This is a genomic window from Sphingobium boeckii (genome assembly GCF_014199215.1).
GTDB lineage: Bacteria > Pseudomonadota > Alphaproteobacteria > Sphingomonadales > Sphingomonadaceae > Sphingobium_A > Sphingobium_A boeckii.
The window spans coordinates 872,404-930,074 of record NZ_JACIJC010000001.1; the positions used below are offsets into that span (position 1 = coordinate 872,404).

Below are 57,671 nucleotides of genomic sequence, written 5' to 3' on the forward strand. Positions count from 1 at the left end.
CAGCAGGGCCGCGAGCGTCGCGCCTGCCGGTCCGAGTCCGACGATCAGCACATCGCAATCGAAACTTCGATCGAGCATCAATACCCCCTTTGAACGGCACCTCATCCAGGAGCCCAATTCAAACGGTATATGACTATATAGTCAGATTTAGAAGGCCGGCACGCATAATATCCTCCACCGCCTTGGCGGAGACTGCGGAGGCTTCCGATGGTTCGAGTCCGAGGCCAGCCAGCAACATCGCGATCAACTGCTGTGCTAGAATGCGGGCGGCATAGCCTTGCTCGCCTTGAAGGATGTGCGCCATCAGTTGCTGAGACACGGCGACCACTAGGATTGCCGCGACCTCAACGGTTGGGATGCGGAAGCGGTCGCGCTTCATCCCTTCACGCATGTCGTCGAAAACGCCGTGGTTGAGTGGCGTGTCCTCGGGCAGCCCTTTCTCCAGCACCTTGGTCAGCACGGTAGCTGCGTTGGGTGTCTCGATCGCGGTGCGCGCATAGAGGCACAGCGCGCGCGCAACGCGCGACGCTGGATCATCGACTTCGCGATTGGCTTCGGCAATCGCCGTCTCGATCCGCATCCGCACCCTTCGGTAAACGGCGTGGATGATGTCCGCCTTGTCGATGAAATGATTGTAATACGTCCCCTTCGCAACGCCGGCGGCGATGACGATTTCGTCAATGCTGACGGCGTCGGGCGCGCGTTCGGCGAACAGAATTTCGGCTGCGGCGAGAAGCTGGTCCCGCGTCCGAAGGCGGCGGCTGTTCTGTCTGACACCTGAGCTTCGCTTGCTATCTTCGGTCAAACCGACACCGCCTCCCTGCCGTCCGTTGCTATTGCGCTGAGGTGAAAATGTCCAGCGCCGCAACCGGGGCTTGATGCCGTCGGGCACCGTGTGGCGTGCGCTTTTCTAATCCAGACCCGATCACGAGCCACTCAACTCCGCCCACTTGCAGAAAATAGATTTTCTGCAATAATGACTAAATAGTCAAAATACGGGCGGCGCGAAAGCCGACCTGGCAGGGAGGATGCAGCGGTGTTGAGGTGCAGCCAGCAAGGGGCAGCACCGACGCCCGTGGCGGCAACTCCCAAGGATCGTGTTGCGGAGCGGCGCAAACGCGTCGTGCCGTGCGCAATTGGGGAGGAAGAAATGAAGATCTCGAACATGACGCGGCTGCTGGCACAGTCGGGATTGATGGCAATGGCATTGTTCGCCGGCTCGCGCGCGCTTGCGCAGGATGCACCGGCCGAGACCAAGGCACGCTCGGACGAAGGCGACATCATAGTGACCGCGCGCCGGCGCCAGGAAACCATCCAGGATGTGCCCGCGACAATCAACGTCGTCACGCCAGAGGCGCTTGCGCGTAGCGGAATGTCGAGCCTGGAACAGTTGGAAAGCGTGGCCCCCGGCATCTCGCTTGACAGCCCACCGAACGGAAACGGCGTCGGCATTGCGATCCGCGGCCTCGGCTCCGCGCCGGGAGCCGCGTCTTTCGACAGTTCGGTAAGCCTGTTCATCGATGGCATCTATGCGCCGAGCAGCAGCGAGTTTTCGGCATCATTGTTCGATGTGGAGCGCGTCGAGGTGATCCGCGGAACGCAGGCCGCTCTGCTCGGGAAGAACACCAGTCTTGGTGCCGTCAACATCATTACGCGCAAGCCCGGCGACGTGTTCGCGATCGACGCGACCGCGAGTTATGAGTTCGAGTTCGGCTCGGCGCGTCTCGCCGGCGGCGTCGATCTTCCGATCGCGGAAGGCTTGGCCGTGCGCGTCTCCGGCCAGAGCACCGATGACGAAGGCTGGGTACGCAACGTGGCGCTCGGCAGGAACGCGCAACGGACCTATGATGATGCCGCACGCCTTGTCGCCGTCTGGCAGCCATCGCCAGGCGTGGACGTCACGCTGATGGCTCAGCATGACGTGCTTCGAAATCGCGGATCTGCGGCCGAGTTCGTCGCGACAAATGGCACGCCGGAGCTTCTCGCGGCGCTCGCAGGCTATCCCGGCACGATCGATGCCAGGCTCGATCGGCGCAATGCCGTGACTGATAGCCGCGGCGACGGCAGGGAGCAATTCACCAGTCTCGAGACCAACAAACTCGCCCTTACTGCCAATATCGATATTGCCGGTTACACGCTGACGTCGATAACCGGCCTCTCCAAATTGAAGGATTTTGGCAAGACGGACGCCGACTTCCAGCCAGGCGATTATCTTTATATCGACTCGGGCGAGCGCAAGCGACAATTCAGTCAGGAGGTTCGCCTCGCCTCACCGACGGGCGGCACGTTCGACTTCATCATTGGCGGCCTCTATCTGGATTCGCGCTTCGTCACCAATCCGATCATCGCCGCCTCCTATCCGTTCGGCCCTGCGCCGGGCGTCAATATCGCCGGATCCGAGCGCACCAATTTCGAGCAGGTCAGCGATGCGCAATCGCTGTTCGGCCAGGCGAACTACACGCTGGCACCCGGCCTGCGGATCAGTGGCGGCGCGCGCTTCACCTGGGAATCCAAGGCCGTCAATCTCAGCCGCGACATCCTCGTCCCCGGCTTCTTCAGCATTGTCGCCTATCCGCCCTATGCGCCGTTCCGCAAATCGCGCAGCGAGCAGAATTTCGATTATTCGGCAGGCGTGCAATATGAACTCTCGCCGCAGGCGCTCGTCTACGCTTCCTATGGCAAGGGCACGAAATCAGGCGGCTATGCAAGCTCCGTTACGCTGCTTCAGGATTCCGAATATCGCAAGGAAGTGGCGCGCACCGCCGAGGGCGGTGTGAAGCTGCAAAGCGCGTCGCGCGACTGGACGCTTAACATTGCGGGTTTCTATACCTGGGTCGACGACTATCAGCTTATCACTTTCAATGGCCTCCAATTCGTCATCGGCAACACGGATTTGCGCAGCCGCGGCGTCGAGGTCGAAGCGATCTGGCGGCCGACAAGGGGATTGAAGCTCTACTTGAATAACACCTATGCCGACGCGCGCGATCGTTTGACCGGGCTCAAGATCCCGCGGGCACCATTATGGCTCGGCAGCGCTGGTTTCGATCTCAGCACCGGGCTGAGCGACAATTTGGAGGCGCGGCTCAACGGCTCGGTCGAGTATCGAAGCCGCCAATATTATCAGCAGGATCTGGCCAACGCCGTCTCTTCCGATCCCTTTACGACGCTGAACCTCAGCGCGGCGATCGGATCATCACGCAGGGGCTGGGAGCTACGCCTTATCGGCAATAATGTGACGGACGCCAATGCCGTAGCCTTCGCATTTCCCACGCCCTTTCTTGCAGGCAATCAGAATGCGATCTCCGAACGCGGGCGCACCATTTCACTGCAACTGCGCATCGAATACCAATGATACGGAGCACGCTCGCGCGTATTTGGAGTGGGTAGCTGTGCAGGGGCGGGGGCGACCCTCTCTACTCGCCGCCGCCCAACACAGCCTCAACAGCGGACGTCAGGCCAATTCGGGGCCGGGCCGCCTTGGATCGACGTGGAAAGTGGCCAGTGTGGCAATGCTGCCCCCGGGCCGGTCAACCTGGTCCATCGCCTTCACCTCGGTCTGCCAGCGATCGGCGGCGATAGTGTGGAGATGATAACCGCGCTGATTGTTGATCAATCGCATGTTGGGATTGTTGCTGAGCGCATCCTGTTCATCGGGATGCCGGACACCACCGGTGCCTCCCGACGATATCGATGCTGCGAGAAAATCGCTGGCAATTGCCGGGCCTTCGAGATTGCGCACGTCCAGCGGCACCGCGCCGATATAATTCTGATGCGCATCGCCGCTGCCGATCACCACATTGGTCAGCCGGCGCCGATGAATGCTGTCGATCAGGCGCTGCCGGGCCAGCGGATAGCCGTTCCAATTGTCGGTGCTGGTGTCGGTGACGGTGCTGCCGTCCTTTCGCGAATCGTGAGGCATCACCATCACCTGCTGCGCGATCAGGTTCCAGCGCGCCTCATTCGCCAACCCGCGATCCAGCCAGGCTTCCTGCGCCGCGCCCAGCATGGTGCGTTCGGGCCGATCGATGCGCGGGCATTGGCTGCGCTCCTCGGCGGTCATTCCGAGCCGCTCGCATTGCTGGTCGCTGCGATGCGAGCGGGTATCCAATATGTGCATCCGCACCAGAGATCCGTAATCAAGCCGGCGATACATGGTGCTGTGCGGGCCTGGCAATTGGGCGCGGCGCACGGGGACGTGTTCGTACCAGGCCTGAAGCGCCGCCGCCTTGCGCGGTGCGAACATCGCGGCGCTATTGCCGTCCTTGTCCAGCGCGCCGGCCCAATTGTCGTCGATCTCGTGATCGTCAAACGACATGATGAAGGCCGCGGCACCATGCGCCGCCTGCAGATCGGGGTCGACCTTATATTGCGCATAGCGCTGGCGATAATCGGCAAGCGAAGCCAGTTCGTTACCGACATGGCGGCGCGGGCCGACGGTGGCACCTGGTCCCAATTCGTAGATATAATCACCATAATGGAAGACCGCATCGAGATCGGTCTCGCGCGCCAGATGCGCATAAGCGGTGAAATAGCCCATCTCGAAATTCTGGCAGCCGACCATCGCCACGCGCAGCCGGTCCACCGCCGCGCCGGCGGCAGGGGCGGTCCGCGCGCAGCCCACCGGGCTGGCATCGGCACCGGCCACGAGGAAGCGATACCAATGCGGCCGGTGCGAGCGCAGGCCATCGACTTCCACATGCACCGAATGGGCGAGCCCGGCCCTGGCGATGGCCGTGCCCGAACGAACGATCCGGCGGAAGGCGGCATCCTCCGCGACTTCCCAGCGCACCCGAACATCCAGCGGGGGCATCCCGCCATCGGGCTTCATGGGTTCGGGCGCCAGACGCGTCCACAGCACGAAGCCTTCGGGTGTGGGATCGCCCGCAGCCACCCCCAGGGTGAAGGGATAATGACGAAATCCTGGCGCAGCCAACAGGCGCGCCGGACTCGCCGCTCCAAGCAGCGTGAACGCTGCGCCGAGCTTGATCAGGGTGCGGCGGTCGAAAAACGTCTTGGACATGAATACCCCAGCATTGGCTCGTTCAGGGAAGACGGCCCAGGCACCCCCGACCCGACAGCGGTGCGCGATTTTTCAGGAAGCCGGGCCACCGGCCGAGGGCGCGATGCGGATCACATCGCGATCATAGCGGACCTCGAGCGCATAGGCACCGCGGATCGCATTGAGCACACGCGCCGGATCCGAGACCTGGAAACGCCCGCTGACGGGCAACGCGGCCATCTTGGGATCACGAAGGCGGATCGGCCGCAGCGAATAACGCTGCACTTTGGCGATCAATACGCTCATCGGGACGTCGGACGCTTCGAACCAGCCCGCGGTCCAGTCAGGCTTGTCATGACGGCCGACACCGGCATTGGGGTTGGTTGCCTGCGCGGTGATGCGATCATCCACCACGCGCGCGTGGTCGCCCTTGTGCAACACGATGTCTTGAGTGCGCGGTGTATCGAGCGTCACTGCGCCGCGATAGACCTCAACGGCGGTGCGGGTGGCGCTCTGCCGGTCGACGTTGAAGGCCGTGCCGAGTACGCGAACCGAGGTCGATCCGCTCTTCACCAAGAACGGACGCCAGCGCTCGTGCGCGACGTCGAAAAATGCTTCGCCGCGCGCCAAGGTCACCTCGCGGCGCCATGGCATGATCCGGACGCTAAGCTCGGCATCGCCGCTCAGATCGACATGCGATCCGTCTGCAAGCACGATCGTCCGGCCGCCCCCGGTTCCGGTCCGGTAGGTTTCGACGCCGAGTTTCGGCACAATCAGGAACAGCATCGCGGCGCTTCCCGCCATGGCGAACCACAGCGCAGATCGACGCAAGTCGGCGAACCGCGACGCCCGGGTAACCGGCGCTTCGCCCTCTGCGATCGAGGCTTCCGACCGCTCCAGCGCCTGCAAAAGCGTGTCCGAATGCCACAGCGCCTGCATGTCGGCAAAACTCTCCCGATGACGGGCATCGGCCGCCATCCAGGCATCGAATGCCGCGCTGGCCGAGGTGTCGATCACCGGCTGATCGAGCCGGTTGACCCATAAAGCGGCATCCGCGGCGATCTGCATGTCTCGCATCATTGGCTGTCCCTCGCCGCCATGGCCCGATGCAGATCGGCCAATCCCCGCGTGATGTGCTTTTCCACGGCTTTCAGGCTCAATTCCAGATCCCGGGCGATCGCCGCGCAGCTTTCGCCGCGCAACCGTCGCCGCACGACGACCTCGCGGCGCAGCGGCGGCATCGCCGCCAGCGCGTCGGTTAGCGCCGACAATTCCTGTCGCCCCGCGATCACACGATCGGGCAAGGGTGCTTCGCTGACTTGTTCCATCATGGGCTCATTCGAATAGCGGCGGTCGCGGCGATGATGATCGACCAACAGGTTCGCGGCGATCCGGAAGCCGAGCGCATAGATGCTGACCAAAGTCTTTTGCCGATTCTGCTCGACCAGCCGCGACAGAGTCTCCTGAACCACGTCCTCGACCTGATCGCTGCGGCTGGTGCGCGCCCGCACATAGCGGCTGAGCGCGGCGGTGATCGCCTCCCAGTCTTCGGGAGCGGCCCCCGCTTGCTCGTCGATCTGGGGTAGTGAAACAGGCACGCGTCATCCCGGACTGGTTTGCCGGCGCGTCTATCAGGGCATTGTGACAATCTCGCGGATCGGATTTCCGGTCATATCGAGCACATATCCTCGTAACTCCCACAAAATAATAATTGAATAAATCTGATTTATCTTAAACAAGGAAAATCCATATTTTTCGAATTCATCTGAATTTATTCAGTAATAATAAGTTATAATACCTCAGATTATTCAAATAGCACTATAACTCTTGTTTGTAGTTATTTTGTAATAATTATGTCTCCGAAAATTAATAAGTTTTCTTGTGTCGGGTTTCGCTCGCCGCGCCCGTCTTGCCCCCCGAGACGGATAAACTTCGGGGGTCATGATGATAAATACGGTTCGCATTTCACATTTGCTTTTCTGTTCGGCCGCGCTTTCGAGCGTCGCCTGGTTGCCATCCACGGCCCAGGCCGCGCCGGCGCAACAGCGCCAGTTCGATTTCAATCTGCCGGCACAATCGATGACGGAGGCTTTGCTGGCCTTTTCGCGCGTGACCGGGCTGCAGGTCGCCACCTCGCCGGCGATGCTGAACGGCCTGCGCAGCAATGGCCTGCGCGGCCGGATGGGCGCGCAGGAGGCGCTGCGCCAATTGACCGCGGGCAGCGCGATCGGCGGGCGCATCGTCGGCGATACGGTGATCCTTGAGCGGCAGGACCGCGATACGCTTGCCGATGCCACCTCAGGTGAAGAAAGTGAGGAAATCGTCGTGACGGGCTATCGCGAGAGCCTTTCGCGCGCCGCGCAACTCAAAAGGGCCGCCACCGGATCGCGCGAAGTGATCGTGGCGCAGGATATTGCGGCCTTTCCCGATCAGAATCTGGCTGAATCGCTTCAGCGCGTGCCTGGCGTTGCGATCACCCGCGACAGCGGCGAGGGGCGCCAGATCTCGTTGCGCGGGCTCGGGCCGGATTTTACCCGGACCCAACTCAACGGCATGGAGGTTCTGACCAACACGTCGTCGGGCCTCGACAGCCGCAGCAGCGTCAGCCGCTCGCGTTCGTTCGACTATAGCATTTTCGCCTCCGAACTGTTCAATCAGGTGACGGTCGAGAAATCCTATGCCGCCGAGCAGGATGAAGGCGGGATCGGCGGCACGATCGGCCTCCACACCGCCAAGCCGTTCGACTTTCCCGGCTTGACCGCCGTGGTTTCCGCCAAGGGGCAGAGCAACCAATATACCAAGACGGTCACGCCGCGGCTGGTCGGCCTGCTATCGGACCGCTGGGGCGACTTTGGCGCGCTGGTATCGGTGGCGTACAGCACCGCCGAAACGATTGAATTCGGCTATCGCAACTGGAACTGGTCGCAGATCAATTTCGGCGCCGCCAATGTCGGCCCCAATATCTCCGCCGCGGACCGCGCGTTGCTGGTCAGCGCCACCGGCGCCAATCGGGTGTGGAACAGCCGTGCGCAGACCTATGCGAGCTGGTTCAACAAGCGCGAGCGCCTGGGCGTGACCGGGGCGCTGCAATATCATCCCGACGAACGCACCGACGTGACGCTCGACGTTCTTTACGGCACGCTCACCAACAAGCGCGAAACAGACGTGCTGGGCGCGGCGGGCACCAACGGCGTCTCGGCGAACAACATCACCGGCACCCAGGTGCTGACCGGCGTCACGATCGACCGCTTCAACAGCATCGTCGGCGCGTCGTTCAGCGGCGTCGACATGCGCACCGAGACCCGCAGCACCCGCGACCAGACGGATTTCTGGCAGGTCGCGCTCAACGGCCGCACCGATTTCAGCGACACCGTCAGCGGAACGATCCTGGCCGGCTGGTCGAAATCGTCCTTCAACTCCAGCTATGATCAGGTCTATCTGGAATCGGTCGGCCAGAGCTACAGCTTTTCCGGGCTGAACAGCGCCAACCCCAGAAACACCTATGGTTTCGATGTCACCGACCCTTCCGAATGGGACCTGAACGGCGCGGAAAGCCGCGAAGACCGCATTGCGAGCGAATTCTACAACGCTAAAGCGGAGCTGGCCTGGCGCGTCGCCGAGGGTTCGACGCTCAAGGCCGGTGCCTCATACAAGCGTTTCGAGAATGGCGGCCTGCAGCGCCGGGCGACCTTCAATTATGATGGCCAGCCGGGGCTCCCGACCGTGCCGACCAGGATCGTCCCCTATGACAGCCTGGCACCCTATATCGTTGCCGATATCGACGGGACGTTCAAAGCGCTCGGCCTGAGCGGGATCCTCAATGCCGGCAATAATATCGCCGGCGGAGATTACGAACTGCGCGAGAAGACCCTCACCGGCTATCTCCAATATGATCTCAAGGCGGCGCTGGGCAGCGTCGGCGTCCGCGCCAACCTCGGTGTCCGCTATTATCGCACCGCGCTCGATTCGGTGGGGACGGCGCTGACCGGGGCCGTTCTGACACCGGTCGCCATCACCAACACGTATGACGGCTTCCTCCCCGCCGCCAATATCGCCTTCGACCTCAATCGCTCGCTGGTGCTGCGGGTGAGCGCCAATCGCAACGTCAACCGCCCGGCGCTCGCCGATATGCGTGCGGCGGCGACGATCAACGTCGCGGCGTTCGGCGGCACGATCAGCGCAGGCAATCCCAATCTGGCACCGTTCATTGCGGATTCGGTCGAGACCTCGCTCGAATATTATGACGGCACGCGCGGCTTCCTGGCGCTCGGTCTGTTCTACAAGAAGATGAAGTCGTTCATCACCACGGAGACCACGCCGGTTCCGTACAATAGCACGGGCTTCCCGGTGTCGCTGCTGCTGCCGGGTCAGGATCCCGCAATCCTGTTCAACTATACACGGCCGGTGAACGGCGAGGGTGCATCGATCAAGGGCATCGAACTGGCCGCCAAGCGCGATTTCGATTTCCTGCCCGCGCCGTTCAATAAGCTGGGGATGCTCGGCAATGTCACCATTGCCGATGGCTCCACCGATGTGCTCTTTTCGGGCACTGCGGTGAAGCTTCCCCTGACCAATTTGTCCAAATTGTCATCGAACGCGACGGTCTATTACGACACAGGCAAATGGGGCGTGCGCGCATCGGCCGCGGTGCGCAGCAAATATCGCTGGGGCAGCGGCGGCAATGGCAATATCGGCGAATATATCAAAGGCACCGCCAACTTCGATGCGTCGGCCTATTTCAACGTGACGCCGCGCTTCCAGATCACGCTGGAAGCGATCAACATCGGCAACGAGCCGATCGTGCAATCCGCCGACAAGGATGCCCAGCGGATGATGACCAACACCGTAAGCGGCCGCACGATCCTGTTCGGGGGTAGTCTGCGGTTCTAAGGATGAGCGTAGCTTTGCAAGGCGGACGGCACCGTGCCGTCCGTCTCACCGGCTCCGCGGATCCTCTTTTGAGGAATGGGCATCGCCTTCTCTGGCATCTCGGCTGACAATCTGAATTCTGGTTCGGGTATCCGCTCACGCACGATCACAAGCCTCGAACATCAAACGGGCGCATACCAGTCAAGCTTTTCGATGGCTTGGTCAGGCGTTGTAACCGGAAGATAGGTGATGAGCCGCCAATCGATAGGAGGGCGATCCTTCAAGCGTCCACTCTTACGGGCCTGCATGATGGTCAGGCTGAGGGACGGATAGCGCTTTTGCTTTCAAATCACCCCCCAGACCGGAAGCGCCAAATCTCTCCCACATATCGGCGGTCGCTGTTCTGAATATGCTTAGCCTCCTCATGTGGGGGTAGCCTGATGTCAGGTGTCGAAACAGGATTCGAAACAATGTTCGAAAGCAAGGTTGGTCGTCGTCCTCAGAGGATGGATGTGATCCCGGCAGGCGGCAGGCGGGATGTGGGCACCCGATGCCAAGGCGCGGATTGTCGAGGAGAGTTTTGTCGCAGGCGCAAATATCGCAACGATTGCGCGAGCGAATGACCTTTTGCCACAGCAGCTATAACCGATGTCGACCGAGGCTGTGTAAAAAGCTGCAGGAGTAGCGCTGGTTTGTGGGAGCGCTGTTGGCAAGTTTGGTAAGTTGATCAGGTCCGATCATGTGGATGAGAGGCTGCACACCGAAGATCTGGATCATTCGTTTGATATTATTGGCTAGAACGCTGAGGCTCATCTCTGTTCTGACGTTTTTCACGGCTTTGGTGGGGAAGGGCGTACTGCCCATCCAGGCTTTGTGCGTACCGAACACATGCTCGACCGTCTGTCGTCGTATGCCCATGGCGTCGGAGAGCGTATCGAGGCGGTTTTGCATGGCATCGAGCACCGCTTCATGCGCCCATCGCTTGACGCGCTTCACCTTTTCCGGTGTGCAGCGCGGTCGGAGCTGACAGTCAGGGCAGGCGGTGAGGTTGCGATACTGGTCGATATCGCCGTGATGATCGACACGGACCCTGCCTCGGGTCAGTTGGGCGCGTGCCGGGCAGGAGTAATGATCCTGCGCGGCATCGTAGAAAAAGTCGCGCTTCGTGAAAAGTCCAAGTTTTGCCCGGCCCGTGGTGTCGACCTAGGGGACGCAGGGCAGCACGCCGGTTCTCTCGCATTCAAGCACTTGCTCGCCGCTAAAGTAGCCACGATCGGCCAGCACCGTGAGTTCGGCAGTGCCGATAGCATCCAACGCCGCATTCCCCATAGGAGCAAGCTGAGCACCGTCGGAGCCTTCGTTCAGTACCTCATGCGCGACGATGAGATGATGCTCGGTGTCGACCGTCGCCTGCACATTGTAGCCGACGATCCCGGTGCCACGGCTCGAGCTGGCCATTGACCGGGCATCAGGATCGGTGAGAGAGACCTGCTTGTGAGGAGCATCCTCCACCTCGGCCGCCATGTCCCTTGAGATATTGCGGCGTTGCAAACCCGCGATCTTCTCCCGGATCTTGTCAGCCCGCATCTCGGGGATATCGCTGTCCTCACGATCAGCCCGATCCAGCGTGGCCAGGTAGCGATCTATGCTGGCCTGAACTTGTTCGATCCGCTTTGAAGCCTTGTGTGCGGTGAGGTTGCGGTCCCGGTTGTTCACCGCTTTGAACTTGCTGCCGCCCACCGCGACCATGGCACCGTTGAACAAGCCCATACCCCGGCATAGCTGTACGAACTGACTGCACACAGCGCGGATCGCCGCACCGTTATCCACCCTGATGTTTGCAATCGTCTTGAAGTCAGGAGTTAGGTGTCAGTCAACCACATCAGTTCGATATTGCGGCCAGATTCGCGTTCGTGGCGGCGGCTCGACTGAATCCGGTTGAGGTAACCGTACAAGTAGATCTTCAACATGGTAGACGGGTGATAAGGCTGGCCGACCTGTTACTGCAGGTTGCATCCCCGCAAAGCCCAATGTCTTCAAATCCAGTGCATCGATGTAAGCTTCAACTACCCGGACCGGATTGTCTTCCAAGACATAATCATCAAGTGACACAGGCAGCAGAGAATCCTGACGCCAATCTTCCCCTTCAACGAAACGGCCCATGCCAAAGCCTCCAGAAAGCAGGAAAAAGCATACCATAATTTCGCGTTTTTACACAGCCTCGACCAATCCAATCCGTTGCCGACAAACGCATGAATGGCTGTACCTGCTAGAATCTGACATTCCTATTTCGTCGAACGGTTCGGCAGCAGCGCCAATCTCGGCTGTTCTATCCAACGATGCGCGACACTGATATCGGCCATTCAAACCGCTCGCACGGTCCCAACTCTTCGTGGCCAGAATACCAATTTTGGAGAATACGATCGGGACCCCTACCTCTGTCCATGCTTGGCATCGTGTTGCGCGGCAGCAAGCGAGTGGTCATCGTAGACCGCACGGACGTTTCATGGCTCTCACGGCAAGACGACGATTTTGCCGATATGATTGCTCGCTTCCATATGCCGGTGGGCATCCGCAATGCGGCTCAGCGGGAAGCGTGCCGAGATCCGGGGGGTGAACTGCCCCTCCTCTATCTTCCGAACGACATAACGCCGCGCGACATCCAGCAGAACGGCGTCGTCGTAGACTTCGTGGACGTCATAGGTCTTGACCGTGATGTACTTAAGGAAACCCTCGAACAACGGCAGCACGGTCGGTTCCGGCGAAAGCATGCCATAAGCAACGATGATGCCGTTCTTCGCGGCCGCGGCGATCATCGTGGCGAGGCCGGGACCACCGATGGGATCGTAGACGATACGCGCACCCCGGCCGTCGGTGATACTCCGCACGCGGGCCACGAGATCCTCTTCATCGCTGACGATGACATGATCGGCACCGAGCGCGAGCAGTTCGTCGCGCTTGGCGACAGTCCGCGTGACCGCGATGCTGATGCCGCCCTCGGCCTTTACCAGATCGATCGCAGCGACGCCGGTGCTGCTGCTTGCTGCGGTGATGAGAACGACATCACCCGAAGCGATCTTCGCCACATGGATCAGCCCGCCCCATGCGGTGAGATACTGCGCCCAGATCGCCGCTCCCTCTTCGAACGACAATGTCGCGGGATATTCGGCCAGCGCCGTGACGGGCAGCAGCGCTACCTCGCCATAGACGCCGTACTGCACCGGCGAGAAATTGGGAATCGAACTGCACGTCTTGCCCAGCCAGGCGGGACCGACGCCCGGCCCGATCGCCTCGACCACGCCCGAGGCTTCGAAGCCGAGGGTGGCGGGGAAATCGGGCGCCCAGAGATATTTGCCCTCCCGGACCATCACATCGGCGCGGTTCAGGCCGATCGCGCGGACCCGCAGGCGTACCTCGCCCGGGCCGGGCTGCGGCAAAGCGAGCGTGTCGAGGCGCAGCACGTCTGCGTCGCCGAATTCGTGCAGCCGAACGATGCGGCAGGTGTCGGTCATGTCTAACTCCGGTATAATATGGGTGATGCGTCGGCGCCTCAGGCGGCGATCGCTTTGGCCTGCATCCAGGTTTCGATCGCGCGGTTCACCGCGTCACGCTGTTCCAGCATCGGGAAATGGCCGCTCGCGATGCTGGCCTCCGACAGGTTCGCGCAATCCTGCCGCATCGGATCCGCCAGGCGGCTCTTCAACGTCTCGCAGACCGCGTCATATTCTCCGTGGAGAAACAGCACCGGCAAGCGCAGATGACCCATGTCGCGAGCCTCGCCGGCAAAGGCGATATTGTCGGCGTCGTTCAGATACCACGCGTTCGCCGCCCGAAAGCCGGTCCGGCGGAACGCATCGACATATTGGTCGAAATCCTCCTGCGACAGCAACCGAGGGTCGCGCTGCAACTGCGGTGCGCGATGGCTGGGTCCGAACCAGCCGCCTTTGTCGCGAAGCGTCGCGGTGAAGGCCGGCGCGGCGACCGCCTTGGGATCGCCGGACCGATACAGCGTAGCGATCGTCGCGGCAGGGTCCGCCTCAAAATCGCGCTGCGCCAAGGCGAAGCTCTCGCGATAATATAGCCAATAGTCCCATTGTCCGACCGGGTAGCCGTCGATCGGATACAGCGTGCGATCGACCAGTGCGACGAGGTGCGGTAGCGCGAAGCCGCGCGCCAGATACGGCACCGACAGGTTCACGATGGCACGGCACCGCTCCGGATGGTTGGACGCCATCGCCCACACGATCGGCGCGCCCCAGTCGTGCCCGACCCACACCGCCGAACGACCGCCTAGGGCATCATGCAATTCGGCCATATCGGTGGAGATCTCGCGGATCGTATAGGCCGCAGCCGTGGGGTGAACCGATGAGTCGCCATAACCGCGCATGTAGGGTGCAACGCAGCGCCAGCCATGCGCGGCGAAATGCGCCATCTGCCATCGCCAGGTCGATGCGAGTTCAGGATGACCATGGACGAAGATCATCAGCGGCCCCGCCGCCGGCCCCGTCTCGATATAGGCGGTGCGATGCCGCGGGCGGTCTACCACCCCGTTTCGGAATCCCGGCAATTGCCGGACGGCAGCCCGCAGTTCGCCGGTCTGGGCCATGGCCCGGCCGGAAAGAAGCGCCGCCATGGCACCACCGACGACCAATTCGCGCCTGTTCATAATCTGCCTTTCAAGCCCATGCCTGCGCCGCCTGGCGCCGGTGCCGGCAGTGCGCAGGCAGAGAGCTACGCTGGACGCGCTGGACAATGAATGACAATGCATCCTGAATGCATGACATTTCATCCAGCAACACACCCGTCGGTGGGCTCGATCCTTTGACCCGGATGCTGCACGGCCTCCGACTAGACGGCGTCGAATATGGCCGCCGGCACTTGCGCGGAGGATGGGCGTTCGCCTTCCCGCAAAAAGAATATGCCTATTTTCACATCGTGGCCGGGATGCCGTGCTGGCTGTCGGCCGCGGGCGGCGGGTGGTCGGAACTGCGGCCCGGCGATGCGATCCTGCTGCCGCGCGGCGCCCCCCATGTCCTGGCCAGTGCGCCGGATGCGGTGATGCCTCCTTTTCCGGCGTGGCAATGCCGGCCGCTGTCGGAGGATCCCTACGATCCGGCGTCGGTCGAGAACGGCGATGGCAGCCTGTTGTTCTACGGATCGATGCGCTTCAATCTCGATCCATCGCATCCCTTGTTCCGCACGATGCCGCCGGCGCTGCACGCCGGCGCGTTGATGCATTCCGAGCCGGCGATCATGCCGCTGCTCGATGCGCTGGCCGCGGAAATGTCGAGCTACCGCGTCGGCGCGACGGGCATAGCAGCGCGACTGGCCGACGTGCTGGCGGTGCAGATCATCCGATCCTGGATGGAGCATGGCGGCGGAGACGAGCTCGGCTGGCTCGCGGCAGCGCGCCACCCACGGATCGGCCCGGTGCTGGCGGCGATCCATGCCCATCCAGAGGAAGACTGGTCGGTCGCGAGCCTCGCCACGCGGGCGGGCATGTCGCGATCGGCGTTCGCCGCGGCCTTCGCCGACATCGTCGGCGAGACGCCCGCGCGCTATCTGGCGGAGGTACGGATGCACCAGGCGCGGCACTGGATAGCGAACGAGGGCGCCCGGATCGCCGACGTCGCACAACGGCTGCGCTACGATTCCGAAGCGTCGTTCAGCCGCGCGTTCAAGCGGGTGGTGGGTGCGCCACCCAGTTCCTATCGCACCCGCTTGACCTAGGCGGATTTTAGCCGCCGGTGGCGCCTGTCACCTTGCCACCGAGCTGCTGGAAGATGTTGAAATTGTCGATGCGGACCCACTCCTCGGCGATGCGGTCGTCCGCATCAAAGCGCAGGACACCGATGGATTCGAAGGAGATCGGCTTGCCGGTCGGCTCCAGCGGACCGCCGGGAGCGTTGACGAACGTGTTCTGGAAGGTGCCTGAGAAGATGGCGCGGAAGGCGAGATAGTCGCCTTCGACCATGACGTGCGGCCGCTCCACCGTAAGGTCCGGAAAGGCGTCGCGCATCGTGCTGAAGAAGCCGTTCAGTTCTTCGATCGTTAGGTCGCGGTCGGCCCAATGAAGCACGAAATCGTCGGCGTAGAAGGTGCCGACCGCATCGTCTGCACCCTGTTCGATGACGGCGCGGTCGAGATCGAACAACCTGGTAGCATAACGGTGTCGTGAAATGTGCTGGCTCATGGCTAGGTCTCCAATACGGGTGCGTCCGGCTGGCGATGGACAATGTCGCTCGAGCCGATGCGTAGCGACCTAGCGTTCACCTGCAGCGGCGGTCCATGATCCTTAGCCCAATTTTCAATGCAGAAACGCTGTGCGAAGCCGACCCGCTCGGGCGGGCTGACGATAGGCAGCTTGACGCGGTCGACGACCAAAGCCGTCGGACAGCAATCGGCCCACTCTTGCCGAAATCAGCCTGTGGGATTCGCTCCCAAACTTAGGTTCAGGACTCATAGGCAGAACAGGACGGCAGCGGCGAGCGCGACAGCGGAGAGGAAGACTTTCGGACACCTGTCGTAGCGTGTTGCGACGCGCCTCCAGTCCTTGAGGCGGCCGAACATGAGCTCGGTCCGGTTGCGGCTTTTATAGCGGCGGTTGTGGTATTTGACGGGGCTTGGTGCGAGACTTCCTGCCTACAATGCAGGTAATTCCCATTTTGTGCAAGGCATCACGGAACCAGCCGGCACCATAGCCCCGGTCACCCAGCAGCCACTGTGCTTTGGGCAAACCGTCCAGCAAAGCCGCGGCTCCGGTGTAATCGCAAAACCTGGCTCGCCGTCATGAAGAAGCTGATCCGACGGCCCCTGGCGTCGGTCACGGCGTGCAGCCTGGTATTCACGCCGCCTTTCGTGCGACCGATCAGCCGACCAGCCTCCCCCTTTTTACAGGCTTAATGCTGTACGGTTCGCTTTGAGATAGGTCGCATCGATCATGATCGTCTTGCGCTCGGCGCCTCTGGCAGACCGGCCATCCATCATCGCGATGATGGCACCCTTTTCACCCCAGCGCTTCCAGCGATTGTAAAGCGTCTTGGCTGGACCATACTCACGGGGCGCAACCCGCCATCTCAAGACATTGCGATTGACGAAGATGATCCCGCCGAGCACGCCACGGTCATCGACCCTCGGCTTGCCATGACTCTTGGGAAAGAAGGGCTCAAGCCGAGCCATCTGCTCGTCCGTCAGCCAATACAGGTCGCACATAATCAGACTCCTTGTGGAGCCTGAATCAGATTACGCCTCTCAGATTAATCGGTCCTGACCTAGTCTCCCCCGTAACGACGCAGTCAGACACTCGCACTGGCATTGCGCGGCTTTCCGTTTGCAGGCGTGACAATCCAGCGTGCGCCGGGCTTCAGCGCCAGCCACGCGGCAACGAGCGTAAGGATCAGCGCGACCAATTCGGCGATCAATTGGCCGGGCACCCCAAAGATATAGCCGGATGGAAGATCGAACCGGGGATCGACGAACGCCGTGCCGGGAAAGAAGATCGCAAACGCTTGAGCAACCCAATACACCATGCAAAAAATGCTTGTAGCAATGACTGACGACCGGCGGTCTTCCGACCCGCGCCATGCAAAATAGATCGTAGCCACCGCGAGAAGCACTGAGAACGAGAGGGTCTGTGCCCCATGGAATCGGGCATGCGGCGTCCAGTCGGGATTGAACTGGTGCGACGCATTATAGTCCGCATTGAACGCACCGATAGGAAGCATGACGCTTGCGACGGTGTAGATGATACGGCTCGATATCGGCATGCGCATAAGCAATCGTCCTAAAAGCTGGAATCCTGGATGATGACCGGCACGGTCAGAACATTCCCGCCCAAACGTCCTGCAAGGCGGCCCTGGGAAGCGCTGCATAGCGACTTTGGATCCGCGCCAGCGCCTCGGTCACCCGTAAGCCCAGGGCGTGGGCGTCCACTTCGACGAGCTTGCCGTGGCGTTTTACGATTTTGCCCGAAGCGATCACAGTCTCGACGTCCGAGGCGTCCGTATAGAAGACAAGCGTGGCCTCCGGATCGCCCAATGGAGAAGGAATGAGTTGATCCGGTAGCACGGCAATCAGATCGGCCCGCTTGCCGGGGGTAATGCTGCCGATCTCGTCATCCAGGCCGGCGGATCGCGCGCCCGTAATTGTAAGAAGTTCGAGCACCGCACGGGTGGCGTAGCTCACCTCATTGGGTGAACCGGGCCTCTCCAGCGCCAGCGTAGCCCGCTCAGCTTGCAGGAGCAAACGGGCCTGTTTGAAGAGGTCTGCCTTCACGAAGCACGTGATATCGAGCCCTAAGCTCGCGTCGCCGCCGAGTTCGACAAAGCGACGCGCCATCATCCGACTCGTGGTGCCGCCCACCATGCCAAGCTCGACATCGGGGCAGGTACACATGCCTATACGGCACTCCACCATCCTTGAGAGGTCGTCATCACGCAGGTCGTTGTTGTGGCTCAACAGCGTCTTGGATCCGAAGGTGCCGCGATCTATCAGTTCACCGAGCGAGCTTTGATAGAAATCGGGTTTGGCGATCGCGTTCCAATGCCCAGTAACGAGTCTTGGCGCGAGCGCCTGGGCGCGCGCCAGCATTGCGGCGCTATAATCGGCCGAGACATAGGGGGCACTCTCGGGAAGCGCGATGCCGAAGCGGATCGAGCCGTCGGTGAAATGGGTGTCTCGCACCGCAGCGGCATTGGCGTCATGCCAATCGTCCGGCATGCGGGTCAGCAGATCCCCGATCGCGGCGGCATCGGCGGGCGGACCGTCCACATAGTCCGGCACGTTCTGCAGCGCATAGCAGAAGACTCCGCCCACGCCGCTGTCCTTCAAACCGCGCGCGAGCGCGTCCGACACCGCGGGCGACGTCTGCAGGTGCGAGTGGTCGACCACACTCGTTATACCGGCATTCAAGGACTCTAGCCCGCCGATATAGTTGGCGACATAGGCGTCCTCCGCGTCGAAGCAGCCGCAGTAAAGCGCGCGCGCTTCCACCATATACTGGGGGAACGTCCAATTGGCAGCCAAGCCGCGCAGTAGACTCTGCCAGACGTGTCGATGACCATCAACCAACCCGGGCATAACAATCCTGCCGTGCGCCTCTACGACTTCAGCAGCCGAGACAGAGATGTGCGGGGCCACCGCGGCAATGAGACCATCGCGAATGAGAACGTCTCCACAAGGCAGGTCGCCGATGGCCGGATCCATGGTCATGACATGACCTCCGCGGACAAGCAGATCTCTCATAACAACGTCCTTCGCAGGGTTAGAGCGTCGCGTGAGGATCATTGCGACTTAGGTAACACATATTACCTTTATATCGCTCATTGTCAAATCATGGCGACATAACGAAGCGTTGAGAGATGGTGCGGAGGCGGGGACGCCAACCTCAGAAAACAAAATGGCCGCTTCTCCGCGGTAGTGCGCATTTGACGGGTGCTCGCGAGGCGACCGTCCTATAAGGGCAGCGAGAGTCTTAAGGAGCCTCGATGGCGCGCCCGATCACGATTGACCAACCGATAAGCCGTCCGCGTCGGCAGCGTACCGTCGTTCTAGACCAAGTCCCCGCTATCCTGGCGTCGGCTGGTGCCTTGTTTCTGGCCAAAGGTTATTCGGGAGTGTCGATCGACGCTCTTATTGAGGCGACGGGCGGATCGAAACGCGATCTCTACTCGGTCTTCGGCAGTAAGGAGGCGCTTTTCAAGCAAGTCGTGGCCACCCTTTGTCGGGATCGTATAGCGACACTCAGACTGGCACTTACGGATGACGGAAATCCCGTTTCCGCTTTGCGCAGCGCGAGCGAGACCGCATTGCGTCTAGTTCTCGAGAACGAAACTCTGGCACTCCATCGGCTCCTCGTAGCCGAAGGCTCGCGTCTTCCTGAGATCGCGGTTCAATTTCTCGAGCAAGGGCCGGCTGCGGCATATGGTGTCTTTGCGGAAATACTGCGCAAGTGCGACCAGCGTGATCGCAGGGAAGAGGATTATGATGCGCTAGGTCAGTTGTTCATCGACAGTTTGACGGGGGAATTACAACTGCGCGCCCTGCTCGGTGAGATTATCACGGAAGACGAGATTTTGCGGAAAGTTCAGATCGCCACCACCGTCTTCCTCGCCGTTCTCAAACCTGTGGATTAGGGCAGGCAAGATCGGACAGGAATAGACTTTCACCGAGGTGAGGTGCGCTTTACGGACTTAGTGAGCGGCAGCCGCAAGAAATGCGGCGGCTCGCAACAGATCCCCAACAGCGGATTTTCACTGCCGGACCGTCGGCATCCACCACGACAAAATCGGTTGAAAGTCCTCTGGCGCAGCGGCAACCTTTTCGATTAGCAGCATTCCTCGCGCCGTTAGCGAGGGCACTCCTGATCGGATATCCGGGTGGACAATGGGCCGGAGTTCATCTCGAAAGCGCTCGACCGTTGGGCATACGAGAACGGGGTGACGCTGGACTTCAGCCGGCCTGGCAAGCCGACCGACAATAAGTTCCAAGCTGATACCCTGCGCTGGTCCTTCGGTCCCACGGTCGGGTTCCGTGCCTTGCGCGGTAGCGCGCTCGATTGCCTGCCGCTTCGGCACCTATCGACAATCTCAAGCGGGCCTACGGTGCCTCTGTCGTCGGATTAGACTCAGCCTCCAGATCGAACAGTGCGCGTGATGCCTTGATTTCGAGCAGGTGCTGCCGTGCCCAATCGGTAAGCGCGACAATCGGGGGCAGCAGGGATAGTCCGCGCGCTGTCAGGGTATATTCCACCTTCGGCGGGATGGTGGGATATTGTTTGCGGGTAGCGAGGCCATCGCGGACAAGCCCGCGCAACGTCAGCGTCAGCATCCGCTGCGAGATGCCGTTGATGCTGCGCTTGATTTCGTTGAACCGCATCGCTCCATCACCGAGCGTTCCCACCACGAGGATCGTCCATTTGTCGCCTATCCGCACGAGGATATCGCTGAGCGCCCGGCATTCCATCGGATCGTGCGCCTGCTGGCGGGCAGTGTCAGAAGTGTGCGTCGGTATCAAAGGTGTGCCTTCTTGCGGGTGATACGGTTACCATCCTAAGTCAGGTTACCGTTTTATACCAAGGTGACGCAATGACCAAGATCCTGTTCCTGAAAACCAGCCCTCGGAGCGACGATTCCTTCTCGACCAAGGTCGGCGCAGCGCTGGTCGCGCAGATCGAAGCCGCGCAGCCCGGCTCGACCGTGGTGGTGCGCGATCTCGGCGCAACCCCGCCGCCGCATATCGACAGCGACTATGTCGTCGGCCGGACGCTGCCGACCGAGCAGCGCAGCCCGAAGCAGGCAAAGGCGGTCGCGATTGCCGAGGAACTCATCGGCGAGTTGATGGCGGCCGACACGGTGGTGATCGCGTCGGCAATGATCAATTTCAGCCTGTCCTCGTCGCTCAAAAGCTGGTTCGACCACATCCTGATGCCGGGAGGCACCTTCATCTATGTCGATGGCGCGCCGCAGGGCCTGGCAACCGGCAAAATTGCCTATATCGTGGAAGCGCGCGGCGGCGTCTATTCCGAAGGACCGATGCAGGCCTATGATTTCCAGGAGCCGTACTTGCGCGCCGTGCTCGGCTTCATCGGCATTGCCGACCTGCGTATCCTCCTGGTCGAAGGCATCGCCTACGGCCCGGATGCGGTCGAGGCGGCGGTTGCGGCCGCTATCGGCAAGATCCCCGGATTGCTGGGAGGAGCCTGATCATGACGAGCGGCGAGCGCGACGTAAGTAACGGCAATTTCGTCTTCTTCGGCGGGTCGACAGGTATCGGTCGCGCCGCCGCCCATGCGATCGGCGCGCGGGGCGGCCATGTCCTGATCGTCGGTCGTGGCCGCGAGACGGGCGAGGCCACGGCAGCGAGCGTCCGTCGCGCAGGCGCGGCCTCGGCCGAGTTTCTGGCCGGCGACCTGTCGACAATTGCCGGCATGGCGCAGGTCGCGGCGGGGGTCCGCGCGTGGAAGCCCGAACTGCACGGCGTGCTCCATACGGCGATGGCGGCATTTAACGCCAGGCGGGTGACGTTGGACGAACTGGAATTCGCGTTCGCCCTCCAATATCTGGCGCGCGCGGTGCTCAACCGCCTGCTGGTTGATGTGCTGGCGGCGTCAGGGGATGGGCGCATCGTCCATATCGCGGGCAACGTGCCCAACATCTTCATGCCCGACCTCGACGACCTTCAGTTTGAACAGCGCAAATGGGGGTTCTTCAAGTCGATCCTCGGCACGCATCTGCTTGGTTTTCTCCATTTGCAGGAGGCCGCGGGGCGGTGGGCGGATCGCCCGGTCACGCTGACCGCTGCCTGCGTGAACTCGACCAAGACCAAGGCGATGGCGGACCCCGAAATGCCGTTGGTGATGCGGCTGATGGGCACGTTCGGCACGACACCCGAGAAATCCGCGCAGAATGCGGTGCGGGTGCTGACCGAGGCCTCCGCGGCGAATGCAACCGCCACGGTGCTGCGCAACCCCAAGACATATGCGCCCGAAACGCTGGCGTTCGATCCGGCCAAGGCGGTGCGATTGTGGGACATCACCACCAGCATCGGTGCCCGGCACGGCGTGGTGCTGCCGTGAGTATCGGCACTGCGATGGAACTGGGCATCTACACCTTCGGCGATATCGTTCCCGATCCCTTTACGGGCCACGCGCCCGACCAGACCGAGCGGATGGCGCAGTTGATCGCGCTTGGCCGGCTGGCCGACGAACTGGGGCTCGATGTGTTCGGGGTGGGCGAGCATCACACCCAGGATTTCGTGGTGTCGGCCACCGCGACCGTGCTGGCGGCGGTCGCGGCGGTCACCACGCGGATCCGGTTGACCAGCGCGTCCACGCTGATCAGCACCGCCGATCCGGTGCGGACCTTCCAGGAATTCGCGACGCTCGATCTGGTGTCACGGGGGCGGGCGGAGCTGGTGTTCGGTCGCGGTGCCTTCACCGAGAATTTCGCGCTGTTCGGCCATGACCAGCGCGATTACGACGCGCTGTTCACCGAGAAGATCGGCCTGTTCGAGGCGCTCAACGCGAGCGGTCGGGTGACGTGGAAGGGACGCTTCCGTTCGGCGCTGAGCGATGCGGTGATCGCGCCGCGGCCGAGCCAGACCCGGCTGCCGGTGTCGATCGGCGCGCTGTCGGCCGGCAGCATCGTCCGCGCGGCCAGGCTTGGCCTGTCGCTCGCCATGCCGCTGCTCGGCGGCACGCTTGCGGGTTATGCCGAACTCGCGCGCCTGTACCGGCATACCTGGGCGGAGGCCGGGCATGATCCTGAGGCGGCCCGGATCGCCGGCTATTCGCACCTGCACGTCGCCGAAACCTCGCGCGCCGCGCGCGACGATTTCTATCCTTATTATACCGCCTATTTCGCGCACCTATCGGGGCGCGGCGGTATCCCCCGGGCGTCGTTCGATGCGATGGCAGCCCCCGACGGCGTCCTGTTCACCGGCAGTTCGCAGGAGGTGATCGATCGCATCCTGAGACTGCGCGAGGCGACCGGCATGACGCGCTATATCGGCCAGATCGACATCGGTGGCCAGTCTCATGCGGCGATCGCCCGCGGACTGGAACGGTTCGCGCTCGAAGTGGCGCCCGTCATCCGCCGCGAGAGCGCGGGTGCGGATCGACACGCGGCTGCATGATCTGTTTGCCGTAGCGAAGGTGAGCAAATCAACCTCCACTCTGGGCTAAGAAAATTTTGGCAGGGCGAGCAGTGCGGACGCTTTAGATTCACCTTCCCTCAGGCAAACTTTGGCACGACCCTTCCGCCTCGGGCTCGCAATTTCAGATGCCAGCCCGTTCCATCGCTACGTACTTCCTTGCGCTTGCAACTCGGGCAGCCGATGAGAGTGAGGCATGGGTCATGCAGGCTATCGTATCGGGGCACTTACAATTGAGCCGTCGCGTGTGGGATCGGGCGCGGTGCGGAATAGACCTTTGCTCGTTGGATGGCTGGCGCGAAGGGAGGTGGCTTATACGCTTGATATAGGGGGCGACCGACAATATTTTGAAATGGTGCTCAACGCATCACGGACCGAAGCGGTAGGAGAGCGACAGAAATCCGAGAGGCTGCGTCTTGTGAAAGACGATCGAACTGTCCTGCACCTTGCCGAGCAGAGTGGTTACGCCGCCCGAGATGCCGAGGCTGATACGGTCGGCAAGGCGATACTGCGCGCTGAGTATGGCCGAGGCGTCCTTGAAGCCGCTTCCGGCACGGAATTGCGGCAGTCCCGATGCCAGGGATTGCGCGGCATCCACCCCGAAATAACGATCGTTATGCTTTTTGTCCGCCCATGTCGTTCCGATCGTCGGGATGAGCATGAAGCGCGGGGAGATGGCGATTGGATAGGATAGGCTCGCATCGGCGATAACGCCCTTGGTTCCGCCGGCGAACCCCTTTGTGCCCCCGATCGTGGCGATGAAACCTGCCACCTTGAGATTGACAAAGCCTCGCCCGCCCGTGCCGATCGAGAGCTTGCCGATCCCCTCGGGTGCGTCCTTGCGGCGATAGCCCGGCATGAACGTTACGCTTGCGCCCACTGTGATAAAGTCGGTGTCGATCGCATTGATGCCGATGCCGTCGCGCAGATTGGCGAAAACTGGTCCCCAGGCCACATCGATTACCGGGACGAGCATGATGCGGTAATCATCGGCGCCCTGGTAAGCCGGCGTGTAGCCCGCACCGGCGCCGATGATGACATGATCCTTCTCCTGCTGCGCCTTGGCTGCAGCGCCCCAGACGGCAAACGAAAGAACAGCGATCGCCGCAATGCACTGGAGACGGTATTTGGGTAAAAACTGCATAATCATTCTCTCAGGTTTCCGTCCGCGAAAAGTTGCGGACGCATGTTGAAAAGGGAATTCTGCTCGTTCGGGATCATGCCGGTTCAGTGGCGCTGTGGAGATCACATCCAAATAGCGATCGGGCCGGTCGATCGACGGTGACGGACCGTCACCAAGCGACGGCGCAACGAGACTGTATATCTCGTTGATTTGCTGCAGATCATAGCCAGCGCTGCGTATGCTTTCATGCTCAGACGCCGCCAGCCTATGCCCTTGAAGCCGGAGCAGGATCGCATAACGGCGGAGAGCCTCCAGCTGTGGACTTGCGAGCGGTGCATGGGTCCGCGATCCGAACAGGCGGAGGAAGGAACGGCCTGAAGGCTTCAGGCTCGACAGGGGATCGCGACGCGACAGGGCAATCACCGTCAAATCGATGGCTGTCAGTTCAGTTTCAGGCAACGGCGTCTCCATTCACCCTTGAGACGCCGGCATGCGGGCGCATCCTCATCAAAAACTTTTCGCGAGGAAAAAAGCGGGATCGGGAGACCCGGCGAGATACAATTTATCTCGACCAGCCATCGGCTGACCTTCATCGTCGATGATGTGGAAACAACTGCGTTGTTAGTCACCTATTCTGTGGCTAGGACCGCCCGACGTGTCCGGCAGGGGTCGTTGAGAATTTATGGCAGGCAGCGGGCTCCTACAGACCTTCTTTGATTCGCGACCCGCTCTACTGCGCTACGTCATGCTGCGCGGCGCGACGGCGGACGAAGCAGAGGATATCCTTCAGGAAGTTTACCTCAAACTTTCGGTTGGCAAGATCGGTCCTGTCGCCGAACCGCGCGCCTATCTGTACAGGATGACAAACAATCATCTTCTCGGGTGTCGCCGCACGGCGGGGCGCCGAATGCGCCGTGAGGAGGATTGGGTGGATGCTCATGGCGGCGAGGAGCGGGAGATGGACGAACAGCCATCGGTCGAGGCGCATATCATTGCGCGTGAGCAGCTTGCGATCCTGCAGCGTGCGCTGGACGGCCTTCCCGAGCGAACCCGTGCGATCTTCCGCCGCTTCCGCATCGACGGCGAGCCCCAGCGCCAGATCGCCGCTGATATCGGCATCAGCGTCAGCGCGGTCGAGAAGCATCTGACCCGTGCTTATGAGGTAATTTCGGCTGCAAAGCTTCGTCTTGATGAGGATCGGGGCGATCCGCGGCATCTCAGGGGTGAAAGGGGTCGTCATGAGGTCTGAGGCGCAGAACAGCGTTCGCGCGCGTGCGATCGAATGGCACATCCGGCTTCGCGATGGCGACGGTGCGACCTGGGACGCATTCGCCGGGTGGCTTGCGGAGAATCCGCGCCATGCGGAGATTTACGACGAGATAGAGCGTATTGATCTCGCGATCGAACCGCTGCTTCCCGACGTTATCTTCCGCGAAGCCGCCAATGATACCGATATGTCGCTCGATCCGCCGGCTTCTCGCGTGCGCCGTTGGGTTTTTGCCGGCGGCGCGTTGGCGGCATCGATCGCTGCAGCTATCGTCATCATTCCACAGTTCACAACCAGCCGGTACGATATCGTGACTGGCCCGGGTGAGCGCGAGATCGTCACCCTCGACGCCGGAACCCAGGTAATGCTCAACGGCTCGACGCGCATGACCTTTGACCGCAAGGATCCGCGTTTCGCTTCGCTCGTTGCAGGGGAGGCGCTGTTCGAGGTGCGCAATGACGGCACCAGGCCGTTCACGCTTGAAGTCGGCGATAATCGTATCGAGGATGTGGGAACGATCTTCAATGTCGTGCACGATGCAGATGAAGTGCGTGTCGCTGTCGCCGAAGGCAGGGTTCTCTACAATCCCGGCAAGGGTGAGGTTTCCCTCGATGCGGGTCAGGCGCTGGTCGATTCACTGTCCGCCGGACCCGTTCGCGTGACCCGTGCGTCGATCGGGTCGGTGGGAGCCTGGCAGAAAGGGCGTCTCGTCTATACGGGCGAACCTCTGTCCCAGGTCGCGACCGATCTCGGCCGAGCGCTGGGAGTCCGTCTCACCGTAGCGCCTTCCATCGCGGGGCGCCCCTTTTCCGGCGCAATCGCCATCGATGGCTCTGGACCAGACCAGTTCAGGCGTTTGATGCCGGCCTTGAATGTCACTTTCGAGGCCGGACCCAATGGCTGGACGATGAAGCCTGCCGGTGCGGGGCGCTAGATGGGCGGCAGTCGCCGCAGGTGCTGTATTTGGCCTTGGTATGACCGACATGGCCTATGCGCGGCAGTTCAATATTCCGCCTGGCCGTCTCGGTGATGTCGCCGCCGCGCTGGGCGAGCGGGGTGGAATTACCATTGCTGTGGCGGATCCGGACCTTGCCGACCGCCATTCTCCAGGTGTTCGGGGCAATCTCTCCATGCGTGCAGCATTGGCGCAGGCATTGCACGGAACGGGCACGGAGGCGGTGTTCTATGACAGCGCCACCGCTCGCATCGTCCGGCAACGGGCAGTGCCGCCACCGCGCATAAGGCCAGCGCCGAAGCCCGTGATGCCCGTCGATGTCCAAACCGCATCCGATATTATCGTTACCGCCAGCAAGCAGAACATCCTGCTCGATACCTACCCCGGCTCGGTCAAGCTCCTCGAACTTGAGCCGGGCTGGCTGGCCAGCAACGCAGCGGGAGGGACGGCTGCGATTACGAAGCTCCTGCCGACACTCGGTTCAACCAATCTCGGCCCTGCGCGAAACAAGCTGTTCATCCGCGGCATTGCCGACAGCAGCTTCAATGGCCCGACACAGGCCACGGTGGGCCAGTATCTCGGCGATGTCCGGCTCAACTACAATGCGCCCGATCCGAACCTCAATCTTTACGACATGAAACGCATCGAAGTGCTGGTCGGCCCACAGGGCGCACTCTATGGCGCGAGTTCGCTCGGGGGCATCATTCGGCTTGTTCCCAATGCGCCCGATACCGGCAATGCGTCCGCGACGGCATCCGCGGGCATCGGTTCCACGCGGTTCGGCGGGCTGGGCGGCGATGGTGCCGCGATGTTCAACTTGCCAGTGGTCGATGGCCGGATCGCCGTCCGCTTCGTTACCTTCGCTACCCGCGAGGGGGGGTATATCGATGATCCCTCACGCGGCCTGCGGGATATCAACAGCACGACGAGCTATGGCCAGCGGATGACGTGGCGTATCGAGAATTTTGTCGGGCTGACCGTCGATCTGGGCGTCGCTGTCCACAATACCACCACCCGCGATGGACAATATACATTGCGCGGCGATACTCCACTCACCCGCAGCAACGCCCTCTCGCAGCCCTTCAAGAATACCTATTATCTGGCCTATTTCACCGCGCGCCGGATGTTGGGAAGAGCCGAGCTGGTTTCGACGACGTCGATCGTCCGGCATGATCTCAAGACGGTGTTCGACGCGACCGGATCTGATGGCTCGACATCGCCCGCGCGCTTCGAGGAGGACAACAATATCATGCTCATCAGCCACGAAACGCGGATTTCGGGCGGGGGACAAAAGGCACCATGGGTGGCGGGGATAGCCAGTATCTACAACGCCAGCGCTCTCTCTCGTTCGCTTGGAAAGCCAGACGATCCGGTGCAGATAACAGGTGTCCTCAACCAGCAGGCAGAGGCGGCCGTGTTCGGGCAGTTATCGAGACCGCTCACATCGACCCTGACGGGCACGATCGGCGGACGGCTCACTTTCGCGCACAGCGCAGGAAATCTGCTCGACAATCCCCTGGACAAATCAAACGAACCATCCCGCAACGAACTGCGCTTCTCTGGCACCCTCGCGCTCGATTGGCATCCGTCCGGGCCATTCTCGGCCTTCTTCCATTATCAGCAGGGAAACCGTGCCGGAGGGTTGGCGGTGGCGCCATCGGGATCGGCGCTGGAAAGCCGGAAATTCGCGGCCGACGATCTCAGCGTGAGCGAGATCGGCATTCGATTGGGTGACAAGGAGCAGGACCGGCTATCGATCCGGGCCGCCATTTTCTTCACAGACTGGAATCATATCCAGGCCGATCTCATCGACAACGCCGGCCTGCCTTACACCACCAACATCGGCAGTGGCAGGATTTTCGGGCTGGACGGAGAGATCATATGGCGCTTGTCACCGGCGCTGACGGTCACCGCAGCCGCTTTCCTCAACAACAGCGATCTGTACGCGCCGGAGCCGGAATTCGCTACGCTTGGCGAGCGGACCTTGCCGAACATTCCCCGCAACGGATCCCGCGTTGCCGTAGGCTGGCGCAAAGATTTCGCGCCCGGCATCAACCTGAACGCCGAGGCGTCGTTGCGATTTGTTGGAAAATCCCGGCTCGGAGCAGGATCGTTGCTGGATATTCCCCAGGGAGACTATGCCGTCGGCGATGTGGGGGCGCAGCTCGATTTCGGCAGGTTTGGCGTCTCGCTGGATGTCGCCAATGTAGGCGATGTTCGCGCCAACAGCTTCGCGTTCGGGAATCCGTTTGGCATGGCACAGCGAGATCAAATGACACCGCTGCGGCCACGAACCGTCCGGCTTGGTATCAATGCCCGTTTTTGATTACTCTGGTACTGTCAGTGCGGATTTATAATTGGCTAGGTAACCCGTAGGCGGTGCGCCTGAGCAGGCGGCGCCGTGAATTACGACCATTATACGACCTTCAGACCCTGAGTTTCCGATCCCCAGCTACGGACGTCCGGTTCCCGGCGGCTGGCGACAAGAATACGCCGTTTCCCAGTGCGTGAGAATGGCAACTCCTGCCGAAAGCTGCCATTGCCAATCGATCCAGTAATCCTGCAGCAATGCGTCTCCCTATCGGATCTTCAGGACAGGCTGGCATTTCCTGAAAGCCGTCAATAGCGCCCTCCTCGTTCGAGCCGGAATTGTCAGCCCGAGTGACGCTCTGCCATGTACCGTCCTGGCGAGGTTCCAAGCGCCTTGCGGAACATCGTCACGAAGCTGGGCACGCTTTCATAGCCGAGGTCGCCAGCCACTTGCTGGATCGAGGCGCCCCCGGCGAGCCACTTGACCGCCAGCACGACGCCGAGCTGCTGGCGCCAGCGGCCGAAGCTCATCCCGGTCTGGCGATTGATCAGCCGCTCCAGCGACCGTTCGCTCATGGCGGCGCGCTGCGCCCAGATCTTCAGGCTGCCCCGATCCGCGGGCGACGCCATCATCTCGTCGACGACCTTGCACAGGCGCGGATCGCTGGGCATCGGCAGATGCAGATTCTCGACCTGAGCCGCCGCGAGCTCGTCGAGCAGCACCGCCACCAGCCGCGCGTTGGCGCCATCCTCTTCATAGAGATACGGCAGATGCGCAGCGCGGGCCAGAAGCTCGCGCAGCAGCGGCGTCACCGAAACCGCGCAGCACGCCTGCGGCAACTGCCCGCCCATGGCAGGATCGACGAACGCATTATAGCCTTCGAGCGCACCGGTCGCTCTAATCGCGTGCAACGCGCCACCTGGAATCCAGATCGCGCTGCGCGGCGGCACGATCCACAGCCCGCCTTCGGCCTCACAGCTGAGCGCGCCGCGCTGGACGAGCAGCATCTGCCCCTTCCTGTGTCGATGGGGTTCGAGCTCGAAGCCGTCCGCGTCTGACATTTGTGCACCAAAGGCCACGATCGGACGAGGGACATCGTCCGGTTCGATCCATTCGAAGTCCTGCAAGGCGCTGAGGATCGGCATCGGCACATTCTACGCCAAATAAGTGTGAATGGCGAGATCGGATAACATATTGTCGGTCCTTCGTAATGACGTCAACATGACGCACGGCTATCCGATTGCCATTCACTGTCGAGCCGTTCCGGCTTCGGACATCGCCAAGGATCCATCATGAATACCCTGACCAACCGCCGCGTCTCGGATCTTCTGACGGCGCTGCACCGCGACGCTGAGACGAGCGACCGCGCACATTTCAAGGAGATTCAGGCCAAAATCGCTGCGGCGGGCGCGTCGATCGAGGGCTTGATTGCGGATTTGCTGGCGGATGAGCGCGCCGACTATCGCGCAGCCTATCGCGACCGCGCTGACAATTTCCTCGCGGTCTCGCCGGACTATGGGCGCTTTCTCTATGCGATCGCGAGAGCCCGCAGGGCGACCAGGGTCATCGAGTTCGGCACGTCGATGGGGATTTCGACGATCTATCTCGCAGCCGCGCTGCGCGACAATGGCGGCGGGCATCTCATCGGCAGCGAGATGGAGCCGGCCAAGGTAGCGCGGGCACGCGCCAATCTCGACGCGGCGGGGCTAGCAGATCTCGTCGATATCCGCGCCGGCGATGCGCTCGAGACGCTGAGGGACGTGGGCGGCGAGATCGACCTGTTGCTGGTTGACGGTGCCTTCTCGCTTTATCTGCCGGTGCTCAGGCTGGTCGAGCCGTGGCTTAAGCTCGGCGCGGTGATCCTCGGCGAGAACGCATTCGAGCCCGCCTATCAGGCCTATGTCCGCGATCCTGCCAACGGGTATGTCTCTTTCGCCCTGCCCGATGCAGGCCGCGGCAATGAATTTACCGTGAAGGTGTCGTGATGCTTGCCGCTGGATCACCGGAGCACCCCACCAAGGAGCCGGGACGGCTGAGCAAGGCGCTGATGCGGCTGTGGATGAAGCCCGCAACCATCGTCGCCAACGATCAATTGGCCGATCGCTTCCATTTGATTACGCTGGAGGGTCCCGCACTCGCCGATGTCGCATGGCTACCCGGACAGAAAGTGCAAATCGCGATGGGCTCCGCCTTCGCGATGCGGACCTATACGCCAATCGAATGGAACGCGTCCGCCGGGCGAACGTGCATATTGGGTTATGCCCATGGCGACAGCCCGGGAAGCACCTGGGTCCGCAGTGTTGCGCCCGGTGACCAATGCGACATTTTTGGTCCGCGCGCATCGCTGGACCTGTCTCGTCTGCATGACCCGCTTTTCATCATCGGTGACGAGACCTCGATGGGTCTTGTTTATGCGGCAACTCACCAAGACCCGACACGCCACGTTTTGGCCTGCCTCGAAGTCGCAGATGTAGAGGCCGCCCGGCGCGTCGCCGGACACCTTGGTCTGCATGATGTCGCGCTTTTTGCGAGGGGAGGCGACGACGCACATATTACCGCGATGCAAGTGACGGTATCCGACGCAGCCGCCACTGGCGCATCCTCCGTGCTGACCGGAAACGCTGGGACTATTCAAGCGCTCCGCCAAAACCTGCGGCTGCAATCCGTATCCGCCGCGCGCGTCGTCACGAAGGCCTATTGGGCGCCGGGCAAGACTGGCTTGGACTAACTTGGCACGGCAGCAATGCCGTTTGCCTTGCGTGAACCTGCCCGACCGCCTCCGGCTTAATTTTAGTTTTCTCGGCTGCGGGGCAGGCAAACACCCGATTGTCGGCTCCCGACTCTGCCGGTCGACATGCCGCCCTGGAACGGCAGCAAGGTCCCAGTTGCCGCCTACCACGTCGACCAAAATCGGTCGCTCAGCGGCCGAATTTCGCCCCGAGGTGCTGACGGTCTGCTATTTCGGCAGCTAATGACCAAAAACCAGCATATGAAGGCCGGCGCTCGCTGACTGTGCTTCGTCCTCACTGCACAGCGAATCTTGCTGTACGCTGAGGGAACGGCTATTTTTGAGGACGCGCTCAATTGCTGGTTCGATGGTGAAGCGGACGGACGGACTCTGGAAATTCTGGAACCGCGAAAACCTTCATAGGGATATTTGGCACAATGTCGTGAGGCAGGACGCTACTCACTATCTTTGGCAAAGCATCTGGATGAAAACCAACTGTTCTCCGCCAGATACTGAACGAACGCCTCGCCTATGGGCATTTTGCAAATTATGTCCTGCCTTTCCTTCTTCCCGACATATCGAACCGAAAATGTCAGTGTCAGCTCTTTGGCTTTTGATGCTGTTTCCAGAAAATCCGTATCCGAAACAAAGCCGCGATCTGCCACACAATTTTTCGGGTCCGGTGATTTGGCTGCAATTTCCGCACTGCAGACGTCTTCCACTGGCGAAAAAGAAATCATCTGGCTTACAGCGCTGCCCGAAGACACAGGAAATGGGTGCGCCATTTCCCTGGGCGTAACGACCAGCCTGTTTTCGTCCCGACTGACGCTGGCAAAGCTCAGCCAGCGTTGATCGAGATCAAGCTTGCCGACCTTAACATTCACGATCACGTCTCGCACGATGGCATCGTGTCCGACGGGACCGGTGTTCACAAAGGACAATTGTCCTGCCAACCGCATGACAATCTTGTTATTCGCATACTGATCAAAGAATACATAAACCGTATCGGGCGCGTAAACCGTTGGCTTTGATCCAGTAAACCATGTTGTCACCTGAATCACGATCGTAGAAATCGACAGAAGAAAAGCGGCTGCGGCTAGCATATCCGCCTTGGTCACGATCACGAAACCAAACAGTGAAATCCAATTTACGGGTGGATCGCCCTTTGGTGCTTTCAGGGCCGGCGGAGTGACAGTCTTCTTCTCATTTGGCACCAAATTTCGCCGTCTTGCAATATTGGTAATCGGGCAGTTTGGTGAGGCTTGGTACTGCCTCAGCACGCCTGAAAAGGTTCTTGCACTGCTCTTCCGAAGGCCGGCTGCCTAATGAGAAGCCTCGAGGCGCTCCCTCCCGGCTGGGCATTGGCGCGGCCTGCGACATTGAAGGGGGACTTTGATCCTTTGATGGGTCTTTGGCTGTTGCTGGCGAGCATAAAAGTGCAGCCGCTAAGATAGGCAGAACTGACCCCAGATTGATTTTGTATTGCATTTTGTCCCCCAGTCGATTTCCCGACCGAGATTGGATATCAACATCAGTGAATTATAGCTAGGCCACCCCCCGCTCGCTTGTCTTGAGGTTTGCGAAGTTCCGGTCGCGAGGCGGTCCCATGAATTTCGAGGCACGACCCTTGTCAGCCGCTCAGAACCAAATTTTCGCTCCCTAGGTGCAGACGGTCCGCTTTTACGGTGACTGTCGACCCATCTCTGCCAGTCAGCGAACAATTCTCGACGCCCAACTGCGGAACGTCCGCTTTTAGAAGGCACCAGTTTGGCCTTTGAGCGGATATTCACTGACCCCCGTCATCAGCAGAGGAGCTTCCGGGATGGCGCACCGCGTCGACGCGCTTCTCAGCGGTACTCCCCAATCATCAGGCGATTCTCCCGCATGTGCTTGCGCTGATCGATTTCCTGGTCGAGCGGCTGCTGTCCGACCTTCTCCTGGAACGTTCGTCAGGATCATCGCGAGACCATTGCTTCAACCACAGGTTGAGCGCCGGGCCGAGGGACATTCCCCCCGGCCCGGCGCTCCGATCATGCGTGAGCGGCCTGACGCTCGGGCCTCCGACGGCGCATCACAACGCCGGTCAGACCGAAGCCGGCGATCATCATCGCCCATGTGGCGGGTTCAGGCACGGCGCCAAGCGTCTGGACCGCCACGAACGGCTTCAGGTCATTGGTCAGGAACAGCGCCTGTCCGCCTTGTACCGTCGTGGTCAGGCCGTAGCCGAAGCTCTGGACACCCGCCGTCAGCGGGTTGGCGACGATTTCGGCACCAGTGGCGAACTGATCGCTGATATCCAGCGATTCCTTACCGAGCGAAATGGAAGCGCCAAGATTGCCCAGCAGCGTGTTGACGCGCGCATTCGAGAATTGGCCGAGTGCATTGCCAAAAGCGTCACGCTCCGACTCCCCAGCAACGAAGAAAGTACCGCCGCGACTGAGGAAATCGCTGATTACGCCGGTTTCGGCGACAGTGAAGGCGCGGCTCGGGAAAAAGGCCATAAACAGATCGGTGCCAGCCAGCAGTTCTGCGGTGATCGTGCCAAAAAAGCCCGTGGCGGTGACGCCCGCGAACGAATTATAGGCATTCGTCAACTGCCCGGCGATCCCGAAATTCTCCGAATCTCCCATGATGCTGACCTTGGTGCCGCCGCCCAGAATATTCTTCGCAAACGTCACATTGCCCGCCAGGCTCGCCGCGCCGGTCGTAACACCGGTATTCAGCCTGAACGCCGTGGTGGCGTCACCGGCCACGATCAAGGTGCCGGCGCTGGCGGGCACTGCTGCGGCCAAGCTTGCGGCGCATGCGATCAAACTCATAAGTCCCAATTTCATCATAAACCCTCCGTTAACCAGATACTTGGGTTACGAAGTGATCATGACTCGTGCGTTACCGTCGCGTGACTCCGAGGAGCGAACCTTCTCATTTTCGCCACTGTCCAACTATGAGGCAGTTCGGCTGATCGCGATGAGCGAGGGGCGCGGCGGCTGACCCGGCTTGAAATCGGGCCACCCGGTCAGCGCCGTACTCGCGCCGTCGGCGCGTTCCGCCGGGTGCTGGATCGCGAGGAACATGGTCTGCCCATCAGGCGTGAAGGCCGGGCTGCAGCATTCGGACTGGATGGGCGGCGCATAGAAGAGCCTGGGCAATCCTGCGCGAAGGCCATGGACATCCATCACCCACAGACCATCGTGGTTGCGCGGGCCGGGACCGCCACTGCACACCCAAAGCCGCCCTGAAGGATCGAAGGCGATATTGTCCGGCTCGACGAACCAGCCCTCTGCGCTGGTATCGGGATGAAATTGCGCGCCATCTGCGGGGTTGGCGGGGTCGCCGCACAGGATGAATACGCGCCAAGTGAAAACATCGGCACCGTGATCGCTCGCGGGCGGAATCATCCGCAGAATATGGCCATGCGCATTGGCGGGCCGGGGATTGGCCGGGTTCACTGTGTCCGCTGTGCGTGCATCATTGCCGGTCAGCGCGATGAAGACGTGACCGGTCAAGGGATCGGGTTCGAAGCCCTCAGGCGAGTCCATGGGGGTACAACACCGAGCCGCGCGAACACCTCCGGCCTGGCAGCATCACCGGCAAGGAGTATGTGATCGAGGGCGGGACGGTGCCGACGGTCCGAGCCAACTGGATGATCGCCGGCCGCGAGCAGGAAAACGCATTCCACTTCGGTCGGTGCCTCGGGCACCGCCCAGCCACCAATAAGACGATAGACAGCGTTCCGCAGCTTGTTGATCTCACCGTTCAGTTTTGCGAGCGAAGCGGGTGCACCCGCACCCAACGTCCCAAGCAAGACCGTCATCAGGTCAAGCGTGCGCGGCAGCAATCCCGCCACGCGATCGCCCGGGCCTACGCCGCTTTCCGCCAGCATCGCCGCAAACCGGGATGCGCTGATGCGCAGATCGTCGAAGCTCAGTTCCTCCACCCGCCCCGCGCTGGAAAGGACGCGCAGCGCCACGCGCACCTCGCCAGTCCAGCCGTCGCATAATACAACACAAGCATTGGTGCGCTCGAGCGCATTTGCCGAAACCACGTGATCGCCATGCGATACGGCAAGCGCGCCAAAGGCGGTCGAATAGGATGGAGGAGCGTCTTGCATATTACGCCGCCTCTGCGGCCTCCCGGACCGGCTGTTCCTGCCGGATCAGCTTTGCGAGGATACGACGAGCCTGAATGCCAGCGATGTCGGTCTCGAGGATTGCGGGTTCGAGTTCGAAGAATTCGGCCCCGTTCATCAGTTCGTGGCAGCGATGGATGACGGGTTCGTCCTCGTCGATGAATGCGCTCAGCGCTACCTCTCCCATCGTCTTGGTCTTGGCTTCGTTGTCCAGCTCCACATCGCGAGAGAGTGCGAAGAAATAGTGGCAGGTTTGTTCAGTCTCCGGAACGATCAGGTGCGCGCTGGGCATGTGGACGCCGGTTCCCTTGGGCATCCCGACCCCGGTCGTGCTGATGTCCAGCAGCAGCGCGCCTGCAGGCTCCCAGCGCATGAACGCGAAGATATCGCCGCGCTCCTGGGGATAGAACGGCTTGAACAGAGCCGTCGGCGGCGAATTCCGGAAAGTATAGTTGGAACGAACGATGTTCCCCTCGGTCTTGAAATCATAGGAGAGCGATGCACCCAGCGAATGCTCAGGGTCCACGCCCACGGTGTTGGGGTGCAGATAGGTCGCGTGGGTCAGGTCCAGCAGATTGTCGATCACGAGCTGATAGTCGGCGTTGATCTTCAGATATCCGGTCACGCCGGTCCAGCCTTCGCGTTGCCCGACGAAATACAGATCCATGATATCGGCCGGATCGGCTAAAGCGGGATCGCCCATCCAGACCCAAAGCGCGCCATCCCGTTCCACGGCGGGATAGCTGCGGGTATGGGCGCGCGGCGGCACCTTGCCCTGCCCGTGGGGGTTGAGACGACACACGCCGTGCTTGTCGAACTGAAGGCCGTGATAGCCACATTCGATGAGATCGCCCTTGATGCAGCCGAGCGACAGAGCCGCGAAGCGATGCGGGCAGCGGCCGTTCAGCGCGGCGAGCGTGCCGTCGCTTGTCCGGAACAGGACGATCTCTTCGCTCAGGATCTTGATGCCCACCGGATTGTCGGTGACGTCGGTGCTCCATCCGGCGCAATACCAGCTATTCCTGAGAAACTTCGTCATGTCGCGCTCTCCGTTCTGATATTCATTTCTGATCAAATCGCCGCAGGCACCCGATCGCTCTCCAGCGCGGGGCGCAGCGCCTCGCGAAACGGCGTCGGATCGCGGCCCAAAAGCTGACGCAGGACATTGGAATTCCCGACCAGTCCATAGCGGTCGTAGTGATCCAGCATTGCCCGCAATTCCGCCGCGGCGCTTGGCCCAAAGCCGAGGCCGGCGGCGACAGCCTCGACGCGCGCCGCAGCGTCCCCTGCCACTGCCGTGACCGGACGACCAAGCAGGTCGGACAATTGCCGCGCCATGCTGCCGAAATCCAGACGCTCCGGCCCGGCGAGTTCGTATGTCGCATAGCCGTGGCCCGGCTCGGTCAACACGACCGCAGCGGCGCGCGACAGATCCTGAAGCGCAACGGGGGTAAACGGCCTTGTGATGTCGAAGCCCGGCGTCAAAGTGCCGTTGGCCCGGTCCAGAAAGGCCAGCACCGTCTGCGCATACATGGCCGGCTGGAGGATCGTCCATTCCAGCGGCGAATGGCGCAGATGAAGCTCGACACGCGCCTTGCGCCAGTGATGCAGCATGTCCGGCGTCGCGGCGTGCAGGACCGAATGATAGACGATGCGGGGGCAGTGCGCGGCCTCGGCCGCTGCGATCACGTTCCGGCCGAACTCCTCCTCGCGACTATCGAAGACCGGCGGGATATAGTGAATGGCAGCCGCCCCCTCGATCGCCGACAACAGCGACCTTACGTCGCCCAGCTCCGCCGTGCACCATTCGATCTCTGTCGGCGGTTTCGGATGACGGCCGATGCCGCGGATGCGGCGGTTCCGGCCCGCGAGTTCGGAGAGCAGAGCTCCGCCCGTTTGCCCGGAAGCACCAATGACCGCGATCAAACCCGTCTGCATCATCTCGCCAATCAGTGCTGATGGCCCTGGGAACATGTGCGGGCTGGATTATAAATAAGGTCCAGGTCGGCCATCTTGCCGAACAGGCCGATGATGTCGCGCGGCGAATCATCCGCATTCAGTTCGCGGTAGATGGTGTCGACCGTCACCGCGATCCGTTCCGGATCCTCCCAGGCGCCGAATTCCGCGAGCGCGATGTCCTGTGCGGCTTCCCAGGCGTTCATACCGGCGGCGTGGCGCCGGATCGTCTGCTCTTCGACATAAGCGAGGTAGGACCGCATGGCGCGCACGCCGTCCTTGTCGGTGACCGGTCCGTGGCCCGGCACGATCGCATCGACATCCATGCCGAGCATCAGATCGCACGCTGCGAGCCAGTTTCGGACCGGCCCTGCCCACATGATCGGCGTGCCCTCGACGAAAAGTATGTCTCCGGTGTAGAGCACCTTATCCTCCGGGACATGGACAAGCAGATCACCTGCAGTATGGGCGGGCCCGACCTGGATCAGGTTGACTGTCTTGTTCCCCACCATCAGCGTCTTCTCGCCTGTAAACGTCTCGTCGGGCAGACGTAATTTGACCCCGGCGAAATCGAACGGAGTGAATACGGCCTGCAGGAACTTGCCGAGCTGGCCCATGTTCGGTGCGTCGGCCATGAGGGCAGCGAGCATCTCGGGTGGAGCCTCATGCTCCATTTCATGGGCACCACTTTCCGTAGCGATGATCCGGGCATTGGCTACCAAACGGTTGCCGAACGTATGATCGCCATTGGCGTGCGTGTTCACGAGCTGGGTGATGTCCCCCGCGCCGATCTTCGTCGCGTCCCTGATCGTATCAAGCATCTCGGCGGTCAGCGGCTCATCAAATAGTGTGTCCACGAGCAGCGACTGATCGCCGTCGGAAATGAGGCCCGCATTGCTGTAGCCCCAGGTTCCAGACGGTTGGAGATAGGCGAAATGGCCATTTCCCAGATCGTGCAATCCCTTCGTAAATGGTATCAAAGCCTGGCCCTCGCCTTATCATACATCGACGTGTTGGACGTCGATTGTACAGTTGCACAATAGAAATCCGCCAAAACTTACCTTCCGACATCCGAAATATCGGAAAAGCGGCTCATCCACGGGATTTCGCTCTATTCAACTGACATGGAAACAGGAGAGGTGCAACATAATATAGACAATCGTATAATCCTTATATACCAAGCGAACATGAGGCCAAGCGCAGCCGCGCGTCATTAAAGGCGCCAACTATAATGCGCACGAGGGAGGGTATGATGAGGAAGAGCTTGCTTGCCGTGATGTTGGGGACGGCGGCTTTCGCCGCATTTCCCGCTGTGGCCCAAACGACCGTCGGCGACGCCGCTGCGCAGAGCGATGAGGCCAGCGACGGCGCGATCGGGGATATCGTTGTCACCGCGCAGAAGCGCTCGGAAAGCATACAGAATGTGCCGCTTTCCATCACCGCGCTGTCCGGCGACAGCCTTGCGGAGCGTCATATCGACGGCATCGCCAGCCTGGCGACCGCGGTTCCCAACGTGAACTTCGGTACCTATGGTGGCGCGGCGCGCATCTCGATCCGCGGTATCGGCTTCGACACGATCAATCCCGGCGGGGAAGGGCGCGTCGCCTATCATCTCGACGGTGTGTATGTCTCCCGCCCGGCGGCCACCTTCGGCACATTCTTCGACATCGAGCGCGTCGAGGTGCTGCGCGGACCCCAGGGAACGCTTTATGGCCGCAACGCGACCGGCGGCTCGATCAACGTCGTGACGCGCAAGCCGACCGACGAATTCGAGGGCTATGTCCGGATCGGCTATGGCAATTACAACGACATCACGAGCGAAGGCGCGCTCGGTGGCCAGATCGCCAGCGGCGTCGATTTCAGAATTGCGTTCACGACCGAAGATCGGGACGGTTACGGCAACAACGTTGTTACCGGCCGCGAGATCGACAATGCCAAGCGGCGCGGTGCGCGCGCGGCGCTTTCGTTAAAACTGGGCGAGACCGGCACCTTCGATCTGACCGGTGATTACTATCGCGAAAACGACCGCAATTACGGCAACCATTATCTGGGTCAGGCAAATCCGTTCATCACCCCCTCGGGCTTCTTGTTCGGCGGTTTCGTGCCGAGCGACAGGCGCGACATCGCCAACACGTTCGATCCCTCCAACGACCGCACATTCTGGAGCATTTCGGGGCGGCTCGAGATGGATCTGGGCGGCGTCACCCTGCGTTCGATCACCGGCTATCGCGACAGCGAATACGCGGTGCGCACGGATCTGGACGTGACGAGCGCCGCGCTCAGCGATTTCTCCTTTTTCGAAGAGGGACGCCAGATCAGTCAGGAGTTACAACTGTCGGGCGACGCAGGCGCGCTGAAATACATCGTCGGCGCCTATTATTTCGACGAGAAGATCTTCGGCGGATCGGCCATTCCGCTGAATGCCGCGCTGGTCGGCCTGCCCGACGGTTTCGTGCAGGGATATCGCGTTGAAGGCGACGTGCGAACCAAGGCTGCGGCAGGGTTCGGGCAGTTCGATTACAGCATCTCGGACCAGTTCACCGCCACGCTCGGCGCGCGCTATAGCTGGGAACGCCACAGCATTGACGATTTCCAGCAGTTCGACCTGTTCCGGCCCTTTCCGCCGCGGTTGCCGAACCTTCCGCTCTACACCCGCACCGATGCACGCTCCGAAAGCGCCTTCACGCCGAAATTCGCGGTAGAATACCGGCCGCGAGACCGCCTGATGTTCTATGCGTCGGCGTCGAAGGGCTTCAAGAGCGGTGGCTACAATATCGGCGACAATAATGGCGGCTTCGCCCCGGAGAAACTCTGGGCTTACGAAGCCGGCATGAAGGGCACGTTCGCCAACGGACGCGTCCGGATCAATACGTCCGGCTTCTATTACGACTATCGCAACCTCCAGGTTTCAAAGGTCGTCCTGGCGAACGTGCTGATCGAAAATGCCGCCTCTTCCGTCATTTACGGCGCGGAAGCCGAATTGACGGTGGTCCCGTTCGACGGGCTCCAGATCGAGATTTCGCCGGCCTGGCTCCATACGAAATACAAGGATTTCGAATCCGCCAATCCCGCGAATCCGGGTAATCCCAATCCCGTGCGGCTTGACGGCAACCAGTTGACGCAAGCGCCGGAAATATCGCTCAACATGGCGGCCGAATACAGTCATGCGATCGGCGACAGCGAGTTCTCGATACGCGGCGAAATGGCGTTTCAGGATCGCATCTACTTCACGCCGTTCAACGAGAAGCCGGTGTCGCGGGTGCCGAATACGAAGCTGAACGCCTTCCTGAACTACAAATGGCGCCATTTCGATTTTGCCCTCTACGGCCGCAACCTCACGGACAAGACCACGATCGCCAACGGCCTCGTCAGTTCGATCGCAGTCGGCCTGCCGATCACCGGCACACTCGATGCGCCGCGGACTTACGGCTTTCAGGTCGGCTATCGTTTCTAACATATGCCGCCGCGCCTCCGGGCGCGGCGGTCTCGTCACAAACGGGAAAGAGGATCCATGCGTCTCATAACCTATGCCCGGCACGATCGGCAATTTCTCGGTGCGTGGATCAACCAAGACGCGCAGATCGTGGATCTTCACCATGCCGCAACCCTTCGCAAGCTAGCCGAACTACAGCCATTCAAGTCCATGCTCGATCTGATCGAGGCGGGCGATTTGGCCTGGGATGAAGCCAGGGCGTTGATCGCGGATGCACCATCCGAAGCCCTCCTGCACTCGCGTGACATCACGCTGCTGCCACCGCTGCCGCGGCCCGTCCAAATGCGCGATTTCCTGTGCTTTGAGGGGCATCTGATCGGCGCGTTCAAGGGCATCGCCAAGCTCGCGGCGCAACTCTCCGAAAATCCCGAGCAGCGGATGCGCGAAATCGAAACGCGCAATGATTGGCCCATTCCCGAAATTTGGTATCGCCAACCTATCTATTATACCGCAAACCGGCTGGCGATCGCTGCGCCCGAAGAGGATATTGTCAGGCCGCATTATTCGCGCTTCTTCGATTTCGAACTCGAATTCGCCGCGGTGATCGGCAAGGGTGGCAGGAACATCGCCAGGGAAGAGGCGCGCAGCCACATCTTCGGTTATACCATCTACAATGACTGGTCAGCGCGCGACGAGCAAACGCAGGTCATGCAGGGTATGCTGGGGCCGGGCAAGGCCAAGGATTTCGACCAGGGTGTGACGCTGGGTCCCTGCATCGTAACCGCTGACGAGTTGCCGGATCCCTATGACGCGATCATGAAGGCGCGCGTGAATGGCGAACAATGGTCGCTCGGCAATTCCGGAGACATGTATCACAAATTCGAGGACTGCATCGCCGACGTGACGCGCTCCCAGACCCTTTTTGCCGGGGAGGTGATCGGATCCGGTACCGTCGCCACCGGTTGCGGGCTTGAACATATGCGTTTCCTGGCCGATGGCGACGTCGTCGAACTGGAAGTGTCGGGGATCGGCGTCTTGCGCAACAGGGTGGTCGGCTCGACGCAGACTGGCTAAATCTCTTGGCGCGGCGCAACTAATTGCCTAGACGATCGTCTAACACCCCGAAATGACGGATCACGCATTGCCGCGCATCGCACCCGAAAAGAAGGACATTCCCCCGCGTGACCGTATCCTCGTGGCAGCGGAGCGTCTTTTCGCGAGCAAAGGGTTGCACGGTGCCGGGCTGCGCGAGATCGCACGCCAAGCCGAGGTAAACGTCAATCTGATAGGCTATCACTTCAACAACAAGGAGGAACTCTACCTCCAGGTCCATCATACCCGAGCGCTTCAGATCAACACGATGCGCGAGGTGTTGCTTGAAGATCTGGATCATCGCTACTCCCCAGGCACTCCGCCGGTCCAAGATATCATTCACGCCTTCATCCATCCCCTTTTTGAACTAAAGGCGTCCGATCCCGAAATATGGACCAATTTCATTCGGTCCTACATGCGTGAGATGGGCACTGACATCTGGCGCACGATGAACGAAAATTCGCTGGCGCCCGTCATGCGCCGGTTCAGCACAGTATTGCACCGATCACTGCCCGCTGCGAAGCGGAGCGACATCATCTTCATTCTCGGCATGGCCATCCATAGTTCGGTCATGGCCACCGATCCTGACGAAGCGGCAATGGTCGGCAAAAGCCTGGCGGACGATCTCTCTCCCGACGAACTTGAGGTTCGTCTCATTCGCTCGCTGACGGCTGCTGCGCTCCAGTTTTCATGATCACGGCACAGTGTTCATCCGCGTAAGTTATTCGTATGGAAAACCCTTCGGTCGACATTCGACCCTTTGCTGACGTTCAAAGAGCGGTCATGGTTTCCCGCAATCAGCCGTTCATTCATAATCGTACGCCGAATAAATCGTGTGGCCCCCAATCAGTTGGGTAACCGTTCGCCACAAAACAGGCGCATGATGACAATCGATCAATAGACTCGACCGCCCGTCAAATCCTTCTATGGGTCAGGCATTGCCGCAAAATCTTCAAGTGCGCGGCGACAGAGAGACACTGGAGTGCTCCCGCTTAAGCCGGAGGATCCTATGCCTTATTCGTCTAATCTCGCCGTACAGATTTTCCTCGACCGTCTAGGATCGCGGACCAAGCTGGGTAGCGAGGAAATGGACGTAATTCGTAGTCTGCCGGGGCAGAAGATCACGGCGGGCGGCGATCGTGACTTGGTTCGTCCAGGAGACTCCGTCGATCACGCATGCCTCATCGTCGACGGGGTGGTCGGCCGGTTTGGCCAAATGCGAGATGGTCGTCGGCAAATTACAGCCTTCTATGTGGCAGGCCACATGGCAAACCTGCAATCGGTGGTATTCCCGAGCACAGGCGCGTCGTTGCAAGCTTTGAGCCCCGTGACGATTATCAGGATGCCGCATAAAGCTCTGAAAGCAGCCGCAGCGAAATATCCCGCCCTTGCTGATGCGTTTTGGCGGGAATGTGCTGTCGATGCCTGCGTGCTCGCGCAGTGGATCGTCAATCTAGGTCGCAAGTCTGCGGTTGCCCGAATGGCGCATCTGCTAGCCGAACTTGGGCTGCGTATGGAGGAAGCCGGTCTTGGAACAAGCCACCGATACCGGCTCGAGCTCACGCAGGTTCACCTAGGCGATGCACTTGGCCTTACCAGCGTGCACGTGAACAGGGTCTTCAGACAACTACGCGAGGCTAAGGTCGTCACCGTATCCAAAAGAGTAATTGAGATATGCGACTGGAATGCTTTGATCAGCATTGGAGAATTTGATCGCGACTATCTCCATATTGATACAAAATGCTGGGATCTGCCTAGCCATCGCCGAGAGGAGAACCACGCATCCAGCGGCATAAGCATGCAAATGTAGCAACCTGCGCAAGATAACCCAGCAAAGGTAGCAGATTGATGCCCTATGGCTGTGTTCGATAAGTCCGTTCCAGAATGCCGACCGTCCGCTTCCCAACAAGCTTCGACAATCCTGCTTCTCCAATGCGATCAAGCGATCAAAGTCGACCAGCGGGTTTGGATGGAAAAAGCAGGCCGTAGGAAACCGACCCTTTCCGGGCGCTCATCCGTCGGCTCTCGATCCCTCAGTGCAGACGGTCTCCAATCACGGCAACTCAAAATCGTTATCATGCATTGATGCCTTGGCGCAAAGCGTCTGCTGACGACGGAACCGGCCGCTCGCAAGCCATTAAACGACCAAGCATCAGCGGATCCTGGACCTGAAACCAGTCCGCCGAATATTTTGATGTTTTGCCGGGTCATTTCAGCACCGTAGGCGTTGAAGCGAGGATGACACCCAGCGTTGCGTTTGTCGGTTCCGGCCCGACTGCCATTTACACCCTCCAAGCTCTGGTGAGCCAAGCGACGGAGTCATTCGATCTCACCATATTCGAGGAGCAGCCCTTTATCGGGCGTGGCACGCCCTACCGCCCGGGGTGGAATGACCCAGCGATGCTGTCGAACATCGCCAGCGTCGAGATACCGCCAATCCAGGAGACACTAATCGATTGGCTGAGCCGACAACCGGCGGAACGGCTGATCGACCTGGACATCGAGCCAGCTGGCCTGGACGATCGGACCTTTTATCCACGTGTGGCACTGGGGGAGTTCTTCTTCGACCAATTGGCCGCGCTGATCGAGCGGGCTCGGTCGAACGGCGTCAACGTGACGGTGCGTTCATCGTGCAAGGTTCTCGACGCCGTCACCGCGGACGACGGAATGACGCTGACCGTTCGCCCAAAGCGTGGCGCTTTTTATCAAGAGCGGTTCGACCATGTCGTCCTGGCGACTGGCCATCAATGGCCTGCCGAACCGGAAGTCCGGCCAGGCTATTTCCTAAGCCCCTGGCCTGCCACGGCTTTGGCAAAAGTCCCCCCGGTTGAGATCGGCATTCGTGGGTCGTCCTTGAGCGCGATCGATGCCGCAGTCGCGCTGGCTGTTACGCACGGCGCGTTTGTCGAGGAGGGCGAAGAACTGACCTATGCGCCCGCTGAAGGGACCGACGATTTCCACATGACTATGATGTCGCGCAAGGGCCTGTTGCCGGAAGCCGACTTCTATTTCGCCATCCCGTATAAGTCCCCTCTGATATGCACGCCCGAGGCGATGGACGCCATCATCGACGCCTTGGACGGCAACATGCTCGACAAGGCCTATGATCTTTTCCGGCAAGAGCTTTTCTTGGCCGATCCCGATTACGCCGCATCCATTGCGCTTGAAGCACTGGCTCTGGAGGACTTTTCCGACCGGTATTTCGCCGAGCGCGTCGCATGCGACCCGTTTATATGGGCAGAGCGCAACCTTGCTGAGGCGCAAAAGAACTATGACGCCCGTTATACCGTGGCATGGCGCTATGCGATCCTGCGGATGCACGAGGTTATCGAGCTGCTGGTTCCCCATTTCGAAGACACCGATTTCAAGCGCTTTTCGCGCTATTTCAAACCGGTCTTCGTGGACGATTACGCGACCGTCCCACATGAATCGATCAAACGCATGCTGGCCCTACACCGTGCCGGCAAACTCTCCGTCATAGCGATTGGCGACAAATATAGGATCGACAGCCATGGCCGCGAAAGCGGCGCATGTCTCGAGGTAGGCGGCGACCGCACCCATTTTCCGATATTCATCGAAGCGATGGGCCAGCGGGCGTTGTCAGCGAAGGACTTTCCTTTCCCGTCCCTCTGCGAACAGGGAATTGTCCATGATATGGCGACAGGCGAGGGAGCACCTGAGCGCGGTATCGTTATCGACGATCAATATCACCCAGTAGCCCCAGGCATTCCTGACGACCAGCTATTCTGCCTGAGCCTACCATTTCTGATGGGGCGCCACCCTTTTATCCAGGGGATAACCAGTTCTCATGAGATAGGCTTGGTGGTTGGCGCGGAACTGTCGGCAGTAATCAGCCGGACGGCAGCTAACGCCAGCCGCGCGGTGGCCCTGTGAAATTGTTCGCAGTCTATATCGGCGGTGAGAGGGCGGGTGCCAATATAGAGGTGCACGACATGCGTTTCGTGGTCGCCCCATCCATCGATCAAACTCACGCGGAGCTTCTGCGCCAATGGTGGGGAAAGCGAGGGACTCTGCATATCGACTGCTGGGCCGAGCTTAACCATGCTGATGGATACGATGTGGCGCTCCGTCCGGAGCCCTTTGTAGGCGAGGAACGGCTCTACTTCATCAATTTGGGTGGATATGACCCGACAGAGTTTGCCGAGCGGCATCGCAATATTTTCGTGGTTGCGGCCACCGAAAATCAAGCGAAAGCGCGGGCAATCAAACGCGCCAGCCATTGGGTCGAGCCGCACCGCGACGATATGTACGAGGCCGAGCAGGCATTTGGCCTTGCAAATACGGCCAGCGATCAGATCCTCTTCATCCATCTCACGCCGACACAGCCGGTCAAGGATCTGGCGTTCACCTGCGACTATATTCCGATACACGGACGCCCCGCCAAGTCCGGCTGAGGAGCTTTTTCGTCCTTCGCGCGCTTTAGTCCTGTTGCGATCGCAGACAGTCAATAAAGAAGGAGATCACCATGAGCATCAAAGGCGAGATCAAGGAAGCCGCTGGCTATCTGAAGGAAGAGGCCAATGAACATGGCAAGACGCCCGAAGCGCAGAAAAAAGCGCAGGAGGGCCGTGACCTGAGGAACGAGGGCCGGATAGAGGATGGGAAAGCGCCCAAGTCGTCCACGCCCGGAACTGGCGAGAAATAACATGAGACCCCCGCTTCTGCGGGGGTTTTCCTTTGCGCCCTGATCGATGAATGCAAGTCGATCAGGCGATCTCGCCGCCCAAGCGCAGCCTCAGAGTGAAGTCGATGCCGCCAGGTGGTCCCCAGGCGCGAGGTGTCGGATATATTGGACGGAAGGTAAGCGTGATCTGACACGTCTCATGGCGCAAAATACACCCGACGTTGAGTGGTTTGTGATGGTTGGTCTAAAGCATGTTTAAAGTCACCGTTCGGAACCGACCCTTCCTGGGCCAGCAGGGGCCGATCGAGGTGCCGACCGCCCGCCATCTCATTGGCGTTGCTAAGCAGTCACTGGTTATACTGAGCATAGCCTTTCCGAGCATCACGCGGACGGCGCCTCGTCCGCGTTCAAGGAGGTGGGCTGCGAGCGCAATTTTCATGGCGTGGGGCGTCGCCGCTGCTAATATCTCGGCATGAGTTCTGATGATCAAGACCTGTATAAGCCCATCACGCCTGCCCTAGATCAGTCATGGGAGGCCGATCGCGTCGAGGCGCTGAAGGCATATCGCATCCTGGATACCCCGACCGAGCCTGAGTTTGACGATATCGTCCGCCTGGCTGCGGAGACGTTCAGTGCGCCAATCGCGGTGATCAATCTGGTGGCAAGGGACCGGCAGTGGTTCAAGGCGGAGGTGGGCATTGGCGCACGAGAACTACCGCTCGACGTGTCGATTTGCGCGCACGCGATTTTTCAGAACGACTTCATGGTCGTCCCCGACACGCTGGACGATCCGCGTTTCTTGGCCAATCCGCTGGTCACAGCGGAAGGCGGCCTCCGATTCTACGCCGGAGCCTTGTTGCGCAGCGCGGTCGGCTTGCCGATTGGCACCGTGTGCGTCCTTGACAGAGCGCCCCGTCCAGACGGGATCACACCGCATCAGCGGCTGGTCCTGGAGGTTCTTGCACGGCAGGTCATGACGCAGCTGGAATTGCGTCGTGCACTTGCTGAGCAGGAGCGGAAGGCTAATGATCTGGCGGAGTTCACGAAGCAGCGCGCCTTGGACCAGACCGCTCTCGTTGAAATCGAGGAGCGCTACCGACTTGCGGGGCGCGCAGCCAATGACGCCGTCTGGGATTGGGACTTCGCGACCAATCAGGTGATCTGGAACGAGGCGCTCGAAGCATGCTTTGGTTATGCACCGGCTGATGTCGAACCGACCGGCGATTGGTGGATTGGTCATATCCATCCCGATGATCGGGATCGGGTGGACACCAGCATCCATGCCGCGATCGACGGTAATGCGGGCAGCTGGAGCGATGAGTATCGCTTCCGCCGCGCGAACGACAGCTACGCCATCATCCTGGACCGCGGCAACATCATCCGCGACGCCGATGGACGTGCGACGCGAATGATAGGGGCTATGCTCGACGTATCGGAGCGTGAGAAGAACCGCGCCGCGCTCGAGATGAATGAGGAGCGGATGAGGCTGGCGACTCAGGCGGCAGATGTCGGTTTTTGGGATGTCGATGTGGTCCAGAACATTTTGATCTGGCCACCGATCGTTAAAGGCATGTTCGGCATCTCTCCCGACGTTCCCGTATCACTGCGTGACTTCTACGAAGGGCTGCATCCTGCGGACCGCGACACTACCGCCGCCGCCTTTGATGCCGCCTGCGATCCCGAGAAACGCGCGCTTTACGACATTGAGTATCGAACGGTCGGGAAAGAAGATGGCCTCGTCCGTTGGGTATCGGCGAAGGGACGCGGCGTCTTTGATGGCGACGGCCGATGCCTGCGAGTCATCGGAACCGCGATAGACGTCACCAAGCGAAGGCTCGCTAGTCAGGAACTGCGCGATAGCGAAAGCCGCCTGCGCTTTTTGCGGGAATTGGATGACGCTTTGCAGGCCGCAACCGACGCCACAATGGCAATGACATGCGCCGCGGAACTGCTGGCACTGCGGCTCGAGGCTTCGCGATGCGCCTACGCAGACGTGGATGATGATAGCGACCGGTTCATTATCCGGGACGACTATGTCGCGCCCGGGGTGTCGACATCTGCCGGCGTGTATAGCCTCGATCTATTTGGCTCACGAGCGGTAGCGGACATGCACGGCGGCAAGACGCTGGTCGTAAGCAACGTCGGTGTCGAGCTCGCGCCGACGGACGGAGCGGACATGTTTCGCGCTATTGGGGTCGAGGCGATCATATGCTGCCCGTTGGTCAAGGAGGGCCGGCTCGTCGCGATGATGGCAGTCCATCAGGATCGACCGCGCGACTGGCATGAAGAGGAGATCGGTCTCGTCGAGGCCGTCGTCGAACGCTGCTGGGCGCATGTCCAACGGATCGGCGCCGAGGCTCGCCTTCGCGAAAGCGAGGAGCGTTACCGCACGCTGTTCGAGGCGGTCGATGTCGGTTTCACGATCGCCGAGATCAAGTTCGACGGCACTGAAAGGCCGGTTGACTATCGACTGCTTGAAATGAACCCCGCATTCGAACGACAGACTGGAATGGGCAGCTTGGTCGGCCGGTGGGTGCGGGAGGCATTACCGGGATTGGAGGAGCATTGGTTCGAGAAGTACGGCAACGTAGCCGCAACGGGCGAACAGATTCGGTTTGAAGACTTTGCCGCGCCGATGGGGCGCTGGTTTGACGTGCACGCATTCCGTACCGGAGCGCCGGGTGCCAACCTTGTCGCAATCCTGTTTAACGACATCACACAGCGTAAGCACTCGGAAGAGGCGTTGCGCGATCTGAACGATACGCTGGAAGCCCAGGTAGCAGCCAGGACCGCCGAGCTACGGCTGAGCCGTGATATCATTGAGGCGACCACCTCCCCAATTTGTGCCTTCGATACTGACTATCGGCTGATAGCGTTCAACAAAGCGCACAATGACGAGTTCAGACGGGTCAACGGCTTCGATACCAAAGTCGGCGATATATTCCCGGACATGTTCATTACCGGGCAGCGTGACACGATGCGCTCGTTGATGAAACGCGCTCTGTCAGGGGAAAGGTTCACGATCGTCGAAAAGTTCGGTCGAGCGGAGTTCGGGCAGCCGTGCTGGGAGATACATTATACGCCGCTGCGCGACGCAAGCGGTGAGATCATCGGTGCCTTTCATCTTGCCACCGATATCTCCGATCGCCTGCATGCCGAAGAGGAGCTGGCTCTGGCGCAGGAAGCACTGCGCCAGAGCCAGAAGATGGAGGCGATGGGCAGTCTGACCGGCGGGGTGGCGCACGACTTCAACAATCTGCTAACCCCCATCATCGGCAGTCTAGACATGCTGCAGCGAAAGTCGGTTGGCACGGAACGTGAGCAGCGCCTGATCGGCGGCGCTTTGCAATCGGCAGAACGCGCCAAAACGCTCGTTCAGCGCCTCCTTGCATTTGCCCGTCGGCAACCACTCCAGTCTCAGGCGGTTGACGTTGGCGCGCTGGTTTCCGGAATGACCGATCTGGTCGCGAGCACATCCGGCCCTCTCACACGGGTGACTGTCGATGTAGCTGATGACCTGCCGGCGGCGATGGCCGATCAGAACCAGTTGGAGATGGCTCTCCTCAACCTCAGCGTGAATGCGCGCGACGCCATGCCGGAGGGGGGACGCCTGAGCATCGCCGCGCAAGCAGTCGATGTGGAACCCGGACATGCTTCAGGACTCAACCCCGGGCGCTATGTACGGTTGTCGGTGGCGGATACGGGCGTGGGCATGGACACAGATACATTGCGCCGCGCGATCGAGCCATTCTACTCCACCAAGGGCGTCGGCAAGGGCACCGGTTTGGGACTGTCAATGGTTCACGGCTTGGCAGGCCAGCTCGGCGGAACCCTTACGATTGACAGCCGCCCAGGGGTGGGCACAGATGTTCAGCTCTGGTTGCCTACCACAGATAAGACAGTGTCGGCATCAGAACGGACAGCCGACGCGATCGTAACTATCGGGGCCGGACGTGCCCTCGTCGTAGACGACGAGGAGCTTGTTCGCGCCAGCACCGCGGACATGATCGCAGATCTCGGATTTGATGTCGTCGAGGCGAATTCAGCCGAGCGTGCCCTCCAGCTGATACAGGACGGACTCGTCCCTGATGTCCTCGTCACCGACCATCTCATGCCCGGGAAAAGCGGAACAGAGCTTGCGCGGGAGGTCCTTATGCTCCTGCCCGAAACGCGCGTGCTTATCGTGTCCGGTTATGCAGAGGCCGAGGGCGTCGCGCCTGATCTCCCGAGATTAGTGAAGCCATTTCGGCAGGCGGATCTGGCCGCCAATATCATGGATTAGTCAGTTACTTTCGTCATACCGACCCTGACTCGCCGTTTAGGCGAAAAGTTTTGCTCCCCAGCTGCAGACAGTCTGCCATTCCGGCGGCTGTCGGCCTCCCCCAGTCAATTTCTTGCAGATCGACAAACGGCTTTGTTGGCAAGCGAGCGCTGGCGCGGTGCAGACTTGGCACCCTTATTTTGCGACGGCTACGACATTCACAAATACCATGAGACGGATATGGCGCTAGATTATAACTAAAAATTTAGGATCTGATTAACGAAATCCTAAAATAGCAACCCGTCTTTCAATTTAAACAGCTCGTCGTAATAAGACATTTAATTGTACAAAACCGACCTTTCGCATTTTGACCTGCCATTGATCCATGAATAAGCTGTGAGCAGATCCATAGAGATCGTGTGTTCTTCGCACTTACCTGCAACTGCACAATAACAACCTGGGCCGCCACACCGATCGAAGAATCGCGTGTGCAATACGCACAGGAGAGAATGATGGCCCGTCATGGTATTTATCCAAAGGAAATCGTGCCGCCGGTTTCCGACTATTACGATTCCGGTCGCTTCGGCCGCATGTTCGGCAAATTGCCTGCATTCGCTTCCGATACGCCGCAGGTGCGCAGGGCTTTGCTGGACATCGGCGCACCAGCCGGCCCGATGGATGCGAACGAGGATCTGAGCGCCGACCCGAAATTACTGATCACCGACCTCAACTTGTCCGCCAACAATAATAACAATCCCCACCTCAGCGCTGGCATGACGTTCCTGGGCCAGTTTCTAGACCATGATATGACGTTTGATCCGACCTCGAGCCTCGAGCGGCAGGTGGACCCCGAGCAAATCGCGAACTTCCGAACCCCCTCACTCGCGCTGGACAACGTCTATGGTGCGGGGCCTGGCGCCAGCCCGCACCTTTATGATCAAAAGACTGGCCAGGGTATCAAGTTCCTGCTCGAGAAAACAGGCACGACCGGCAAGAACGATGTGCCGCGTAACAGCCAGAATGTAGCGCTCATCGGCGACCCGCGCGACGATGAAAACCTGATTATCTCTCAATTGCAGGTGGCCTTTCTGCGGTTTCACAATGCCGTGGTCGATTACGTGAAGACCGAAATTGGGTTGGTTGCGCCCGGAGAGGTCTTCGCTGAAGCGCAGCGCATCGTGCGTTGGCATTATCAGTGGATCATCATCCACGAGTTTCTGAAAAAGACATGTGGGGACACGTTGGTTGAGGACGTGCTGGAGAACGGCCGGAAGTTCTACAAATGGCGCAATGAGCCGTTTATTCCGGTCGAATTTTCGGTTGCGGCTTATCGGTTTGGCCATAGTCAGGTGCGGCCATCCTACCGCGCCAATTTCAAGGGTAATCCAGGGAATCAACCTTTTTTCGCGCTGATCTTCAAGGAGACGCCGTCTGACCCGCTGGATCCGGACGACCTGTCGGGTGGATGCCGCGCCAAGCGGCGGTTCATTGATTGGCCGACCTTCTTTGATTTCGGCGATGGCGAGGTGAAGCCCAACAAAAAGATTGATACGACTCTCTCCACAGCCCTTTTCCGACTGCCCGGAAGCGTCGTGCCCGATCCCAATGCCAAGACCAATCCATCATCGCTCGCACAGCGCAACCTACTGCGCCATCTCACCTTCTCGCTTCCATCGGGCCAGCGCGTGGCCAAAGCGATGCAGATACCATCGCTGACGAAAGCCGATCTGGTGATGCTTAAACCTTGGGGGATGGACGATAATACGCCACTCTGGTTTTATATCCTGCGTGAAGCCGCCATCCTGGAAGGTGGCGAACGTCTTGGTCCGATCGGCGGCAGGATTGTGACCGAGGTTTTTGTTGGCCTGATCGACGGCGACCGCACCTCGTATCGATCGCAGGATCCAGAGTGGCAGCCCTTCCTGCCGACCGTCGATCCCGCGCGACAGGGGGACGACTTCACCATGGTCGATCTATTGCGCTTTGCCGGTGTCGCATAAAATGGTGCGATCATTCGTGGGAGTTGTAATTCTCGAGTTTCCTTGAGCGATGTCCCCATATGGGGAATACTTGAACGTCAAAAGTCCAACAGTTTCACGACGTTGGTTTCCAACCGAATTCAACACGGCCACCGGGTGATTGCGACCCATCCGGTGGCCTATTTACGCCGGTCATCAGCGATCGGCGCGTCTGCTTCGATGATCGACCCATCTTTGCCGCTCAGCGCCAATTTTCTTGGCCCAGCGGCGGAAGGTCAGCTTTGCCAGCAGCCTTGAACTCATTTTTTCGTTTAGCGCGCTGGGCACCCTCGCTGATGACTCCCCGCGCCTTGAATTTGGAGCCTCCGGTTGAGCTGGGACGCTTCAACCTGCCGGCGGCGCGACCCGTTAGCATCAAATTGGGACAGCATTTGGCCATCGAACACCTCATTTACAATTGATTACAACGATTTTCCGCAGGTCCGGTGTAGGCAGAATAGATTCTGGCAAACAAATTTAGCGTTGCCCGAAAGTCTTAAGTTAATGAAGTAAATATCAGAGGTGGGATTATGTTTAAGAGATTTTCTATTTCGTTATTGGGAATTTTTTCCATCGTTTCGATTCCAGCTCAAGCTGCGACTTACGTAACAACGAATCTCACGCCGGTTGAAGGCACTATGTGGCAAAGAGCTGTTGATGTTCTCTTGTTTGACGCTGTGCAGCAGCCAGTACGCATCGATTTTGGCGCAGGTTACGGCATGGGTACCGTGACGATGACCGGCTTTAATGGCGGACGCCCGGCGCTTGCCTACGCACCCATTGCGAGCTCAGATTTATCTGGGTCTTTGAGTCATCTCAATTACACACAGGATCTGGGCAATGGCGACACGCTTGTCTCGTCCACGACCGGCACAGCCGTAGCGATGATTGACACCCCGCTTAGGGCTTCCGCCCCTGACAATGGCATTGCCGGCTTCACGATGACGTTCACGCTTGATAATGGCACGTTTTCGGCTGGATCTCTTTTTCTTGCCGGCGGTCTACAGCTTGCGGATACCCTTAATCCGACATCCTTTTTCAGCCCTGGCAGCGATTTCGGCGGGCCGCTCGAGGTGTCGCTTCCGGGAAAGTACGGCGACACACCGCTGATTCAGGTCGGTAGCGACGATTTCGGTGTGCTCTACGGTGCCCAAGCTGCGGGCAGCAGTGAAACGCGGGCTTTTGCGCTGATCGAAGATACGAATTCATTTTCAGTTCGCTTCTTAAGCGATCCAATATTCTCCAAGTCCCACCCGTCGCCGATTTTCTCATTTGCGACATCTACTAATGCAGTTCCTGAGCCTGCTACCTGGGCAATGATGCTGGTCGGATTCGGTGCCGTCGGGGGTGCGATGCGCTCCAAAAACCGTAAGGGGATACCTTCCTTCATCTGAAGCGGACTACGGAAAGTTGGAACGCCGCTGACGCGGGTCGGCGGCGTTTTTTTCCGATCCTAAAGCACAGTGCTTGAACGACCAATATGAGACGCCAAAGCCTACGTGGTTACTCCTCGAAAACGGCCGTCCGTTCATCCCTTTTTCCGCGGGCTCAAAACTGGCACACAGACGCGCCAGGGCTGAGCAATGAATTTTAAGTCATTTTGTCGGCCCATGCAAAATAACCGCCGGGCTCGTCGCAATCGGCCGGCGGCATGTGGTCCACGCGGCCAGCAAGCGGTTCCGGAAATGGCAACGGTCTAAAATCTCACCGTAGGTCGTATGGGTCGATCACCGCGACGCAATTTCGCGTTGTCGGTAGGCCCTTGGAAAGTCGAAATTTCCCATTCAATTACCCCGTGTTCAAACGCGATGCTTTGCAGCGCGGCAATCGGTGGTCAATCTATGGAAAACTATAGATCTCATAAACTGGAGCGAATGATTTCGACCAAATCTAAGTGGATCTAATTTCCCGATAAGTGAGCGCCTTGGCTTCCGCCAAGGTTGCGGCCTTAAGCTTTTGGCGGGCGCACTTGAGATGCAGATCCACCGTGACGCGTGCCAGCCCGAGCTTGTGCGCAACCGCATCGCCCTTCATTCCCTCGGCAACGTAACGAAGGCAATCTCGCTCTCTGATGGACATCGGGCGGCACCCCGCTAGCGACGCGTTTGATCTCACCCATTGAACAGTGATGAAAAATTCTGCTTTCGCGCCGGCAATCAAACCTATCGTTGACCGATCATTCTCTACCAAATAGATAGGGAATCGTGAAGGGCGGCGCCAGGTGTCGTGTCCCCTAACGCAGGGAACAAGACATGCAGACGAATTCAACCTGATTCCGGCGCGGGCATTCCGGCCCATCCTATAGAGAATTGAGGCGATTGCCCTAGGCGGCACTGCGAAGGGCAGCGCGGCAAGGCGCTGCTACAGCAATTACAATAGACTGCTCGGCCGTGACCGGAAGCGATGCAGCACGTCTGCCGTCCGCGACCCTGTTTGCGGGCGAACGATGCCGCGCGCCTTCCGCATGCACCGGGGCAGGGAGGTATTCTTAAAATGTCGATCGTTTCCAACCGTAGCCGCGTGCTGCTGGCTGTAGGTTCCAGCTTCCTGGCCCTGCTGGCCACGCCAGGGGTCGCCGAAACCGGTCCCGCGGCCAACGCCGGTGAAGAGGCCGCCGAAACGGCGGTCACGGACGGCGCCTCCAGTGCCAATGACAACGAGATCACCGTGACCGCACGCCGCCGCGCAGAGCGCGCGCAGGATGTGCCGATCGCCCTGACGGCGGTTTCCGGCGACACGCTGGAGCGGGCCGGGGCGATCAACCTCGTCCAGATTGCCCAGCTGACGCCAACCCTGGTGATCCGCAACAACAACGCGCGCAACACTTTCGTCAATATCCGAGGCCTTGGCTCCAACTCGGATCAGAATGACGGGTTGGAAATCGGCGTCGGCTTCTATGTCGATGACGTCTATTACGGTCGCATCGGCGGGTCGCAATTCGATCTGGTTGATCTCGACCGGGTCGAGGTTTTGCGCGGTCCGCAGGGCACGCTCTTTGGCAAGAACACCACCGCCGGCGCAATCAACATCACCACCCGTGCGCCGTCGTTCGACACGGAGTTCGCCGGCGAGGCTACTTATGGCAGCGGCGGCTACCACCAGGTCCGAGGCTCGTTCAGCGGCCCGTTGATCAACGACATCGCGGCCGTCCGTATCACCCTGTCCGACACCCACCGCGACGGGACGCTGTACAACATCTATAACGACCGGAAGGTCAACGATTACGACAATTTTTCGGTCCGCGGGCAGTTGCTGCTGACACCTACGCCGAACCTCAATATCCGCATTATCGGCGATTACTCGAAGCAGACAAGCTATTCGCGCGCCGCCAGCGTCGTCGGCCTGTTCACCAAATATGCCAACGGTGCGACGCTAACGAACAACTGGCTCGATCGCGCGACCCGTGCCGGATACACGCCACGCTTCGACATCAACGATCCTTTCGCGCGCGAGGTCGATGTCAACGGACCGATCCAGGCCGACATGAAGGGCTACGGCGTTTCGGGGAAGATCGACTGGGATCTTGGGGCGGTTACTCTGACCTCCGTGACGGCCTGGCGCGGCTGGGACTGGTTACCCGACAATGACACCGACAACACCCCCCTCGCGATCACTTTGCGCAGTGGTACCGACAATCACCAGCGGCAGTTCAGTCAGGAATTCCGCGTCGCTTCCAACGGTGATCGAAAAATCGATTACGTCGCGGGGCTATATTATTTCTGGCAGAACGTGAACGCGCTTGGCCATTACCAGCAGGGTCCGGATTCGGCGCTGTGGAACAACCCCACCGCCAATCAGACCCTGGCCAATTATGCGCTGGACGGGTTCCTGTCTTACTCGGTCATCGAGCCGGTCACAAAGAGCTACGCCGCGTTCGGCCAGGCCACCTGGCATGCCACGGATGCGCTCAGCGTCACCGGCGGCCTGCGCTTTACATATGAGAAGAAGACCGGCCTGTTCGATCAATACACTGCGGCTGGAAACGACCTGTCGCTGCTCAGCCAAGCGGATCAAAGCGCCGCGCAGAAGCTGCGTGACGCGATCTACCCGGAGAAGCGCTACACCACCGGCCTCAAGGACGATGCGGTTACCGGCCAGATCACCGTCGCTTACGATGTCGCGGACGATGTCCTCGCCTATGCGACCTATTCGCGCGGGAGCAAGTCCGGTGGCCTGAGTCTCGGCGATCTTCCGGCGGGCGTGTCCCCGGTGGTCAAGCCGGAGAAGATCAACGC

46 protein-coding genes and 3 pseudogenes (2 of these 49 only partly in view) are annotated in these 57,671 nt (G+C 60.2%); 25 read left to right on the plus strand and 24 right to left on the minus strand.

Annotation, left to right across the window (positions count from 1 at the left end):
• The 3 genes from mhpA to FHS49_RS04260 all read right to left on the minus strand — a co-directional run.
• Positions 1-78 carry the 5' portion of a bifunctional 3-(3-hydroxy-phenyl)propionate/3-hydroxycinnamic acid hydroxylase MhpA gene (gene mhpA, locus FHS49_RS04250; protein ID WP_184015534.1) on the minus strand. 1,431 nt of this gene lie to the left of the window's left edge, so the window shows 78 of its 1,509 coding nt (coding positions 1-78); its start codon is at positions 76-78; the stop codon falls past the left edge of the window.
• A gap of 55 nt (positions 79-133) precedes the next feature.
• Entirely contained in the window at positions 134-805 is a 672-nt protein-coding gene (locus tag FHS49_RS04255) for a TetR/AcrR family transcriptional regulator (RefSeq protein ID WP_184015536.1), read from the minus strand.
• A 131-nt stretch (positions 806-936) separates the two neighbouring features.
• Complete coding sequence (locus FHS49_RS04260; protein ID WP_184015538.1) at positions 937-1,167, minus strand: hypothetical protein; 231 nt, start codon at positions 1,165-1,167, stop codon at positions 937-939.
• Here FHS49_RS04260 and FHS49_RS04265 point away from each other — a divergent pair.
• Positions 1,151-3,352, plus strand: coding sequence for a TonB-dependent receptor (locus tag FHS49_RS04265; RefSeq protein WP_184015540.1), 2,202 nt, complete (start codon positions 1,151-1,153; stop codon positions 3,350-3,352). The genes FHS49_RS04260 and FHS49_RS04265 overlap by 17 nt on opposite strands.
• Before the next feature lie 99 nt (positions 3,353-3,451).
• On the opposite strand, the gene FHS49_RS04270 is transcribed toward FHS49_RS04265, so the two are convergent.
• From FHS49_RS04270 to FHS49_RS04280, 3 genes are all read right to left on the minus strand, one after another.
• Positions 3,452-5,020 carry an alkaline phosphatase D family protein gene (locus FHS49_RS04270; protein WP_184015542.1) on the minus strand — a complete coding sequence of 523 codons (1,569 nt, stop codon included), beginning with the start codon at positions 5,018-5,020 and terminating at the stop codon, positions 3,452-3,454.
• A 72-nt stretch (positions 5,021-5,092) separates the two neighbouring features.
• Complete coding sequence (locus FHS49_RS04275; RefSeq protein ID WP_184015544.1) at positions 5,093-6,067, minus strand: FecR family protein; 975 nt, start codon at positions 6,065-6,067, stop codon at positions 5,093-5,095.
• Positions 6,068-6,075: 8 nt separating this feature from the next.
• The gene (locus FHS49_RS04280) at positions 6,076-6,597 is read right to left on the minus strand and encodes a sigma-70 family RNA polymerase sigma factor (protein WP_184015546.1); all 522 of its coding nucleotides are present in this window, start codon (positions 6,595-6,597) and stop codon (positions 6,076-6,078) included.
• Positions 6,598-6,940: 343 nt separating this feature from the next.
• Between FHS49_RS04280 and FHS49_RS04285 the strand changes: the two genes are divergently transcribed.
• Positions 6,941-9,889: a TonB-dependent receptor gene (locus FHS49_RS04285; RefSeq protein ID WP_184015548.1), complete on the plus strand. Its 2,949-nt coding sequence runs from the start codon at positions 6,941-6,943 to the stop codon at positions 9,887-9,889.
• Positions 9,890-10,603: 714 nt separating this feature from the next.
• On the opposite strand, the pseudogene FHS49_RS04295 reads toward FHS49_RS04285, so the two are convergent.
• From FHS49_RS04295 to FHS49_RS04305, 3 genes and pseudogenes are all read right to left on the minus strand, one after another.
• Positions 10,604-12,031 (minus strand): annotated as a pseudogene (locus FHS49_RS04295) (IS1182 family transposase); the annotation flags it as partial.
• 350 nt (positions 12,032-12,381) lie between these two features.
• Positions 12,382-13,380 (minus strand): zinc-dependent alcohol dehydrogenase family protein, encoded by a 999-nt coding sequence (locus FHS49_RS04300; RefSeq protein ID WP_184015552.1) that lies wholly within the window; start codon positions 13,378-13,380, stop codon positions 12,382-12,384.
• A 38-nt stretch (positions 13,381-13,418) separates the two neighbouring features.
• A complete protein-coding gene (locus tag FHS49_RS04305; RefSeq protein ID WP_221240360.1) occupies positions 13,419-14,534 on the minus strand; it encodes an alpha/beta fold hydrolase in 1,116 nt (371 codons plus the stop codon).
• A gap of 107 nt (positions 14,535-14,641) precedes the next feature.
• Between FHS49_RS04305 and FHS49_RS04310 the strand changes: the two genes are divergently transcribed.
• Positions 14,642-15,598, plus strand: coding sequence for an AraC family transcriptional regulator (locus FHS49_RS04310; RefSeq protein ID WP_184015554.1), 957 nt, complete (start codon positions 14,642-14,644; stop codon positions 15,596-15,598).
• Positions 15,599-15,605: 7 nt separating this feature from the next.
• On the opposite strand, the gene FHS49_RS04315 is transcribed toward FHS49_RS04310, so the two are convergent.
• The 4 genes and pseudogenes from FHS49_RS04315 to FHS49_RS04330 all read right to left on the minus strand — a co-directional run bounded on the left by FHS49_RS04315 (position 15,606) and on the right by FHS49_RS04330 (position 19,078).
• The gene (locus FHS49_RS04315) at positions 15,606-16,061 is read right to left on the minus strand and encodes an ester cyclase (RefSeq protein WP_184015557.1); all 456 of its coding nucleotides are present in this window, start codon (positions 16,059-16,061) and stop codon (positions 15,606-15,608) included.
• A 266-nt stretch (positions 16,062-16,327) separates the two neighbouring features.
• Positions 16,328-17,080, minus strand: a pseudogene (locus FHS49_RS04320) (IS5 family transposase).
• 83 nt (positions 17,081-17,163) lie between these two features.
• Positions 17,164-17,640, minus strand: coding sequence for a DUF6640 family protein (locus FHS49_RS04325; protein WP_184015559.1), 477 nt, complete (start codon positions 17,638-17,640; stop codon positions 17,164-17,166).
• Positions 17,641-17,686: 46 nt separating this feature from the next.
• The gene (locus tag FHS49_RS04330) at positions 17,687-19,078 is read right to left on the minus strand and encodes an amidohydrolase family protein (protein ID WP_184015568.1); all 1,392 of its coding nucleotides are present in this window, start codon (positions 19,076-19,078) and stop codon (positions 17,687-17,689) included.
• Positions 19,079-19,353: 275 nt separating this feature from the next.
• On the opposite strand from FHS49_RS04330, the gene FHS49_RS04335 reads away from it, so the two are divergent.
• Positions 19,354-20,001: a TetR/AcrR family transcriptional regulator gene (locus tag FHS49_RS04335; protein ID WP_184015570.1), complete on the plus strand. Its 648-nt coding sequence runs from the start codon at positions 19,354-19,356 to the stop codon at positions 19,999-20,001.
• A 237-nt stretch (positions 20,002-20,238) separates the two neighbouring features.
• Positions 20,239-20,352 (plus strand): annotated as a pseudogene (locus tag FHS49_RS04340) (IS3 family transposase); the annotation flags it as partial.
• 112 nt (positions 20,353-20,464) lie between these two features.
• Here FHS49_RS04340 and FHS49_RS04345 read toward each other — a convergent pair.
• Positions 20,465-20,881, minus strand: coding sequence for a winged helix-turn-helix transcriptional regulator (locus tag FHS49_RS04345; protein WP_246350264.1), 417 nt, complete (start codon positions 20,879-20,881; stop codon positions 20,465-20,467).
• Positions 20,882-20,952: 71 nt separating this feature from the next.
• On the opposite strand from FHS49_RS04345, the gene FHS49_RS04350 reads away from it, so the two are divergent.
• From FHS49_RS04350 to FHS49_RS04360, 3 genes are read left to right on the plus strand one after another with little or no spacing between them, the layout of a single operon-like run.
• A complete protein-coding gene (locus tag FHS49_RS04350) occupies positions 20,953-21,570 on the plus strand; it encodes an FMN-dependent NADH-azoreductase (RefSeq protein WP_184015572.1) in 618 nt (205 codons plus the stop codon).
• A 2-nt stretch (positions 21,571-21,572) separates the two neighbouring features.
• Positions 21,573-22,442 carry an SDR family NAD(P)-dependent oxidoreductase gene (locus tag FHS49_RS04355; protein ID WP_184015574.1) on the plus strand — a complete coding sequence of 290 codons (870 nt, stop codon included), beginning with the start codon at positions 21,573-21,575 and terminating at the stop codon, positions 22,440-22,442.
• On the plus strand, positions 22,439-23,500 hold the full coding sequence (locus FHS49_RS04360; protein WP_221240361.1) for an LLM class flavin-dependent oxidoreductase: 1,062 nt from the start codon (positions 22,439-22,441) through the stop codon (positions 23,498-23,500). The genes FHS49_RS04355 and FHS49_RS04360 overlap by 4 nt, the downstream gene beginning before the upstream one ends.
• A gap of 385 nt (positions 23,501-23,885) precedes the next feature.
• On the opposite strand, the gene FHS49_RS04365 is transcribed toward FHS49_RS04360, so the two are convergent.
• Complete coding sequence (locus tag FHS49_RS04365) at positions 23,886-24,662, minus strand: MipA/OmpV family protein (RefSeq protein ID WP_184015576.1); 777 nt, start codon at positions 24,660-24,662, stop codon at positions 23,886-23,888.
• Between the two features lie 661 nt (positions 24,663-25,323).
• Here FHS49_RS04365 and FHS49_RS04370 point away from each other — a divergent pair.
• The 3 genes from FHS49_RS04370 to FHS49_RS04380 are packed head-to-tail and all read left to right on the plus strand — an operon-like array spanning position 25,324 to position 29,189.
• The gene (locus FHS49_RS04370) at positions 25,324-25,890 is read left to right on the plus strand and encodes an RNA polymerase sigma factor (RefSeq protein ID WP_184015578.1); all 567 of its coding nucleotides are present in this window, start codon (positions 25,324-25,326) and stop codon (positions 25,888-25,890) included.
• Positions 25,880-26,842, plus strand: a complete 963-nt coding sequence (locus FHS49_RS04375) for a FecR family protein (protein WP_184015580.1) — start codon at positions 25,880-25,882, stop codon at positions 26,840-26,842. Before FHS49_RS04370 ends, FHS49_RS04375 begins: the two co-directional genes overlap by 11 nt.
• A gap of 40 nt (positions 26,843-26,882) precedes the next feature.
• Entirely contained in the window at positions 26,883-29,189 is a 2,307-nt protein-coding gene (locus FHS49_RS04380) for a TonB-dependent receptor (protein WP_184015582.1), read from the plus strand.
• 326 nt (positions 29,190-29,515) lie between these two features.
• Here the strand turns inward: FHS49_RS04380 and FHS49_RS04385 are convergent, their stop codons facing one another.
• On the minus strand, positions 29,516-30,319 hold the full coding sequence (locus tag FHS49_RS04385; protein WP_184015584.1) for an AraC family transcriptional regulator: 804 nt from the start codon (positions 30,317-30,319) through the stop codon (positions 29,516-29,518).
• A gap of 147 nt (positions 30,320-30,466) precedes the next feature.
• Here FHS49_RS04385 and FHS49_RS04390 point away from each other — a divergent pair, with 147 nt between their 5' ends.
• Entirely contained in the window at positions 30,467-31,159 is a 693-nt protein-coding gene (locus FHS49_RS04390; protein WP_184015586.1) for an O-methyltransferase, read from the plus strand.
• Positions 31,159-31,902: a siderophore-interacting protein gene (locus tag FHS49_RS04395; RefSeq protein ID WP_246350350.1), complete on the plus strand. Its 744-nt coding sequence runs from the start codon at positions 31,159-31,161 to the stop codon at positions 31,900-31,902. Before FHS49_RS04390 ends, FHS49_RS04395 begins: the two co-directional genes overlap by 1 nt.
• A gap of 455 nt (positions 31,903-32,357) precedes the next feature.
• On the opposite strand, the gene FHS49_RS04400 is transcribed toward FHS49_RS04395, so the two are convergent.
• The 7 genes from FHS49_RS04400 to FHS49_RS04430 form a co-directional block, all read right to left on the minus strand.
• A complete protein-coding gene (locus tag FHS49_RS04400; RefSeq protein WP_184015590.1) occupies positions 32,358-33,116 on the minus strand; it encodes a hypothetical protein in 759 nt (252 codons plus the stop codon).
• Positions 33,117-33,932: 816 nt separating this feature from the next.
• A complete protein-coding gene (locus tag FHS49_RS19555) occupies positions 33,933-34,721 on the minus strand; it encodes a PEPxxWA-CTERM sorting domain-containing protein (protein WP_246350266.1) in 789 nt (262 codons plus the stop codon).
• A gap of 123 nt (positions 34,722-34,844) precedes the next feature.
• Positions 34,845-35,408, minus strand: a complete 564-nt coding sequence (locus tag FHS49_RS04410) for a PhoX family protein (protein ID WP_246350268.1) — start codon at positions 35,406-35,408, stop codon at positions 34,845-34,847.
• Positions 35,405-36,013 carry an AMP-binding protein gene (locus FHS49_RS04415; protein WP_184015594.1) on the minus strand — a complete coding sequence of 203 codons (609 nt, stop codon included), beginning with the start codon at positions 36,011-36,013 and terminating at the stop codon, positions 35,405-35,407. The genes FHS49_RS04410 and FHS49_RS04415 overlap by 4 nt, the downstream gene beginning before the upstream one ends.
• 1 nt (position 36,014) lies before the next feature.
• Positions 36,015-37,070, minus strand: coding sequence for an aromatic ring-hydroxylating oxygenase subunit alpha (locus FHS49_RS04420; protein WP_184015596.1), 1,056 nt, complete (start codon positions 37,068-37,070; stop codon positions 36,015-36,017).
• 32 nt (positions 37,071-37,102) lie between these two features.
• Positions 37,103-37,972 carry an SDR family oxidoreductase gene (locus tag FHS49_RS04425; protein WP_184015598.1) on the minus strand — a complete coding sequence of 290 codons (870 nt, stop codon included), beginning with the start codon at positions 37,970-37,972 and terminating at the stop codon, positions 37,103-37,105.
• Positions 37,973-37,980: 8 nt separating this feature from the next.
• Entirely contained in the window at positions 37,981-38,946 is a 966-nt protein-coding gene (locus tag FHS49_RS04430; RefSeq protein ID WP_221240362.1) for an MBL fold metallo-hydrolase, read from the minus strand.
• A 293-nt stretch (positions 38,947-39,239) separates the two neighbouring features.
• On the opposite strand from FHS49_RS04430, the gene FHS49_RS04435 reads away from it, so the two are divergent.
• The 11 genes from FHS49_RS04435 (at position 39,240) to FHS49_RS19565 (ending at position 54,830) form a co-directional block, all read left to right on the plus strand.
• Positions 39,240-41,441 (plus strand): TonB-dependent receptor, encoded by a 2,202-nt coding sequence (locus FHS49_RS04435; protein ID WP_184015600.1) that lies wholly within the window; start codon positions 39,240-39,242, stop codon positions 41,439-41,441.
• A gap of 57 nt (positions 41,442-41,498) precedes the next feature.
• Positions 41,499-42,494 carry a fumarylacetoacetate hydrolase family protein gene (locus tag FHS49_RS04440; protein WP_184015602.1) on the plus strand — a complete coding sequence of 332 codons (996 nt, stop codon included), beginning with the start codon at positions 41,499-41,501 and terminating at the stop codon, positions 42,492-42,494.
• 52 nt (positions 42,495-42,546) lie between these two features.
• On the plus strand, positions 42,547-43,206 hold the full coding sequence (locus FHS49_RS04445; RefSeq protein WP_184015604.1) for a TetR family transcriptional regulator: 660 nt from the start codon (positions 42,547-42,549) through the stop codon (positions 43,204-43,206).
• A gap of 315 nt (positions 43,207-43,521) precedes the next feature.
• The gene (locus FHS49_RS04450) at positions 43,522-44,322 is read left to right on the plus strand and encodes a Crp/Fnr family transcriptional regulator (RefSeq protein ID WP_184015606.1); all 801 of its coding nucleotides are present in this window, start codon (positions 43,522-43,524) and stop codon (positions 44,320-44,322) included.
• A gap of 428 nt (positions 44,323-44,750) precedes the next feature.
• Positions 44,751-46,406: an FAD/NAD(P)-binding protein gene (locus FHS49_RS04455; RefSeq protein ID WP_184015608.1), complete on the plus strand. Its 1,656-nt coding sequence runs from the start codon at positions 44,751-44,753 to the stop codon at positions 46,404-46,406.
• On the plus strand, positions 46,403-46,927 hold the full coding sequence (locus FHS49_RS04460; RefSeq protein ID WP_184015610.1) for a DUF1543 domain-containing protein: 525 nt from the start codon (positions 46,403-46,405) through the stop codon (positions 46,925-46,927). The genes FHS49_RS04455 and FHS49_RS04460 overlap by 4 nt, the downstream gene beginning before the upstream one ends.
• A 71-nt stretch (positions 46,928-46,998) precedes the next feature.
• A complete protein-coding gene (locus FHS49_RS04465) occupies positions 46,999-47,178 on the plus strand; it encodes a hypothetical protein (RefSeq protein ID WP_184015613.1) in 180 nt (59 codons plus the stop codon).
• 451 nt (positions 47,179-47,629) lie between these two features.
• Entirely contained in the window at positions 47,630-51,439 is a 3,810-nt protein-coding gene (locus FHS49_RS19560; protein ID WP_184015621.1) for a PAS domain-containing protein, read from the plus strand.
• A gap of 488 nt (positions 51,440-51,927) precedes the next feature.
• A complete protein-coding gene (locus tag FHS49_RS04475) occupies positions 51,928-53,418 on the plus strand; it encodes a peroxidase family protein (protein ID WP_246350269.1) in 1,491 nt (496 codons plus the stop codon).
• A gap of 42 nt (positions 53,419-53,460) precedes the next feature.
• Positions 53,461-53,694, plus strand: a complete 234-nt coding sequence (locus tag FHS49_RS04480) for a hypothetical protein (protein WP_184015623.1) — start codon at positions 53,461-53,463, stop codon at positions 53,692-53,694.
• A gap of 272 nt (positions 53,695-53,966) precedes the next feature.
• A complete protein-coding gene (locus FHS49_RS19565) occupies positions 53,967-54,830 on the plus strand; it encodes a PEPxxWA-CTERM sorting domain-containing protein (RefSeq protein WP_246350270.1) in 864 nt (287 codons plus the stop codon).
• A 496-nt stretch (positions 54,831-55,326) separates the two neighbouring features.
• Here FHS49_RS19565 and FHS49_RS19985 read toward each other — a convergent pair whose 3' ends face one another.
• The gene (locus tag FHS49_RS19985) at positions 55,327-55,734 is read right to left on the minus strand and encodes a helix-turn-helix transcriptional regulator (protein ID WP_425502663.1); all 408 of its coding nucleotides are present in this window, start codon (positions 55,732-55,734) and stop codon (positions 55,327-55,329) included.
• Between the two features lie 195 nt (positions 55,735-55,929).
• On the opposite strand from FHS49_RS19985, the gene FHS49_RS04495 reads away from it, so the two are divergent.
• On the plus strand, positions 55,930-57,671 hold the 5' portion of the coding sequence (locus tag FHS49_RS04495; protein WP_184015627.1) for a TonB-dependent receptor. Its footprint extends 670 nt past the window's final position; only the first 1,742 of its 2,412 coding nucleotides appear in the window; the start codon lies at positions 55,930-55,932; its stop codon lies beyond the right edge, outside the window.

Coding starts and splice junctions, on each gene's coding strand:
- FHS49_RS19555 (WP_246350266.1), bottom strand. CDS start 34,721: ATGAGTTTGATCGCATGCGCCGCAAGCTTGGCCGCAGCAGTGCCCGCC.
- FHS49_RS04425 (WP_184015598.1), bottom strand. CDS start 37,972: ATGATGCAGACGGGTTTGATCGCGGTCATTGGTGCTTCCGGGCAAACG.
- FHS49_RS04370 (WP_184015578.1), top strand. CDS start 25,324: ATGGCAGGCAGCGGGCTCCTACAGACCTTCTTTGATTCGCGACCCGCT.
- FHS49_RS04435 (WP_184015600.1), top strand. CDS start 39,240: ATGAGGAAGAGCTTGCTTGCCGTGATGTTGGGGACGGCGGCTTTCGCC.
- FHS49_RS04355 (WP_184015574.1), top strand. CDS start 21,573: ATGACGAGCGGCGAGCGCGACGTAAGTAACGGCAATTTCGTCTTCTTC.
- FHS49_RS04475 (WP_246350269.1), top strand. CDS start 51,928: ATGATGGCCCGTCATGGTATTTATCCAAAGGAAATCGTGCCGCCGGTT.
- FHS49_RS04285 (WP_184015548.1), top strand. CDS start 6,941: ATGATGATAAATACGGTTCGCATTTCACATTTGCTTTTCTGTTCGGCC.
- FHS49_RS04260 (WP_184015538.1), bottom strand. CDS start 1,167: ATGTTCGAGATCTTCATTTCTTCCTCCCCAATTGCGCACGGCACGACG.
- FHS49_RS04450 (WP_184015606.1), top strand. CDS start 43,522: ATGCCTTATTCGTCTAATCTCGCCGTACAGATTTTCCTCGACCGTCTA.
- FHS49_RS04330 (WP_184015568.1), bottom strand. CDS start 19,078: ATGACCATGGATCCGGCCATCGGCGACCTGCCTTGTGGAGACGTTCTC.
- FHS49_RS04335 (WP_184015570.1), top strand. CDS start 19,354: ATGGCGCGCCCGATCACGATTGACCAACCGATAAGCCGTCCGCGTCGG.
- FHS49_RS04265 (WP_184015540.1), top strand. CDS start 1,151: ATGAAGATCTCGAACATGACGCGGCTGCTGGCACAGTCGGGATTGATG.
- FHS49_RS04305 (WP_221240360.1), bottom strand. CDS start 14,534: ATGAACAGGCGCGAATTGGTCGTCGGTGGTGCCATGGCGGCGCTTCTT.
- FHS49_RS19985 (WP_425502663.1), bottom strand. CDS start 55,734: ATGGGCCGGAATGCCCGCGCCGGAATCAGGTTGAATTCGTCTGCATGT.
- FHS49_RS04350 (WP_184015572.1), top strand. CDS start 20,953: ATGACCAAGATCCTGTTCCTGAAAACCAGCCCTCGGAGCGACGATTCC.
- FHS49_RS04325 (WP_184015559.1), bottom strand. CDS start 17,640: ATGCGCATGCCGATATCGAGCCGTATCATCTACACCGTCGCAAGCGTC.
- FHS49_RS04365 (WP_184015576.1), bottom strand. CDS start 24,662: ATGCAGTTTTTACCCAAATACCGTCTCCAGTGCATTGCGGCGATCGCT.
- FHS49_RS04375 (WP_184015580.1), top strand. CDS start 25,880: ATGAGGTCTGAGGCGCAGAACAGCGTTCGCGCGCGTGCGATCGAATGG.
- FHS49_RS04440 (WP_184015602.1), top strand. CDS start 41,499: ATGCGTCTCATAACCTATGCCCGGCACGATCGGCAATTTCTCGGTGCG.
- FHS49_RS04415 (WP_184015594.1), bottom strand. CDS start 36,013: ATGCAAGACGCTCCTCCATCCTATTCGACCGCCTTTGGCGCGCTTGCC.
- FHS49_RS04395 (WP_246350350.1), top strand. CDS start 31,159: ATGCTTGCCGCTGGATCACCGGAGCACCCCACCAAGGAGCCGGGACGG.
- FHS49_RS04385 (WP_184015584.1), bottom strand. CDS start 30,319: ATGCCGATCCTCAGCGCCTTGCAGGACTTCGAATGGATCGAACCGGAC.
- FHS49_RS04445 (WP_184015604.1), top strand. CDS start 42,547: ATGACGGATCACGCATTGCCGCGCATCGCACCCGAAAAGAAGGACATT.
- FHS49_RS19560 (WP_184015621.1), top strand. CDS start 47,630: ATGAGTTCTGATGATCAAGACCTGTATAAGCCCATCACGCCTGCCCTA.
- FHS49_RS04300 (WP_184015552.1), bottom strand. CDS start 13,380: ATGACCGACACCTGCCGCATCGTTCGGCTGCACGAATTCGGCGACGCA.
- FHS49_RS19565 (WP_246350270.1), top strand. CDS start 53,967: ATGTTTAAGAGATTTTCTATTTCGTTATTGGGAATTTTTTCCATCGTT.
- FHS49_RS04315 (WP_184015557.1), bottom strand. CDS start 16,061: ATGAGCCAGCACATTTCACGACACCGTTATGCTACCAGGTTGTTCGAT.
- FHS49_RS04455 (WP_184015608.1), top strand. CDS start 44,751: ATGACACCCAGCGTTGCGTTTGTCGGTTCCGGCCCGACTGCCATTTAC.
- FHS49_RS04310 (WP_184015554.1), top strand. CDS start 14,642: ATGCATGACATTTCATCCAGCAACACACCCGTCGGTGGGCTCGATCCT.
- FHS49_RS04390 (WP_184015586.1), top strand. CDS start 30,467: ATGAATACCCTGACCAACCGCCGCGTCTCGGATCTTCTGACGGCGCTG.
- FHS49_RS04380 (WP_184015582.1), top strand. CDS start 26,883: ATGACCGACATGGCCTATGCGCGGCAGTTCAATATTCCGCCTGGCCGT.
- FHS49_RS04275 (WP_184015544.1), bottom strand. CDS start 6,067: ATGCAGATCGCCGCGGATGCCGCTTTATGGGTCAACCGGCTCGATCAG.
- FHS49_RS04420 (WP_184015596.1), bottom strand. CDS start 37,070: ATGACGAAGTTTCTCAGGAATAGCTGGTATTGCGCCGGATGGAGCACC.
- FHS49_RS04270 (WP_184015542.1), bottom strand. CDS start 5,020: ATGTCCAAGACGTTTTTCGACCGCCGCACCCTGATCAAGCTCGGCGCA.
- FHS49_RS04465 (WP_184015613.1), top strand. CDS start 46,999: ATGAGCATCAAAGGCGAGATCAAGGAAGCCGCTGGCTATCTGAAGGAA.